Source organism: Pseudomonas sp. 21615526, from assembly GCF_013386245.1.
Classification (GTDB): Bacteria; Pseudomonadota; Gammaproteobacteria; order Pseudomonadales; family Pseudomonadaceae; genus Aquipseudomonas.
In genome coordinates this window covers 1-41,695 of record NZ_JACAOM010000076.1, presented here as the reverse complement: position 1 = coordinate 41,695, position 41,695 = coordinate 1, and the positions used below count along the sequence as shown (strand labels likewise).

Here is a 41,695-nt window from a genome sequence, read left to right as displayed (position 1 = left end):
TCGCAGCCCAACGCGGGGCAAGCCCGCTCACCACAGCAAGCCCGCTCCCACATTTTGATCCGGTTGAGTCAGGGAAACCGGGTTACTTGCCCGGCACCAGCGTCAACCGCGTCTTCCCGTACACCCCGTCAAAGTTCTGTGGCTGCATCGGGAAGCTCAGGTATTGCGCCTTCAGCCACGGGTCGATGCCATTGGCATAGTTCGGGCTGGCCGGGTTGCCGGATTGGCCGATGCCGCTTTGGCCCATCATCGGTTCCGCCAGGCCGAAGTCGACAATCATCCGCAGCGCCGGCACCTGGGTCGTGTCGAAACTCTGGCCCCAGCTATACGGTGCGCTGTTCAGGGTGTTGTGATCGCCGCCCGCGGCCAGTGGGCCGCGAATGGCCTGGCCGCTGGTGTTCTTCCAGGTGTAGCTGTGCAGTTTGCCCCACTGCCAGGCCTTGTGATCGGCGCCCAGCGCGCTGTCGCCTGCGGTGATCGCGGCGGCCAGGCTGCGGGCGAGGATCGCCGGCTTGTCGGTTTTCTGCCCGGTGCGGGCGTCATTCCAGAACGGGCTGTCTTCGCGCCCCAGCAGGTGGTCGGCCACCGCCGAGTACGACAGGTTGGCGTTACCGATGAAGGCTTTCCAGGTGGCGCTGTTTTCCGGACCGAGTTCGTCGAGGAAAATCTGCTTGGCGCTTTCCTGCAGGAACAACTCATAAATCGCCGCGTCGGCGGAGGTGGATGCCAGCCGACCGTCGAAGGCCATCAGGCGGCTCAGTGCTTCCCGCGCCTTGGCCTGGTCTGCCACCGGCAATCCATCGATCGCCTGTTTCAGCGGCTGGGCCATGCCCGGCGCCTGGAACATGCTCTTGAGCTTGGCGGCAAACGTGGTGGTCTGGTCGTACTGCATGGCAATCATGCTGCGGCTGTCATGCTTGCTGCTGCCGGCCAGTTGCGCGATACGTTCGGCGCGTTCCGGCGCGGCCCACGAGTTGGACAGTTGCATGCCGTAGCCACGGGGAATGGTGCGCTGGTTGGCCGTGCCGATCCAACCCTGGGCCGGGTCCTGATCGTAGGGGTGCAGCATCGCGTCGGCGTAGCCATCCCAGTCGAAACGCCCGTCCCAGCCCGGCGATGGCACCAGGCCTTCGCCTTCACGGCGGTTGGGGAACCGCCCGGTCACTTGCCAGCCAATGCTGCTGGCGTCGGCGAAGACCATGTTCAAGGCAATTGCGCGAATTTCCCGGGTGGCGTCAGACGCTTTACCGGCGGTTTGCGCACGGGACAGGTCGAAGAACGCGTCCAGGCTCTTGTCGTCCTTGAAATCGGCGGTTTGCAACGCCAGGCCGTAGCCGCTGGTCAGCGACTGGGCACTGTTGAGCAGCGGCCCGTGGCGGGTTTCGTACACCGCTTCGCGAATCGGCCGCTGGCCCTTGGCGAAGTAGGTTTCATTGCGCACGATGGCGGGCAGCCATTTGCCGTTGTTTTCGTAGTACAGCGCGTTGCCCTGGCGCTTGACCTTCTCCAGGAATACGTCCTGGGTGTCACCCGAGACCTGGCTCATGCTCCAGGCCACCTTGCCGTTGAAGCCGGAAAGCAGGGTTGGCAAACCGGCGATGGACACACCGGCGGCCTGGTATTTCGGCGAGCGGATCTGCACGTAGTTCCACAGCGACGGGGCCTGCATCGAGGTCGACAGGTCATTGGCCAGCAGGCTCTTGTTACTGCGGCTGCGCTGCGGGCCGATCGCCCAGTTGCTGGAGCTGGACGTGCCCAGGGTGTTGAGGGTGTCGAGGTGCTCGCTGAGGCTGGTCAGCGCAGCGAGGCCCGGGATCTGGCCCAGGTTGATGCCCTTGAGCTTGTCGGACTCGGCCACTGGCAGCGGTTCATCCGGGTAGCTCGGGGTCAGCCAGGCGAGTTTGTCGGCACCGACTTTTTGCGCGAGCACCAATGACGACAGCTCTTCCTGCAAGTTGGTCGATTCGCTGAAATTCAGCAGGCAGAACAGCAGCGCCGAATCTTCCGGCTTCCAGTATTCAGGCTTGTAGCCAGTCTGGGCCAGGTCTGGCGGCAGCTTGTCGCGGTAGCGGAACAGGTAGGCGTTGACCCCGCGCGCATACACCTCAAAGAAGCGCTTGAGGCGCGGCGACGAGGCGTTATAAAGCTCGCCGGCGCTTTTGCGCAGGTTGACCGCCCGCATGAAACGGTCGACATCCAGCACATCCGGCCCGGACATTTCCGCCAGGCGGCCCTGGGCCAGCAGGCGCAGGGTGACCATCTGGGTGATGCGGTCGCTGGCGTGCACGTAGCCCAGGGTGAACAGCGCATCGTGGAAGGTGCTGCTTTCAATCAGCGGGATGCCCTGGCTGTTGCGGCGCACCGAAACGTTCTGCGCCAGGCCCTTGATCGGCTGTACGCCGGAAACCGGAGGCAGGGTGTCTTGGGTGCTCTGTAACTGGCAACCGGCCAGGCCCAAGGCACTGGCAATTGCCGCGGCAACGCCGAACCGGGGAAGAAAGTGTGAGAGGGCTGGCGAGGCCATGGCAAAGCTCCTGCGGGGGGTAGCGTCAGTAAAGGCGCTACGTTAGTGAGCGCGGCGAAACGACGCAAGCGGGAGGCGATGCTTATTTCAGGATTTGCGTAAGGTTTCCAGTCGGGCACAAATCAGTGTGGGAGCGGGCTTGCTCGCGAATGCGGTGTATCAGCTAAAAGAGTTGTGGCTGATCCACCGCATTCGCGAGCAAGCCCGCTCCCACATTTTGATCCCGTTGACCTTCAGGATTTTGGCGGATTGACCTTCTGCACCAGCTCATAGGCACGCACCGTCGCCGGGCGTTGCTTGATGTGGTTGAACCAGCGTTCTACATGTGGGAAGTCTTCCAGCTTCTGGCTCTGCCACTTGTGGGAAACGATCCACGGGTAGATCGCCATGTCGGCAATGCTGTATTCCTCGCCGGCCACGAACGTGCGGTCGGCCAGGCGCCGGTCCAGCACGCCATACAGGCGGGCGGTCTCATCCACATAGCGTTTGATCGCGTAGGGAATCTTTTCCGGGGCGAACTGGCTGAAGTGGTGATTTTGGCCGGCCATCGGCCCCAGGCCACCCATTTGCCAGAACAGCCATTGCAGCGCTTCCTGACGACCACGCAGGTCCTGGGGAATGAACTTGCCGGTTTTTTCCGCGAGGTACAGCAGGATCGCACCGGATTCGAACAGGGAAATCGGCGCGCCGCCGTCGGTCGGGTTCTGATCGACGATGGCCGGGATGCGGTTATTGGGGGCGATCTTCAGGAAGTCGGGCTTGAACTGATCGCCCTGGCCGATGTTGATCGGGTGTACCTCGTAAGGCAGGCCGGCTTCTTCCAGGAACAACGACACTTTGTGACCGTTGGGGGTGGTCCAGTAATACAGGTCGATCATGAAGCTCTCCAAGGGTGGTGACGCTTGAGCGAATGCCTGTAGGTATAGGTGATGTTAGGGTGACGAAAATTCAATGAAACATTTGGGTCTATCGATATGGAAATTCGTGCGGGCGCAGCGTTGATTCTGATTGACCAGCAAAAAGGCATTCACCATCCCAGGCTGGGACGGCGCAATAATCCGCACGCCGAGGAGCGCATGCAGGCGTTGCTGGCGCATTGGCGGCGCGAAGGCTGGCCGGTGATTCATGTGCAGCATCTGTCCCATTCACCGGAATCGGTGTTCTGGCCGCAGCAGTCGGGGGTGGAGTTTCAGGATGCATTTATTCCGCAGGCGGGTGAGCAGTTGATCCAGAAACGGGTGCCGGACGCATTTTGTGGGACGGGGCTGGAAGCGAGGTTGCATGAGGCCGGGCTTCGGCAAGTGGTGCTGGTGGGCGTGGCCACCCATAACTCGGTGGAGGCCACGGCCCGCAGTGCCGGCAACCTGGGGTTTGAGACGTGGGTTATCGAAGATGCCTGCTACACCTTCGACAAGGCGGACTTTTTCGGGCAGATGCATTCGGCGCAGGCGGTACATGCCATGTCGTTGGGCAACCTGCACGGCGAGTACGCCACAGTGATTTCCTCCAAACAGTTGCTGGAGTGACCGTTGTGGCGAGGGAGCTTGCTCCCGCTGGACCAGGCTGGAGCTCCAGTGCGAAGCGCTCCCGAGTGCCTCACCTCAGTCCGCCTGAAGACGCGCGTGCACAGATTTTGGGGCTGCTACGCAGCCCAACGGGAGCAAGCTCCCTCGCCACAGAGGATCTAAGCCACCGCGCCGTCCACCAACACCTGCAACGTTTGTTGTGAGCATCGCTCGATGCGTACCCGCACACCATAGACTTCGGCAAACAGCGCCGTATCCAGCACGTCATCCGCCGCGCCACTGGCGTACAGCCGGCCCTGGCGCAGCACCGCGATATGGTCGGCATAGCGCGCCGCGAGGTTGATGTCGTGCAGCACCACCACGGCGATCAGGTTGTGTTCCCGCACCAGGTCGCGCACGCAATCCATGACCTTCAACTGGTAGTTCAAGTCCAGCGCACTGGTGGGTTCATCCAGCAGCATCACCTGTGGCCGGCGCGCAATCAGTTGCGCCAGGCTGACCAGTTGCCGCTGGCCGCCGGATAACGTGCTCAATAGCTGATCCGCCAGATGAGCGATGCCAATCCTTTGCAACGCATCAAAGGCCTCGCGCATGCACGCGTCGCTTGAAAGCGCAATGCCCTCGACGTTCGCCACCCGCAGCGCCGCGATCACGCTTTCCATCACACTCAGGCTCAAGCCCGGCGGAAGATTTTGCGGCATATAGGTCACACGCCGGGCGCGTTCACCGACGGACATTTTCGTCAGGTCCAGGTCACCCAATCTGACAACGCCCTGCATCTTTTCCAGCCCCGCCACCGCCCTCAGCAACGTCGACTTGCCCGCACCGTTCGGCCCGATCAACGCGGTCAGGCTACCGTGGGCCAAGGTTGGCAAACTCAGGTCATGCACAATCTGGCGCCGGCCGTAGCTGACCTGGGCGTTCTGAATCGACAGCCCGCTGCTCATAACTGCCTCCCGCGCTTGAACACCAGCAACACGAAAATCGGCACGCCCACCAGCGCGGTGACGATACCCACGGGTACGATCACCCCGGGCATGATCAGCTTGCTGGCGATGGATGACAGCGACAACAGTAACGCGCCGACAAGCGCGCTGGCCGGCAGCAGGAAGCGCTGGTCTTCACCCACCAGAATCCGCGCGATGTGCGGACCCACCAGGCCGATAAATCCGATGGTTCCCACAAACGCCACGGCGGTGGCCGACAGCAGGCTGATACGCAACAACGAGAAAAACCGCAGGCGCTTCACATCGACACCGAAGCTTTGCGCGCGGTCTTCGCCCATGCGCAACAGGGTCAGGCGTGGCGCGGCCGCGAAGGAAAAGGGCATGACCACGGCGACCACCAACGCGAGGATGCCGAGCTTGTCCCAGTTGGCCCGGGTCACGCTGCCCAGGGTCCAGAACACCAGTTGTTGCAGCACATCTTCGGTGGCGACCAGTTGCAACAGGGCGACCACCGCGTTGCAACTGAACACCAGGGCAATCCCGAATAGCACCAGGCTTTCCACCCCGGCACCGCGCAGGCGCGACATGGCTTGCAGCAAAAAGACCGAGGCGGCGGCAAACACAAAAGCCGAAATGGAAATCGCCGTATTGGCCGACACCCACAGCGTCGTCACCGGAAACACAATCACCAGGGACGCGCCCAACGCCGCCGCCGAGGAAACCCCCAGGGTGAATGGACTGGCGAGCGGGTTGTTAAGGATCGCCTGCATCTCGGCGCCCGCCAGCGACAGCGCGCAACCGACCAACACCGCCATCAAGGCGTAGGGCAGGCGCACGTTCCAGATGATCACCTGGTCGGTGGCGCTCAGGTGGGCCGGGTGCAGCAAGCCATCGAGCAGGGCGCCAAGGCCCATGCCCGACGGGCCGCTGGCCAGGTCCACGAGGATCGCGCACATCAGCGCGCCACCCAGCAGGGCCAGCAGCCAGCAACGACGCGCGAGCAGGCGGCGATAGCCTTGGCTGGCGGTGGCGAGGTCGAGGGTTTGAGTGGTCATTGGATTCGCAGCCTTGAAAACGACGAAAATCCCTGCCGGTACACGGTCAGTGTGGGAGCTGGCTTGCCTGCGATGGCGATGGTGAATCCAACACCGCTATCGCAGGCAAGCCAGCTCCCACAGGAACCGTGTCCAGGCAGGGAATGGGTTGTGAGCCTTAGTTACTTGGCCTTGCCATCAATCCAGTAAGCACCCTGCAGCGGCATGCCGAGGAACTGTTGGTTCATCGCTTCCATGGTCGCCTTGGGATCCAGCTTGGCGAACAATTCCGGATGCACCCACTTGGCCAGCGCTTCAATCGCCAGCAGGTTGTACGGCGAGTTGTAGAAGTCATGCCACAGACCGTGGGAATTGCCCTCACGAATCGCCCGAAGGTTCACAAACTCAGGGCGGGCCAGCACGGTATCAAACGCGGCACGCGCGTCTTCGTTGCTCACGCCAGCACCCAGAATCAACCCGGGCTTGTGATTGCCGGTGGCCACATACACATCCGGGTTAGCTTTCAGCGCGTACTCGACACTGATATCTCCCAGCGCCCCCGGCACCACGTCGGCGGCGATGTTGCGCCCGCCCACCAGCTTGATCACTTCACCCATGCCGCTCTTGCCAGTGGTGTGCCCCGGTGCCTGCCAGGCGCCGGCGAGCAATTCCAGGAACACGCTCGGGCGCGGCCCGGCCGGCAAGGTGGCGACGGCGTCGGTGATCACCTTGATGTGCTGGTCATAAAAGTCGAGGAACGCCTTGGCCTGGGTTTCCCGGCCCAGGGCCTGACCCAGGGCGGTCATGCTGGCGTGGGTGCCTTGCACCGGGTTGATGCGGAAGTCGACGAACAACACTGCAATGCCCGCCTTGGCCAACACGTCCGCCACCGGGCTGTGTTCAGTCGGGCCATGGCCGGAAATGCTGAACACCGCCAGGTCCGGTTTCAGCGAAAGAATTTCCTCGGCGCTGACGCTTTGCTCCGACGCCTGGCCAATCAGCGGAATGTCTTTTACCGTCGGAAATTTCGCCACGTAGGCGTTATAGGTGTGGGCGTCCAACAGTTTCAAGTCATTCTGCCAGCCGACAATCCGTTGGAATGGCGCGTCCTTGTCCAGCAAGGCAAAGGCCGAAATCAGCCGGCCTTCGCCGAGCACCACGCGCTGCACGTGGTCTGGCACCTCGACCTTGCGGCCCAGCACGTCGGTGACTTCATGGGCGGCGGCGGTTTCGGCGTGGCCGAGGATCAGCACGGCAAACAGCGCGCCCAGCTTGAGGAAGTTGCGGGGTTTCAGCATGGCGAGAACTCCAGGTGAAGGCGGCGCATCAGACATCGCTCCAGCGCCGCAAAAGGTTGTGATAGGCGCCGCTCAGTTGCAGCAGCGCGTGGTCGTCGGCGTGTTGCGCGGTGAGGCGTTGAATCGCCACGTCCATGTCCAGCAGCAGTTGGCGCTGGCTGTCTTCGCGCACCAGGCTTTCGACCCAGAAGAAACTGGCGATGCGCTCGCCGCGGGTGACCGGGTTGATCTTGTGCAAACTGCTGCCGGGATAAATCAGCAGGTGCCCGGCGGGCAGCTTCACCGCGTGCTCGCCGAAGGTGTCGCGGATCACCAGTTCGCCGCCGTCGTAGCTGGCCGGATCAGCCAGGAACAAGGTGGCGGAGATGTCGGTGCGCACCCGTTCGCGCACACCCTTGAGGCCGCGAATCGCATTGTCGATATGCCAGTCGAAGGCTTCGCCGCCGCTGTAGCGGTTGAACAGCGGCGGGTAGATTTTCTTCGGCAAGGCGGCGGACATGAACAGCGCGTTGTCCGACAGCCGCGACAGAATCTGCTCACCCAGGCGAATCGCTACCGGCGCGTCTTCCGACAGCTGCCGGTTGTTTTTCGCCATGGCCGAGCGTTGCCCGGCAGTGACCTTGCCGTCGACCCACGGTTGATCGAGCAGGGTGGCGACGGCCACCGCGACTTCTTCGGCACTCAACAGGCCGGGGATTTCGATCAGCACGGCTTAAAACTCATAGTCGACACTGGCGGTGAGCGTGCGCCCGGCGCCCGGAATGCCGTAGAGCTGGAAGCCGTCCAGGGACGCGCCGATCTGGCTGTAGTAGAACTTGTTAAACACGTTGTTCAGGTTGAGGTTGACCGTGGTTTGCCTGGTCACTTTGTATTGCGCAGCCACGTTGTTGAGCCAGTAGCCGGGGGCCTTTTCGTGGTCACGGGTGTAGATCGCGTACACGCCGGACGGGCCGGTGGCGTAGCTGCTGTTGTTGTTCAGGCCGCCGACGTATTTGTTGTCGCTGTAGCGGCGGCGTCCTACGTATTGCGCGCCGTAACTCAGGCTCAGGTCGTCGGTGACGGCGTAGGTGGTCCACAGGTTGGCGGTCAGGTCGGGAACGTTCTTGGCTTCCTCGCCTTTGTTGGCCCCTTTGGTCTGGGTGCTTTTCAGCGCGGAGAACCCGCTGTACACCGTCCAGCGCGGGCTGATATTGCCTTGCAGGCCCAGTTCCACACCGTCTACGCGCTTGGCGGGGAGGGCGCGTACCGGAGCGCTTTCGCCGTCCTGGTATTCCCAGGAGTTGTCCAGTTCGGTGCGGAAGATCGCGGCGGTGACGTTCAGCAGGTCGTGGGCAATGTCCCACTTGGTGCCGATCTCGTAGGTCTTCGACTTGGCCGGGGTGTAGTTGCTGGTGCTCGCGGCGCCGTAGATCTGGTTGTTGGTCGACGCACCCAGGGCTGACGGTTGTGCCGCTTCGCTGTAGGACACGTAGATGCTGCCGTTAGGCAACGGCTTGTACACCGCGCCGACCCGGCCGCTCACGGCACCGTCGGTGCTGTCGATGGACGCTTGGCCACGCTGGGTGGTTTTGGCCTGCCAGTTGTCGTAGCGCAGGGAGCCGAGCACTTGCCACTGTTCATTCAGGGTGACGGTATCGCCCAGGTAGATGCCGGCGTTGTCGATCACTGAGCGTGGCTGGCCTTCACCCTTGGTCACTTCGCTGCTGGCGAAGCTGTGGTTCGGGTCGTTCATGTCGAAGAACAGATCGCCGGCCGGCACTTCGGCGTTGCGTTTCAGGCCGCCGTAGGTCTCGTGATAGAACTCGAGCCCGCTGACCACCGCGTGTTCCAGCCCGCCGGTATTGAGCTTGAAGGCGAAGTCGGTCTGGTTGTCGAGGATGGTGTAGCGCGTCGACTGGCCGACGTCGCTCCCTCGCAAAATACCGTAGGCGGTGTTACCGCTGTTGGCGTATCCCGGGTAGGCATTTACCGTGCTGCCGGGCACTTGGCTGATCGGTCCTACGCCGGTGTAGCCCAAGGTCGCACAGCGCGTGCCGGTGCAGGTTTTTTGGCCATTGCCGTTGGCGGCGAAGAAGCGCGCGGGCGAGAGCACCGCGAAGTTGTCGGTGCGTTCCCACTTGGTCTGGTTCTTCAGGGTCGCTTCGTTCCAGTCGAAATCATGCTCGAAGCGGGTGGTCAGCGAAGTGGTTTTGGTCTGCTGGGTGTACAGGTGCGAGTCGCCATACCAGTTGGAGCGCTTGACTCCCGGCATGCGGTCGCCGTCGGTGCCGCGCTGGATCGGCACACCGCCGTCCGGCGTGTTGTCGTCCTTCTGGTAGAAGGTGTCGATAAACAGGCGGGTGTCGGTGCCCAGGCCGAAGCCGAGGGAGGTCGCGATGCCCCAGCGGTCGTAGTCCACGTCGTCACGCTCGGCCACCTGGTTGTAGTGCTTCATCAGGTTGATGCGCAGGGCGGTGGTGTCATTCAGTTGTTGGTTGAAATCGCCGGTGAGGCGGCGGTAGCTGTCGGTGCCGATGCCGGCCGAGAGTTTGTTGGCATCCCCCAGATGCGCCTCTTTACTCACCAGGTTGACGCTGCCGCCTACCGCGGAAACGCCGGATTCGATCGAGCCGGTGCCCTTGAACACTTCTGCCTGTTGCAGGTTGAAGGTGTCGGTGCGGGTCGATTGGCCGGCATCGCGCACACCGTCGACGGTCAGGCTCTGCTCCGAGGAAAACCCGCGAATCGAAAACAGGTCGCCCCAGCCCAGGTTGCCTTCGCCGGACATGAAGGTGATGCCCGGCACGTTGCGCAACACTTCCTGCAAGGTCTGCGCGTTTTGCTCCTTGAGCACTTGCTGCGGGACGATGGTTACGCTTTGCGGGGCATCAAGCAGCGGCTGGCTGATTTTTGCCGAGGTCACCCGGTCGACTTTAAAGGCGGAAGTGGCTTCACCGTCGATCTTGATTTCCGGCAGGCTCAGCACTGAATCATTCGACGCCGCCACCGGCGCATCGGCCCAGGCGGTGGGAGAAACGCTGCCGGCGGCAAGCAGGCCGAACATCGGCGCAAGGGTAGATTGCAGCGACAGGGCGCGCGGGGTAGGCAATGGCATTCGGAGTGACCTAGGCTAAATTACAATTAATCTCATTTAGATTCGGTAGTCTAAAGACCGATACCGGCCGCCATGCCGTGGCTTTGTAATGTGGATGCGTGATTACCGCTTCCCACAACATTCCATTACATTTGCGCGTACTCCTGGCTGAAGTTTCGGCTATCTCCTGCCTTTTGAGTTTCGGACGAATTGCCCCATGGCCAAGCAAGACCACCTGCTGATCGTTGATGACGACCCGCAAATCCGCCAATTGCTGTGCGACTACCTGAGTGACGCCGGCTTCCAGGTGTCCACCGCCGGCGACGGCAAGGAAATGCGCCGCCGCCTGGCGCTGAATGTCATCGACCTGATCGTCCTCGACCTGATGTTGCCCGGCGAAGACGGCCTGAGTTTGTGCCGCGAATTGCGCGTCAGCTCCAACACGCCGGTGATCATGCTCACCGCCAAGGGCACGCTGATCGACCGGATCGTCGGCCTGGAAATCGGCGCCGACGATTACCTGCCCAAGCCGTTCGACCCGCGGGAGTTGCTGGTGCGGATCAAGGTGGTGCTGCGCCGGGTGCAGAGTTTTCCGGACCGGGCGCGGCTCGATGAAGCACCGAGCATCAGCTTTGCCGGCTGGCAGCTGGACACCCGGGCCCGCCAATTGCTTTCGCCGGAAGGCGTGGTGGTCAGCCTCGGCAACTCCGATTACCGGGTGTTGCGCCTGTTGTTGCAGCATCCCAACCGGCCGCTGAGCCGCGACTTTTTGCTCAACCACGTGTTCGACAAAGACAGCACGCCGTTCGACCGCTCGATTGATGTGTGCGTCAGCCGACTGCGCTCGCAGTTGCCGGCCGGGTTGATCAAGACCGTGCGCAACGAGGGTTACATGCTCACCGCCGACGACGTGGCGCTGCAATCGTGAAACTGCTGCCGCGTTCGCTGTTCGGCCGGCTGGTGCTGATCCTGGTCAGCGGCATGCTCGCGGCCCAGGCCCTGACCAGCAGCATCTGGTACGACATGCGCCACGGCCAGGTGCTGGAAATCCCCAGCCGGCTGATCGCCACGCGGCTGGCGGACGTGGTGCGGTTGGTACACAGCGATCCGGCGCAGGCGGATGTGCTGATCAAGCTGCTTGATACGCCGCGCTTTCGCCTGACCCTGAGTGACCAGGCCAGTGATGTGACAAGCAGCATCAGCGACAGCGACCAGGCCACCGAGCGCTTGCTGAATAAAGTGCTCTCGGAGAAAACCGGCTACACCCAGAACCTGCATCTGTTGAGCCTCAAGCTGCTGGATGCCGAGGGCCAGCATGCCGGGCTGTCGACTCTGCTCAGCTCCAGGCCTGTGGTGGGGCAATTCCTGATTGACCTGCGTTTGCCGGACGGGCGCTGGCTGCAGGTGCAGGCCACCGAGGAACAAGGCTGGACCAGTACTTCGCCGATGGACTTGCTGTTCGATTACGTGATGCGCATTTATCTGCTGCGGGTATTGGTGCTGGTGATCATTGCCCTGGTGGCGGTGCGCCTGGCCATTCGCCCGCTCAACGCCCTGGCCAAGGCTGCCGAAGCCTTGGGCCGGGACATCCAGCGGCCACCGCTGGCCCTCGATGGGCCCACCGAAGTGCGCCGCGCCGCCCAGGCGTTCAACGCCATGCAGCAGCGGCTGATCGCCAATATCGCCGAGCGGACGCGCTTCCTGGCGGCGATTTCCCACGACCTGCGCTCGCCCATTACGCGCCTGCGGTTACGTACGGAAATGCTCGACGACAACCGCACCAAGGAACGTTTTCGCAGCGACCTGGAAGAAATGGAGCACATGGTTTCCAGCACCCTGGACTTCGTCAGCAGCGGCGAAATCAACGAGAAGCGCCAGAACATCGACATCAACGCCTTGCTGCAAAGCTTGCAGGCGGACCTGCAGGACGTGGGCGAGACGGTGACGATAGAAGGGCGGGCCAAACAGCCATTGCCGGGGTATGCCCGCAGTCTCAAGCGTTGTGTGCAGAACCTGCTGGAGAACGCGGTGCGTTATGGCTCCGAGGTGGTGGTGCGGGTAGAAGACAAGGCGGACAGCTTGAAGATTGTCATCAGCGACCGTGGGCCGGGGATTCCCCAGGAACAACTGGAACAGGTGATGGAGCCGTTTTACCGGGTGGAAGGCTCACGCAATGTGGAAACCGGTGGTTACGGGCTGGGGCTGAGTATCGCGCATACGATCGCCAGTGCCCATGACGGGCGGTTGAGCTTGAGCAATCGGGAGGGTGGGGGGTTGGAGGTGGTGTTGGAGTTTCAGCGCAAATCCTGGCCTTGAAATGCAGGCTAAATGTGGGAGCGGGCTTGCTCGCGAAAGCGGTGTATCAGTAACAGAGAGGTTGACTGACACTGCGCTTTCGCGAGCAAGCCCGCTCCCACATTTGGATGTGCAGTGTCTCGAGAATCGGGTCTCTTAACTCAAGCCCCGTGGCACTTCTTGAATTTCTTCTCGCTGCCGCACGGGCAAGGATCGTTACGACCCACGTCCTTCAACGTATTGCGCACCGGCTCCTGGTGAGCGTGGCCGCAGTTCGGGCCGTGGACATGGCCGTGGTCGTGATCATGATGATCGTGATCGTGGTTGCAGTCGGGACCATGGACATGGGGTTGCTGAGTCATCGATGTCGCTCCGGAATAAAATCGCCGGGGATTATCTCGCCATTGCGCAACACCTGCACGTCGTTCCCGATAAATAAACCGGTTTTCAACTCGCCTTCAAGACGATAGGGCACGGGATCGCGCGGATTTTTCAGCATGTCGACCACATCGCGGATCTGCGGCCACAGGTTGGTGCGCACCGATACCCGGAAAAAAGCGTGGCTGTGGGGTGGCACGGTCAGCCATTCGTTGGACTCGCCTTCGGTCAGCACCATCGTGCCGAGGCTGACCTTGTAAACCAGGCCGCGTACGGTCAGGTCGTTGTCGTCACGGTTATCCACGCGGAAATACAGCTTGAACTTCTGCTCCAGCAACTTGACCCGCACGGGGTCGACCTTGACCAGACGCACCTCGGGGGCGGGCGTATCGTCGGCGAACCACGACGCGCAGCCGGAGAGCCCCAGCATCAATGCCAGCAGAAGGCTGTAAGTCCTGAATACCCGCGCCTGAGAAACCATGCCGTTACTCCGTGTGAAGAGTCAGCATAGCAAGCGAGAGCCTGTCGGGTATCAATGAATGTCAGAGGTAGCCGGAACAGCACTTCTTGAATTTCTGCCCGCTGCCACACACGCAGGCGTCATTACGCCCGGCCTTCACGTCCACTGTCGGGTCGATAAAGTACCAGTGCTCATTGTTCTGTACGAAAGATGAGCGCTCGCGGTGGCTGTGTTCGCCGGTGCTGTCATGCCAGCGAGCGGTAAAGGTCACGAAGGCGTGTTCCGGCTGGCCGCCGAACACCTCGGAGCTTTCCACTGAAAGGCCCAGCCAGGTGCTTTGGGCGCTCCAGGCGCCGATGGCGGCCGTGTCCAGCCCGGCTTGCTGCGCAGGCAGGGTGGTTGCCACCAGGTAGTCCACCAGTCCCAACACGTAGGCGCTGTAGCGCGAACGCATCAGCGCTTCGGCGCAGGGGGCCGGGTGGCCGGCGTGATAATGACCGCAGCAGGCATCCAGCAGGTTGCCACTGCCGCAGGGGCAAATGGATGTACTCATTGGGTTACCACCAATACTTTCCAAAGTTTTGCGGGTTGGCCCAGAAGCGGGCGTTCAGCCAATCCGGCACCTGTTTATAGTCAAGCAGATCATAGGTAAACAGCGTCAAAACCTGACCGTCGCGCTGGAAGCGTTCGCTGGCTTGCAGGGCCAGGGAGAAGAAGTCGGTGTCTTTCCAGTGGCAGGCCTCCAGGTCCACCAGCACCGCAATGCGACTGGCATTGAGGTTGCGGATGCCCCCCAGCAGGGTCAGGCCCGCAGGTTTTGACAGGTGTTCCAGGCAATCGACCACTAGCGCCAGGTCAAAACGCTGGGCCGCGAGGTCGGTGGGCAAGGGGCCGGGCTCGGCGAAGGACACCACGGTATCCGGGTGTGCTTCCTTAAAGGCATCCAGCGCCGGGAACTGGCTGGCGCCCAATAACAACAGGCGTTTGGGCGCGTGAAGATCAAGCAGCGCAGCGAGCGCTTGCTGGGGTGTACGGGAAGAAATACCGGCAGTCATCGAAGATCCTCACATCAGGACCGTAGAGACTAGCCTGCCTGAGCGTGCGGGCCTAGAGCGGGCGGCGAGAATAAACCGCTCGGCCCAATGAATACTGGGGTGTGACACGCTGGCGCAGATGAAAAGAGCCGTCTTTACTCCACTCGTCGGCCCCCGCCGATCCCCTCAGGAGAAAGTCAGATGAGCATCATGCGGACAGCTCTACCCTTGGTTCTGCTAACCGGAGTATTGACAGGTTGCGCAGGCTTGCAAAAAACCGACTGGCCCACCTGTGCCGCCGTCGGCGGTGTGACAGGTGCTGCCATTGGTGCGACCCAAAGCTCGTCCTATGCAGGCTACGGCGCACTGCTGATTGGCGGCATGGCTGGCGCCTATTGCTGGGTGCATGGCGACGGTGACGAGGACGGCGATGGCGTACCGGACAGCCGCGACAAGTGCCCTGGCACGCCAAAAGGCGTGCAGGTCGACGCCAATGGCTGCCCTCCGGTGCCGGTAGCGGTGGTTCAAGAGGAAGTGGTGGTGGTCAAGGAAGAAACCATCGTGATTCGTGACGTGCACTTCGAGTTCGACTCCGCGAAGCTCACCGCTGCCGACAAAACCAAGCTCGACGTGATTGCCACCCGCCTGAAAAAAGAGGCCCCGAGTGCGCAGTTGCGCGTCAGCGGGCATACCGACAGTGTCGGTAAAGATGCCTACAACCAGAAGCTCTCTGAACGACGCGCTCATTCGGTGACCGACTACCTGGTCAGTTCCGGCATCCCGCGCAGCAGTTTTGTCTCCGTGACCGGCGCCGGCGAAAGCCACCCCGTAGCCGATAACAAAACCGCTGATGGCCGCGCGCTGAACCGCCGCGTGGAAATCCAGATCAACCGCTGACCCCGCCTCAAGGCCCCTGTGGAATCCCCAGGGGCCCCTTCATCAATTTTTTAATCCTTCACTGGCACAACGCCTGTAGAAGTCGTTACTGTGCGCCCAAAGAATAATGTGCAAGGGGAGCGTGCGGGATGAAGGTGTTTTGGGGGCTGGGTAAATTATTGACGTTGCTGTTCTGGGGCGTGGTGGTGGTCAACCTGATCACACCGCTGATCAACCCGTTCCACCTGTTGGTCAACCTGGCCGGCAGCCTGTTGTTGCTGACCCATGTTCTGGAACTGCTGTTGTTCAACGGCAGTGTGAAAACCCGTGCCCATCCCTGGCGTGACCGCTTGCAGATCCTGCTGGTGGGTATGTTCCATGTGCAGAGCTTTTCGACGCCGACACCGACTAATGATGTAAACAAGGAGGCCAATCATGCGTAAGGTTTTTCTGTTGGCCCTGCTGGTCAGCCCCATTGCCCTGGCCCAGAGCGTCAGCGTCGAGACCAACTCGTTGATGCGCCTGCCCAACAGCAGTGGTGTGTTGCAACTGGAGCGACTGGACGTGGCGGATTACGGCACCTTGCTGATTCCCGCCAATATCACCCAGGTGACCGTGGATGAACTGCACCTGGGCCGCGACGCGCGAATCGCCATCGTGCCCGGTAGCACCACGTTGCAACTGCAGGTGCGTCAGGCGCAGCTGGAGCAGGGCAGCCAGATCACCTCACGCGGCGCTCCCGGTACCCATGAGCGCCCGGCCAAGGCGGGGCGTGACCTGGTGTTGCGGATTAACTCGCTGACGGCCGATGAGCTGTCGGTGGATGCTCGCGGTGGCGCGGGTGCCCAGGGTTATGCCGGGCTGGATGGTGCCAACGGCGAAGACCCTGGCTGCACCTGGGGTTCGGCCGGGCGCGGTGCCAATGGCGACAACGGCGGCGACGGGCTGCCGGGCGCGGCGGGCGCGCAGGTCCGTGTGGAATTGCCGCAGGACTTCCCGGGCGAGAAGATCAAGGTCTGGGTGGACGGCGGAGCCGGTGGTTTGGCGGGCACGGCGGGCAAGCCGGGTAAAGGCGGGCAGTCCAAGGGGTGCCTGGTGTACCGCGCGGATGGCGGCGAAAAGGGCCGGGCCGGGTTGGAAGGGCAGCCGGGGCCAGCGGGGCCTGCGGGTGCTGTGACCATTCAGAGGCTCTGAGGCGACTGGCCTGACGCTTTCGCGAGCAAGCCCGCTCCCACATTTGAAACGCATTCCAAATGTGGGAGCGGGCTTGCTCGCGAAAGCGGTCTACTAGGCGCTTTAGAACATCGGCCGTGCCGAAGCAATCGCCACCAGCACCAACCCCACTATCAAGTTGATCCCCACCAATTTACGAATCTGCCCCAAGGCCGCAGCCCCGGCCGGCCAATCCTCAGCCGCCACCGCCACGCGCAGCTCCGGCAACTTCAGCGCCTGAATCCGGATAAACAGCGCCGTCATCACCACATATAGCCCCATCATGACCTGTACATAACGCGGCGCGGTCTCAAACCCGCTGAAGCGCAGTTGCAGCAGGCCGACACCGCTGATCGGCAACACCAGCACCGCCACCCAGACCCATACGAAAAAACGTTGAAACACATTTACCCAGAGTTTCAGCCGGGCCGGCCCGTCCAGCGCGGCCATGGCGGCGGGGCGCAGGATCATCCAGGCGAAAAACATACCGCCGACCCAGATCAGGGCGGCCAGTACATGCAGGGTGTAAGCGAAGCTAAAGACGGTCATTGGGGTACTCCGTTCTGCGCGGGATTAATTAGCGGGGTATGATAGCGGCCGATCCGAACCACTGAAAATTTATCCAGCGTTTTTTGCGCCCGACTATCCATGATCAGCACTGAACTCAAAACCACGATCCAGGGCGCCTACTCGCGTTTTCTCGAAGCCAAGAGCTTGAAACCGCGGTACGGCCAGCGCCTGATGATCGCCGAAGTCGCCAAGGTCCTCGGGGATATCGACACCGACGACGAAGGTCGGCGCAGTGGCGACCCCGCCGTGGTGGCCGTCGAGGCCGGCACCGGTACCGGTAAAACCGTGGCCTACAGCCTGGCGGCGATCCCCACCGCCAAGGCCGCCGGCAAGCGCCTGGTGATTGCCACTGCCACCGTCGCCCTGCAAGAGCAGATTGTCTACAAAGACCTGCCCGACCTGATGCGCAACAGCGGCCTGAATTTCACCTTCGCCCTGGCCAAGGGCCGTGGGCGCTATATGTGCCTGTCCAAGCTCGACGTGCTGTTGCAGGAAGGCCACGCGCAAACCGCCACTGCCTCGCTGTTCGAAGAAGAAGGCTTCAAGATCGAAGTCGATGAGGTCAGTCAGAAGCTGTTTACCAGCATGATCGAGAAACTGGCGGGCAATAAATGGGACGGCGACCGCGACAGCTGGCCCAATGCCCTGGAAGACGCCGACTGGGCGCGCCTGACCACCGATCACAGCCAGTGCACCAACCGGCATTGCCCCAACTTCGGCCAGTGCGCCTTCTACAAGGCCCGGGAGGGCATGGGCAAGGTCGACGTTATTGTCACCAACCATGACATGGTCCTCGCCGACCTGGCCCTGGGGGGCGGCGCCGTGTTGCCCGACCCGCGCGACACACTCTACGTGTTCGACGAAGGCCATCACCTGCCCGACAAGGCCATCGGCCACTTTGCTCACTACACGCGGCTGCGCTCCACCGCCGACTGGCTGGAAACCACGGCCAAGAACCTCACCAAGTTGCTCGCCCAGCACCCGCTGCCGGGCGACCTGGGCAAGTTGATCGAGCAGGTGCCGGAGCTGGCGCGGGAGATCAAGACCCAGCAGCAATTCATGTTCAGCGCCTGCGAGCAGGTGGCAGACTTCAAGCCCGGCGAAGACGTGGAAGGCCGCGAACGGCCGCGCCATCGTTTCGTTGGCGGGCTGATCCCCGAGCACATGCGCGAAATGGGCGTCGAGCTGAAAAAGGGCTTTTCGCGCCTGACCGACTTGTTCACCCGTCTCACCGATTTGCTCAAGGAAGGCATGGATGGCGAGGTCAATATCGGCATCGCCAGCAATCAGGCTGAAGAATGGTACCCGCTGTTTGGCAGCCTGCTGTCCCGTTCCCAGGGCAACTGGGAGTTGTGGACCGCCTTTACCGTCGAAGACCCGGAAGACAACCCGCCCATGGCCCGTTGGCTGACCCTGTCGGAAAGCGGTGCGCTGTTCGATATCGAGGTCAACGCCAGCCCGATCCTGGCGGCGGAAATGCTCCGACGCAATCTGTGGAACGTGGCCTACGGTGCCTTGGTCACCTCGGCTACGCTGACGGCCCTGGGCACCTTCGACCGCTTCCGCATGCGCGCCGGGCTGCCGAAGAAGGCCGTCACCGCCGTGGTGCCCAGCCCGTTCCATCACGCCGACGCCGGTGTGCTGCGGGTACCGGACCTCAAGGCCGACCCACGGGATGCGCCGGCCCATACGGCGGCGATCATTCGTGACCTGCCATCATTGGTGGAGGGCTCACGGGGCACGCTGGTGTTGTTCTCGTCCCGCAAACAGATGCAGGACGTGTTCGACGGCCTCGACCGTGACTGGCGCAAGCAAGTGTTTATCCAGGGCAACCTGTCGAAACAGGAAACCCTGAACAAGCACAAGGCGCGGGTGGATGGCGGCGATTCCAGCGTGCTGTTCGGCCTCGCGAGTTTCGCCGAGGGTGTGGATTTGCCCGGTGCCTACTGCGAACACGTGGTGATCGCCAAGATCCCGTTCTCCGTGCCGGATGATCCGGTGGAAGCCGCGTTGGCCGAATGGATCGAAGCCCGGGGCGGCAATCCGTTCATGGAGATCTCGGTGCCGGACGCTTCCTTGAAACTGGTCCAGGCCTGCGGCCGCCTGCTGCGTACCGAAGAAGATCGCGGCACCATCACCTTGCTTGACCGGCGTCTGGTTACCCAGCGCTATGGGAAAGCTATCCTGAATGCTTTACCGCCGTTTCGGCGGGAAATTTCTTAAGGCCCAGTGGGCGAATTCGCCCACTTTGTGGTCTATCTCACCATCGCTTCACGTCATCAGGCCAGTCACCGGCCGTTTGGGAGAACCTTGTTCACATGATTCGCACGCTGCCCGCTGTTTTTGCCCTGTTGTTTGCCGCGCCATTGCTGGCTGCGCCTGCCGGGCAACAAACCTTGTTCAACTTTGTACGGCCCGCCGATGTGGTCAAGGTGGCGACCCAGGACGCCAGCCTGCCGCAATACAACGCCGAACAAACCGCTGAAGGCGAAGTGCTGCGCCGTATCACCTTCAACCCGGCGGCCGAACCGAGCCTGGTGCTCAGCCCGCAGACCGGCGCCTGGGACTGGTCGCAATCCGGTGCCATGAGCCTGCGTATTCAAAGTGCGATGGACTGGGCGCTGACCCTGTACGTCAAGGTGCAGAGCAATGACGGCCGGACGCTGTTCAGCCGTATCGACCTGCCAGCCGGTCCCGCGCAAACGCTGTTGATTCCGCTGCAAGCCAACTCGCCCCTGAGCCAGGGGATGAAGGCCGGCCCGCCGATGCCGATCACCGTCGATGGCCAGCGTGTGCTGCTGGCCAGCAGCGAAGGGGAGATCGACCGCAGCCAGATCGTGTCGGTGACCCTGTCGATGATCAAGCCGAACGTCGCCCAAAGCATCTTGCTCGAACGCTTTGGCGTGCAGGACATCGCGCCGGTACTCAAGGCTACCTACAGCGATATGGTGGACGCCTATGGGCAGTCCACCCGCGCCCGGTGGCCGGAGAAAGTCAGCAGCGACGAGCAGTTGAGGGCCGCAGCGGTCAAGGAACAGCAACAGCTCAAGGGCTGGCTGGCCGAGCGCGACAAGGCCTCCCTGGACAAATTCGGCGGCTGGAACAAGGGCCCGGCCTTTGACGCCAGCGGCTTCTTCCGCACCGAGAAGCGCGACGGGCGCTGGTACCTGGTGACACCGGAAGGCCATCCGTTCTACTCCCTGGGCGTCAACACCGTCGCCCCGGACAACAGCCAGACCTACGTGGCGGGCCGCGAATGGATGTTTGCCGCGCTGCCCAAGGCCGGCGAGCCTTTCGACAAATACTACGGCAGCGGTGACAGCCGCAGCGGCAATGGTGCCGATCAGGGGCGCAGCTTTAATGTCGGCCGCTGGTACGACTTCTATGGCGCCAACCTGCAGCGTACCTATGGCCAGCCGTGCGTGCCGCCGGCACCTTGTGCTCCGGAAGGTTTCGACCAGAAACGCTGGGTCAGCCACACCCTCGACCGCCTGCGGGCCTGGGGTTTCAATACTGTCGGCAACTGGAGTGCGCCGCAGCTGGCGACCGCCGACCGCGTGCCTTACACCTTGCCACTGTCGATCGTCGGTGATTACGCGAGCATCAGCACCGGCACCGATTGGTGGGGCGGCATGCCCGACCCGTTCGACCCGCGCTTCGCCATGGCCACCGAGCGTGCGGTGGCAATTGCCGCCCGTGACCATCGCGACGACCCGTGGCTGATCGGCTTCTTTGCCGACAACGAACTGGCCTGGGCCGGTCCCGGTGATGATGCGAAATCCCGCTACGCCCTGGCCTACGGCACCCTGCGCATGACCACCGACGTGCCGGCCAAGCGCGCGTTTCTCAAGCAATTGCGCGACAAGTACCGCAATCAGGAGGGGCTTTCCAGGGCCTGGGGCATCGAGCTGCCCGCCTGGGAACTGATGGAAGACCCGGGCTTTGTGCCGCCAATGCCAAGCCCGGAGCACCCGGAAATCGAAGCGGACTTCAAGTACTTCCAGAAGACCTTTGCCGACGCCTACTTCAAGACCATCTCCGATGCATTGAAATGGCATGCGCCCAACCAGCTGTTGCTGGGTGGCCGATACGCGGTCAGCACGCCGGAAGCGGTGGCGTCCTGCGCGCAATATTGCGATGTGCTGAGCTTCAACATGTACACCCTCAAGCCTCAGGACGGCTACGACTTCGCGGCCCTGCGGACGTTGGACAAGCCGGTGCTGATCACCGAATTCAACTTCGGCTCGGCGGACCGCGGCCCGTTCTGGGGCGGCGTGACGCAGTTGGCCCGGGAAGAGGATCGTGGGGTTGCCTACGCCAACTTCCTGAAGCAGGCCATGGCCGAGCCGTCGATCGTCGGCGTGCATTGGTTCCAGTACCTGGACCAGCCGGTTACCGGCCGTTTGCTTGACGGCGAAAACGGCCATTTCGGTCTGGTCGGCATCACCGATGTGCCGTTCCAGGGGTTTGTCGACAGTGTGCGCAAAAGTAACCTGGCTGCCGTCGATCAACTGGGCAAGGAAGCCGAAAAGGCCAAGGCTGCCGCAGCGGTCCACGCCGGTGAGGGCGGCAAGCCCGGGCGTGAAGGCAATGCAGCAGCGCCGGGTGCAGAGCATTCCGGCGGGCATTCCGGCAAAGGTCATTGATGGGGGCTGATCGACGAGAGCGGGTTCACAAATCGCTCAATGGCTGGAACAATGTCGGCCACTTTCTGTAGTACTTTTCCAAGGGGGCTTAGGTGCAGATTCAGGGTCATTACGAGCTTCAATTCGAAGCGGTGCGTGAAGCCTTCGCCGCGCTGTTCGACGACCCTCAGGAACGTGGTGCCGCGCTGTGCATCCAGATTGGCGGCGAAACCGTCGTCGACTTGTGGGCCGGTACCGCCGACAAGGACGGTGCCGAGGCCTGGCACAGCGACACCATTGCCAATCTGTTCTCCTGCACCAAGACCTTTACGGCCGTCACGGCGCTGCAACTGGTGGCCGAAGGCAAGTTGCAGCTGGATGCGCCGGTCGCCAAGTACTGGCCGGAGTTTGCTGCCGCGGGCAAGGAAGCCATCACCCTGCGCCATCTGCTCTGCCACCAGGCCGGGTTGCCGGCCCTGCGTGAAACGCTGCCCGCCGAAGCCCTGTACGACTGGCAGATGATGGTCGACGCCCTCGCCGCCGAAGCGCCATGGTGGAAGCTCGGGGAAGGGCACGGTTATGCGGCGATTACTTATGGTTGGCTGGTGGGCGAGTTGCTGCGCCGCGCCGACGGTCGTGGGCCGGGCGAGTCCATCGTGGCCCGGGTTGCACGGCCACTGGGCCTGGATTTTCATGTGGGGTTGGCGGATGAAGAGTTTTATCGAGTTGCCCATATAGCCCGAGGCAAGGGCAATGTTGGCGATGAGGCGGCACAACGTTTACTTCAAGTAACGATGCGCGAGCCGACGGCGATGACTACCCGTGCATTTACCAATCCACCGTCTATTCTGACCAGCACTAATAAACCCGAATGGCGGCGTATGCAGCAGCCAGCGGCAAATGGTCACGGTAATGCGCGAAGTCTGGCGGGTTTTTATAGTGGGCTGCTCGACGGTAGTTTGCTGGAAGCCGATATGCTCGAAGAGTTGACCCGCGAACACAGTATCGGCCCGGATAAAACCTTATTGACACAAACCCGGTTCGGGCTGGGTTGCATGTTGGATCAACCGCACGTGCCAAACGCCACGTTCGGCCTTGGCCCACGGGCCTTTGGGCATCCCGGGGCCGGTGGTTCGGTGGGGTTTGCCGATCCGGAACATGATGTAGCCTTTGGTTTCGTGACCAATACATTGGGCCCCTATGTACTTATGGACCCGCGGGCGCAAAAGTTGGTAAGAATATTGGCCGGTTGTCTGTAAATAGCTTGCTGTCTTGCGTTTTTTTGTTACAAAGGCACATACAAAAAGACGCTAGGCAAAATGTTGTAACTTTAATGTTCCAAAAGCGTCTGTTTAACGGGTCATTCAGGCCCCTGGTTTTTTCTCATTTTGTGGATATCTCATGTTATCGAACAAGTCCTTGGCACTGGCGCTATGCCTCACTATTACTGGCTGTGCACAAACCCCACAAAATGATGCCGAGGGCGGGCATTGGTGGTCATTTGGCTCCGATAAGGCTGCTACCAAGGACGCAGTGAGCCAGGCCGACACCAAACCGGATGCCAAGCCGGCGGTAGCGGCCAAGGCGCCAGCGCCGGTAGCACCGGCTGCTGCACCTGCACCTGCACCTGCACCGGTTGCGAAGGCGGATACCGGCTCCAGCTGGTGGCCGTTCTCGTCGAAAGCCGACGACGCCAAGGCAGACCTGAAGGCCGACCTCAAGGCGGCAACGCCTGCCTCCGGCGCCCCGGCTGATGCACCGGCCGCTGCACCTGCCGTTGCCAAGACGGATACCGATACCAAATGGTGGTGGCCGTTCGAAAGCAAGCCAAAGCCATTGGCCAAGGTCGACGTCGCCAACATCCCGATGCCTGATCCAAAAATCACCCAGGCCTGGTTGGACGACTACGAGCCACGCCTGCGTCTCGCGATCAAGGACAGCAACCTGCAACTGGAACGCCGCGACAACGTATTGGTGGTGATTGCTCCGGTTGACGGCTCCTACAACCCGAAACGCCCGGCGATGTTGCTGCCCGTGACCCTGGGTCCGTTCACCCGTGTTGCCAAGGCCGTTGAAGGCGATCCGAAGACCGCCGTACTGGTCCTGGGCCATGTAGATACCTCGGGTGCCGAGCCGGTGAGCCAGGCCCTGACCAAGGAACGTGCACAGTCCATCGCTTCGATCTTCAGCCTCAGCGGCCTGAAGCAGGACCGCCTGATGCTGCGTGGCATGGGCGACCTGATGCCGCGTGCCGCCAACGACAGCAACCAGGGCCGCGCCCTGAACCGTCGCATGGAAATCATGTTCACCCAGCGCACCACCATGCTGGCCCTGTTGAGCAAGTACAACTCGGCCAACCCGCCGAAGGCTGAAATGGTCGCTGTGCAGGACGTTCCTGCTCCAGCCGCTGCTCCTGTCAAAAAAGCTGCCGCTCCGGCGAAAAAAACCGTTGCCAAGAAAGCTGCCGCCAAGCCGGCTGCCAAAAAGGCCCCGGCCAAGCCTGCTGCTAAAAAGCCAGCACCTGCCAAGGCCGCCGCTCCAGCTGCTACCAACGACCAGGCGAAGAACTGATTATTTGAGCAAGAAGGATAAAGCCGCATGACCCAGGCACTGGCCGATATGCGCCGTGACTACACACGGGACGGTTTGAGCGAGGCCCAGGCCCCGGATGAACCGTTTGCCTTGTTCCACCAGTGGTTCGCCGACGCGGTGAAAACCGAACAGCCACCGGTGGAGGCCAATGCCATGACCCTGGCTACGGTGGACCAGGACGGTCGCCCGCACTGCCGGATCCTGCTGCTCAAAGGCCTGGATACACAGGGCTTTACCTTCTTCACCAATTATCAGAGCGCCAAGGGCGAACAACTCGCGGCGCGACCGTTTGCCGCCATGACCTTCTTCTGGCCGACCCTGGAGCGCCAGGTGCGCATCGAAGGTCGGGTGGTCAAGGTCTCGCCCGAGGAGTCGGATGCTTACTTCCAGGTCCGTCCCCTGGGTAGCCGCCTGGGTGCCTGGGCTTCACCGCAAAGCCGGGTAATCAGGGACCGCGAAGAGTTGCAGGCGCTGCTCAAGGCCACCGAACAACGCTTCAGCGATACCCAGCCTGATTGCCCCGAACACTGGGGTGGTTACCGCCTGCTGCCGGAGCGCATCGAGTTCTGGCAAGGCCGCGCGAGTCGTTTGCACGACCGCTTGAACTTCCGCTTGCAGGGGGCCGACTGGACCCGTGAGCGCCTGGCGCCCTGAGCCCACCTTTCGTCACCTCGCCTGAATGTAGCGCTGCACGCCGAAGTCTCTAGTCAGAGGCCTTGGATGGGTAGCGCTGCGCTGCGTTATGCGGCCGTTAGCTACAATGATGACAGCGTCCATCAAGATCCTGAGGGAGGTGGGAACGCTACCGTTCGTCGAGTTTTTCGGTACAGGTTCTCTGTACTAAGGCTGAATGAAAACAATTTTCTGCCCGGCATGCCGTGACAGGCGGCAAGCCACAGCGGTTTAATGGATACCTGTCCTTTGGAGTTGATGCTATGCGTAAGTCCGTTTTACTAGTTGCCTGCTTTACCACCCTGTCGCTGCTGCTGGGTGGCTGCGCCTCGAGTCTGACCGGCGACTCGTACTCCCGTGACGAAGCTCGTCGTGTACAGACTGTTCGCATGGGCACCATCGAATCCCTGCGTCCGGTGAAAATCGAAGGCACCAAGACCCCAATCGGCGGCGCTGCGGGCGCAGTCATCGGCGGCGTTGGCGGCAGCGCCATCGGCGGCGGCCGTGGCAGCATCGTGACCGCCGTTATCGGCGCAGTCGCCGGCGGCCTGCTGGGCTCGGCCACCGAGGAAGGCCTGACCCGCACCCAGGGTGTTGAAATCACCGTCCGCGAAGATGATGGCAGCATGCGCGCCTACGTCCAGGCGGTTCAAGAGAACGAAATCTTCCGCATCGGCGACCGCGTCCGCATCATGACGGTGGACGGAACCAGCCGCGTTACTCGCTAAGGGTAAGGTTGCAGGAAAAGAAAAACCCCAACCGGGTGGCCGGTTGGGGTTTTTTGTTGGGGGAGCGATTGTTCTTAACGGTCAGGCTTGTACGAGCGCCTGCTTGCGACTGGCCATCGCCGTCACTGCATACCCGATCAGCGCCGCCAATATCGATCCGGTCAGGATGCCCATCCGGTCCATACCCGCGTATTCACTGCTGCCCGGCACAAACGCCAGGGAGCCGACAAACAGGCTCATGGTGAAGCCGATGCCGCACAGGACCGCCACGCCGAGCACCTGGCCCCAGTTGGCGCCGGCGGGCAGTGCGGCAAGGCCGGTTTTTACCATGACCCAGGTGAAGCCCAGTACGCCAACGGTCTTGCCCAGCAGCAGGCCGGCGGCGATGCCCATTGGCACGTGGTGGGTGAAGCTTTCCAGGTTGACGCCAGCCAGCGAGACGCCGGCATTGGCAAAGGCAAACAGCGGCAGGATCGCGTAGGCCACCCAGGGATGCAGGGCGTGTTCCAGGGTCAGCAGCGGCGATGGCTCGGCGTTTTTGGTGCGCAGCGGGATGCAGAACGCCAATGTAACGCCCGCGAGGGTGGCGTGTACGCCGCTCTTGAGCACGCAGACCCACAGGATCAGCCCGACAATCATGTAGGGCCCCAGCTTGACGACACCCAGCCGGTTCATCGCAATCAAGGCGATCAGGCACGCTGCTGCACCGGCCAACGAGGCGCCGGACAGGTCGGCGGAGTAGAAGAGTGCAATGACGATGATCGCGCCAAGGTCGTCGATGATGGCCAGGGTCATCAGAAACAACTTCAGCGAAACCGGCACGCGCTTGCCCAGCAGGGCCAATACGCCCAGGGCGAAGGCAATGTCGGTGGCCATGGGGATTGCCCAGCCACCCAGGGCGGCCGGGTTGTCCTTGTTCAGCGCCCAATAGATCAGCGCCGGCACGACCATGCCGCCGATGGCTGCCGCTCCCGGCAGTACTACTTGCGAAGGCTTGGACAGTTGGCCGTCGAGCAACTCGCGTTTGACCTCAAGGCCGATCAGCAGGAAGAACAGGGCCATCAGGCCGTCGTTGATCCACAGCAGCGCCGGCTTGGCGATTTTCAGGGCGCCGATTTGTGCGACCACCGGCACGTCGAGAAAACTCGCGTAGAGGTGCGACAGCGGTGAGTTGTTGATGATCAGCGCCAAAGCGGCAGCAGCGATCAGGAGCAGACCGCTGGCGGCTTCCAGCTGGAAGAAACGGGTGAAAGTGCTACGCAGAGGCAAGGGATGCTCTCCAATCAAAGTTCAATAGGTGGGTACCCTAACCCGTACCGTTAGTTGTTAAAACAAAAGTTATATTCTTATTTGTTATAAGGGATCGGTCTGATCACTTGCGCGCCAGACCCCGGAAATTGTGTGTCCAATTGAGTCATGACTGTATCTGTGTGGAGTGTAGGAAACATCCTAAGATCAGGACTGAAATCCTTAGAGAAACCGATCATGAGCGACAACCGCCAATGGGCCCGCGAAGCCATTCGCATTATTGAAGCGGACTTCCAGCGCAGTGCCGACACCCACCTGATCCCCTTGCCAATGCAGGGTTTGCCGGGTATCGAGTTGTATTTCAAGGATGAGTCCAGCCATCCCACCGGCAGCCTGAAACATCGGCTGGCGCGTTCGTTGTTCCTCTATGCGTTGTGCAACGGCTGGCTCAAGCCCGGTGCACCGGTGATCGAAGCCTCCAGCGGTTCCACGGCGATCTCCGAGGCGTACTTCGCCAGGCTGTTGGGCTTGCCGTTTATTGCGGTGATGCCGGCCACCACTTCCCAGGAAAAGATTGCGCAGATCGCGTTCTACGGGGGCAAGAGCCATCTGGTGCAGGATCCGACGCAGATCTACACCGAATCCGAGCGCCTGGCGCAGGAAAGCGGTGGCCATTTCATGGACCAGTTCACCTATGCCGAACGTGCCACTGACTGGCGCGCCAACAACAACATCGCTGAATCGATCTTCCAGCAACTGCGCTTTGAGCGTTATCCGGAGCCGAGTTGGCTGATTTCCAGCCCCGGCACGGGTGGCACCACGGCGACGTTGGGGCGTTATGTGCGTTATCGCCAGCACTGCACCCGAGTGTTGTGCGCGGACGCGGAGCGTTCGGTGTTTTTCGACTACTACCTGAGCGGCGACGCCAGCCTGCGCCTGGACTGTGGCTCGCGCATCGAAGGTATTGGCCGGCCACGGGTTGAGGCGTCGTTCCTGCCGAAAGTGATTGATGCGATGGTCAAGGTGCCGGATGCGCTGTCCCTGGCGGCCATGCATTACCTGGCGCAGCGCTTGGGGCGGCGAGTAGGCGGCTCAAGTGGCACCAACCTGATCGGTGCATTGATCGCGGCGCAGCAGATGAAGGCGGCAGGGGAGTCGGGCTCGATCGTGGCGATCTTGTGCGACGGCGGTGAGCGCTATGCCACGACCTATTACGATCAGGCCTGGCTGGCAGGGCAGGGGTATGAGTTGGAGGGTTTGATTGCGGCCGTTGCGGCGAGTGTCGAGCGGGGGCAACCGTTGCCGGAAAGCATCCTGCGCGCCAATATTTGAAACACCGCATTACCAATGTGGGAGTGGGCTTGCTCGCGAATGCGGTGTGTCAGCCAATACATCATTCGGCTGATCCACCGCATTCGCGAGCAAGCCCGCTCCCACATTTGATCTGCTGCGTTTTCAGCGCAGTGGTTAAGCCTCGATACCCAACATATCCCGCGCCAGCGCCTCGGCAATCCGAATCCCGTCGACACCCGCCGACAAAATCCCACCGGCATAACCGGCACCTTCGCCCGCCGGGAACAGGCCTTTCACGTTCAGGCTCTGCATCGACTCGTTACGGGTAATCCGCAGCGGCGATGAAGTGCGGGTCTCGATCCCGGTCAGGACCGCGTCGTGCAGCGAGTAGCCCTTGATCTGCTTCTCGAACGCCGGCAACGCTTCGCGGATGGCTTCGATGGCAAACTCCGGCAACGCCAGCGCCAGGTCACCCAGGGCTACGCCGGGCTTGTAGGATGGCTCCACGGTACCGATGGCGGTGGACGGCTTGCCGGCGATGAAATCACCCACCAGCTGCGCCGGTGCTTCGTAGTTGCTGCCGCCGAGGATGAACGCGTGGGATTCCAGGCGTTCCTGCAACTCGATCCCGGCCAGCGGGCCGCCCGGGTAATCCACTTCCGGGGTGATGCCCACCACGATCCCGGAGTTGGCGTTGCGTTCGTTACGGGAGTACTGGCTCATGCCGTTGGTTACTACGCGGTTCGGCTCTGATGTCGCCGCGACCACGGTACCGCCCGGGCACATGCAGAAGCTGTACACCGAACGGCCGTTCTTGGCGTGGTGCACCAGTTTGTAATCGGCGGCCCCGAGTTTCGGGTGGCCGGCGTACTTGCCCAGGCGTGCAGCGTCGATCAGCGACTGCGGGTGTTCGATACGGAAACCCACCGAGAACGGCTTGGCTTCCATGTACACGCCACGGCCATGCAGCATGCGGAAGGTATCGCGGGCGCTGTGGCCGAGGGCCAGGATTACGTGTTTGGACAGGATCTGCTCGCCGCCATCCACCACCACGCCATTCAACTGGCCGTCTTCGATCAGCACGTCGGTGACCCGCTGCTCGAAGCGCACTTCACCGCCCAGGGCGATGATCTGCTGGCGCATGTTTTCCACGACGCCGGTCAGGCGAAACGTACCGATGTGCGGCTTGCTGACGTAGAGGATTTCATCTGGCGCACCGGCCTTGACGAACTCGTGCAGCACCTTGCGACCGTGGAATTTCGGGTCCTTGATCTGGCTGTAGAGCTTGCCGTCGGAGAAGGTCCCGGCGCCGCCTTCACCGAACTGCACGTTGGATTCCGGGTTCAGCACATTCTTGCGCCAAAGGCCCCAGGTGTCCTTGGTGCGCTGGCGCACTTCGCGGCCGCGCTCGAGGATGATCGGCTTGAAACCCATCTGTGCCAGCAACAGCCCGGCGAAGATCCCGCACGGGCCAAAACCGACGACGATCGGCCGCTCGGTCAGGCCTTCCGGCGCATGGCCCACGACCTTGTAGCTGATGTCCGGCGCCGGGTTGACGTTGCGGTCGTCGGCGAACTTGAGCAGCAGGGCCGCCTCGCCTTTGACTTCCAGGTCGATGGTGTAGATGAAGCACAGCTCCGACGATTTCTTGCGGGCGTCGTAGCTGCGTTTGAACAGGGTGAAATCGAGCAGGTCATCACTGGCGATGCCCAGGCGTTGCACAATGGCAGGCCGCAGGTCTTCTTCGGGATGGTCGATGGGCAGCTTGAGTTCGGTGATTCGTAACATGACAGGAATCCGGTAGGCGGCGGGCAAAGAGGCCGGCTGTTTTGCAAACCGGTGATTATAAGCCCCAACAGCGGTTTCCCGTCATGCTAAAACAGCGCAGGGCGCAATCAGTCGTCTCGCGAACCGCCGAACGACGCGCAACCGCGTTGCACCTGGCCGTTGACCCGAAGCTCAGCGGACATGTGCTGCAGGCTGCCGCTGGCGCTGTCGACACAGCGTTGCGGGGCCACCCAGAGTTCGATGTGCTGGTTATTCGCTTCGGTCATCAGGTTGAACCGTCCGTCGCCCGATTGCTCTTCCACATACGGCACGGCCAATGGTGGCTGGCCTTCACGCTCCAGCACCATGCCCTTGGCGGTGACGTTCATCGCCCAGGCCGGTTTGTGGCCGTTGGCCCGCAGGATCATGCGCTTGAAGTCCGGGTCATCACAGGCCGAGGTCGAGCGCTCGACGCGGTACACCTGTTGCAGGTCCACCGTGCCCTGGGTGCCGCTGGCGACGCCGGAGAACTTGCCACGCAGGTCGGCAAACAGTGCGCCTTGCTGGCCGGCCAGGGAGGCGGCCTCCTGCAGGATGCTGGTGCCACCGGTGTCGTTGACCACGTAGTTGCGTTTGTCGTTGCAGGGCTGGAACAGCAGTTTGTCACCCTGGGCCGTCAACTCGCCCTGCATGCGGGTCATCCCGGCGAGAGAGGGCTTGGCCGGCTCGTTATCGAACATCTGGCAGGCGGCGAACAGGGGCAGCAGGGCAAACAAGGCTAGGGTACGGGCGGCACGCATCATCGGGTCTCCTGATAAGTGCCGCCACGTTACGCAGGCTGGCGGTGCATCACAAGCCCGGGACACAGGTTGAATAAGGTGTGCCGGGGGCGATCATCCCTGCTGGGACTTTTCCTATAGAGGGATGTGAACGGTCATGGGAACGTCTTTCTCTTTTATTCGGAAAGCCGCGATGACTATTCGATGGAATCTGTGGGGGCTGTTACTGGTGACGGGTTCTGCACTGGGCAGTGAACCGGCGCGGCTGGAGTACTCCTCTGCCACTGACTTTACCGAGATCTCGATCACCGTGAAGAGGACGCCTGACAGTAGCCCGGACTTTATTTCGGTCAATGTCACGCTGAGCCCGGAGGCCAGGGCCCGCACGGCTGCAATTACTTTACTGGCTTACAACAAGCAGGTTTCGACATACGTAGACGGCTACAACGTGAGTGATGGCGCCACTGTCATGGGTGTGCTGAACACACGAGAAATACAGTTTTCCGTCCCCCAGGACATGCTCCGTAAATGGATGCCCTGGGTTCAACGGTGACGGCTTTTCAGGCTGGTCAGCCTACGATAAACGTCTGCCCGGTCTGCAAGCCTTCCACGCTTTTCGCGTAGGCCAACGCCACTTCTGCACCCGGAGCCGGTTTGTACCCACGGAAGTAAGGCGCGTAGCTGCCCATGGCTTCCAGCAGGACGGTAGGGCTGACCGAGTTGATGCGCAGGCCGCGGGGCAGTTCGATCGCAGCGGCTTTCACGAATGCATCCAGCGCGCCGTTGACCAGGGCGGCCGAAGCACCGGTGCGAATCGGATCGCGGTTGAGAATGCCGCTGGTGAAGGTGAACGACGCGCCGTCATTGGCGAACTCGCGGCCAATCAGCAGCAGGTTGACCTGGCCCATCAGCTTGTCTTGCAGGCCCAGGTCAAAATCGGTTTCGCTCATGTCGCCCAGGGGCACGAAGTTGACGCTGCCGGCGGCGCAGATCAGTGCGTCGAATTTGCCGGTCTGTTCGAACAGTTTGCGGATCGACGCGCTGTCGCTGATATCGACCTGGAAGTCGCCACTTTTGCGACCGATGCTGATCACTTCATGCCGTTGGGACAGTTCTGCCTTCACCGCCGAACCCACGGTACCGCTTGCGCCAATCAACAGGATTTTCATCGTGCCTTCCTCCAGATGTGTAGGTGAGGTTTCAGTCTAGAGTGATTTTTTGCGCGGATAAGTGCACTAATAGGCAACCTTTGGTTTTCAATTGGAAACAATCCATGAGCGAAATGGATGACCTCGCCGCGTTTGCCGTGTTGATCGAAGCCGGCAGCTTTACCTTGGCGGCCCAGCAACTGGGCTGCAGCAAAGGGCAACTGTCCAAGCGCATCAGCCAGTTGGAAGCGCAGTTTTCGGTGGTGTTGTTGCATCGCACCACCCGCCGCCTGAGCCTGACGGCGGCGGGTGCGGCGCTGTTGCCGCAAGCCCAGGCGTTGGTGGTCCAGGTGGAGCGGGCACGTCAGGCATTGGCCAGGCTCAAGGATGATCTCGTCGGCCCGGTGCGTATGACGGTTCCGGTGTCCCTGGGCGAAACCTTCTTCGACGGTCTGTTGCTGGAGTTTTCCCGGGAGTACCCACAGGTGCAGATCGAGTTGGAACTCAACAACCAGTACCGGGACCTGGCGCGGGATGGCTTCGACCTGGCGGTACGTTCGGAGGTCGCCAACGACGAGCGTCTGGTCGCCAAGCCGTTGCTCGCCTGGCACGAGATGACCTGCGCCAGCCCGGCTTACCTGGAACAGCACGGCGAGCCGCTGACGCCGGCGGAACTGGTGGGCCACAACTGCTTGCTGAACAGCCACTACAGTGGTCGTGAAGAGTGGCTGTATCACCAGCAGCATGAGCTGCTGCGGGTTCGGGTATCCGGGACCTTTGCCTCCAACCATTACAACTTGTTGAAGAAGGCTGCACTGGTGGGGGCGGGCATCGCGCGCTTGCCGTCCTACGTGCTGCACGCGGAATTGGCTGACGGTCGCCTGCGCTGGCTCCTGCGGGATTATCAGACCCGCAGCATGCCGATGTACCTGGTCCATCCGTATCAGGGCGGCCTGCCGCGCCGCACCCAGGTACTCGCAGATTATCTGGTGGGCTGGTTCAAGCGCAGCGGCGAGGCCCTCGATCGCCTTTAGCGGTAGCGTCGCGCAATCAGGTGATCAATCGAGAAGCTGCCCGGCCCCTTGGCCATCAACAGCAGCAGCAATGCGATCCAGGTGCCGTGGGTCGGGTAGGCGTCCGGGTAGACGAAAAGCTGGATGGTCAGGGTCATGCCCAGCAGCGCCAGCGCCGAGAATCGCGTGGCAAACCCCACGAGGATCAGCACCGGGAAAAAATGCTCGGCGAACGCAGCCATGTGCGCCGCCACTTCCGCAGACAGCAGCGGCACGTGGTATTCGCTGCGAAACAGCGGCAGGGTGGACGGCGCCAAGTGCGGCCAGCCCAGTTGGAACGTGCCGCCGATCAGGTCCACGGCGAAGCCTTCGACCTTGGTCTGTCCGGATTTCCAGAACACCGCCGCGATAGAGAAGCGTGCGACAAAGGCGAGCAGGCTGTAGGGGATTTTCTCGAAGCACTGGATGATCCGTTGGATCAGCCCGGGAGCGGTGGTGTTCATGGCGATACCTTGGGTTCTGTGTGCAAGTGGGTGATGGCGCCGTGACCGATCAGCAGGGCCAGGCATTGGTGCAGGTCAAATTCGGTGGCCGCATCGAGGGCGTAGGCCACGGCCATTTCCAATGGCCAACCGTTGTTCAGGCTGTTGATAAACGTCGCTGAGCCGCTGTCGATGTGAAATACCTGCACGTGCAGGCCATTGCGTAGTACCAGCGCGCTTTGGGCATGGAAGGGGTCGAGGGTGGCGAGGGATTCGCCGGTCTGATGCGCCGCCCATAAAGCCACCACGGCGTAGGCCGAGTTCAGGGTGGCCAGGGATGGATGCAGTTGCAGGCGCAGTTCGCCCAGGTCCGACTGTTGTTGCAGGGTGGCGATGACCTCCTGTTGATCCAGTGGCTGTGCGTCTGCCGCGTGGTAGGCCCTCACCCGCAATCGCTCCAGGCGCGCCACGTCAGCCAGGTAAGGCACGCTGGCGGCGGGGGCGAAGCCCTGGATAAAGTCCGCCAGGTCGCTGCCGTATTCATTGATCAGAGGGCTTGTCGGCGGGAAACCCTGGACATACACACCGGCCATCGCCCGAAAAAACTCATCGCCCACCAGTTGCAGGGTGACCGGGTAGCCGGCGGCCAGCGCGTTGATCAGCGAGCTATGGACATTGTTGCGATACACCGCAAAACGACCGGCCGGATCGGCGCCGTTGCGGCTGAACAAGCCTTGCGGGCAGTTTTCCTCGGGGGACAGCAGTGCGCGGCTAAAGACGTCCTGGCGGCTCATGCACGCACCTCCAGCAGAAACCGGTCGGCCTCGCGTGCTTCAGCGTGCAGCACGCTGAACGCCGGCACCTGGTTGTCGCGTTCAATCAGCGTGGCGACCGGCCCGGTGCGGCTGAGCACGTGCTGGTAGAGCTGCCATACCGCGTTGTCGATGGGGGCGCCGTGATCGTCAATCAGCAAACGGTCGCCGAGGCTGTCGGTGTCTTCGGCAAACCCTGCCAGGTGAATCTCGCCCACGGCGTGCAACGGCAAGGCCTCGATGTACTTCAGCGGGTCTTGCTGATGGTTGATGCACGACACATACACATTGTTCACGTCCAGCAGCAGCCCGCAGCCGGTGCGGCGAATCGCTTCGCTGATGAAGTCGGTCTCTTCCAGGGTGGAGCACTGGAATTGCAGATAGGTCGACGGGTTCTCCAGCAGCATGGTCCGCTGCAGGCGGGTTTGTACCTGGTCGATGTGTTCGCACACCCGCTTCAGGGTTTCATCGTCATACGCCAGCGGCAGCAAATCATTGAGAAACACCGGGCCGTGGCTGGACCAGGCCAGGTGTTCGGAAAAGGAGTGGGGTTGATAGCGTTCAATCAGCGTGGCCAAGCGCACCAGGTGCTCGTCGTTCAGCGGACCTTCGCCGCCAATGGACAGGCCTACACCGTGCAGCGACAGCGGGTACTGTTCGCGGATCAAGCCCAGGTAGTGATGGAAAGGCCCGCCGGCCACCATGTAGTTTTCGGCGTGGACTTCAAAAAAACCGATATCGGGGGACGTCTCGAGCACTTCACTGAAGTGCTCGTTCTTGAGCCCCAGCCCGGCCCGACGGGGGAGGCCGGGCGCCTGAGCCTGGGAGATGGAGTGGGTGAATGAGAGCGTCATCGTCAGTACTCAGGCTGTGCAGGGTTTCAGGACTTGGCGGTGAAGGCAGCTTCCTGGCCGAAGCCGGTTGACGAGGTGGTGCTTGGGGTTTTCAGGCAGGTACCGGCCGGGACCAGTTTCCAGGCGTTGGCCTGATCCTTGACCTTCGAGGTGCCCGCGCAGGAAGTGCCCGCGCCTGCGGCGCAATCGTTCTTGCCGGCTTCGGCTACACCGAAGCATTTCTGCATGTCATCGGCGGCGTGGGCGGTGGTGGTCAGGGCGGACAGGCTCAGGGCCGAACCCAGGGCCAGGACGAGGGTGGCGGCGGACAGCGAGCGGGTTTTGGTAGTCATGGTGTATCTCCAGCAGTGGGTTGGGTTGGCAAGCATGTTCGCCTGCTTACACCACTAGAGAAAGGGGGAAGGGATTCGTTACAAAGCCGGGGAAAATAATTTCAGGTTTCGCCAAAGTCTTTGGTTCACACCAAACAAATGTGGGAGCGGGCTTGCTCGCGAAGGCAGTGGGTCAGTCACCAAACAAGTTGGCTGATCCACCGCCTTCGCGAGCAAGCCCGCTCCCACAAAAGCCCGCTCATACATTGACCGGATGGGCATCAACCGCCCAAATAAGCCTCACGTACTTTCGGATCGGTCAGCAGTTGTTCGCCGCTACCCTGCATCACCACGCGGCCGTTTTCCAGCACGTAGGCGCGGTCGGCAATCTTCAGCGCCTGGTTGGCGTTCTGCTCCACCAGGAACACCGTCACACCGTCCTTGCGCAGCTGTTCGATGATGTCGAAGATCTGCTGGATGATGATCGGCGCCAACCCCAGAGACGGTTCGTCCAGCAACAACAGCTTGGGCTTGCTCATCAGCGCGCGGCCGATGGCGAGCATTTGCTGTTCGCCGCCGGACATGGTGCCGCCGCGCTGGCTGAAGCGTTCCTTGAGCCGCGGGAACAGGTGCAGCACCTTGTCCATCTGCTCCTGGTAATCGCCCTTGTCGGTGAAGAACCCGCCCATGGCGAGGTTCTCTTCCACGGTCAGGCGGGCAAATACCCGGCGGCCTTCCGGAACCACGGCAATGCTCTTGCGCATGATCTCGGAGGAGGCCTGGCCCACCAGCTCCTCACCCATGTAGCGGATGCTGCCGCTGTGAGCCTGGGGCGAACCGCACAGGGTCATCAGCAGCGTGGATTTACCGGCACCGTTGGCGCCGATCAGGGTAACGATTTCGCCCTGGCGCACTTCCACGTTGACGCTGTGCAGCGCCTGGATCTTGCCGTAGAAAGTGGAAACGTTTTCGAATTGCAGCATTTTACGCTTCCCCCAAATAGGCTTTGATCACTTCCGGGTTGTCGCGGATCTGCTCCGGCGTACCGTCGGCCAGTGGCGTGCCCTGGTTGATCACGACGATATGGTCGGAAATGCTCATGACCAGTTTCATGTCGTGTTCGATCAGCAGCACGGTGGCGTTGTTTTCTTCACGCAGCACACTGATCAGCGCCTTGAGGTCTTCTGTTTCCTTCGGGTTCAAGCCGGCGGCCGGTTCGTCGAGCATGAGGATCCGCGGGCGGGTCATCATGCAGCGGGCGATTTCCAGGCGCCGTTGCTGACCGTAGGCCAGGGTGCCGGCAGGACGGTTGGCAAACTCGGTGAGGTTGACCTTGTCCAGCCAGTACGCGGCATATTCCATGGCCTCGCGCTCGCTCTTGCGGAACGACGGAGTCTTGAACAGGCCGGCAAAGAAGTTGGTGTTCAGGTGGCGATGCTGGGCGATCAACAGGTTCTCGACCGCCGTCATGTCCTTGAACAACCGCACGTTCTGGAAGGTCCGCACCACGCCCTTGCGGGCGATCTCGTGGCCGGCCAGGCCCTGGATCGGCTGGCCGTCCAGCAGGATGGTGCCGCCAGCTGGCTTGTAGAAGCCGGTCAGGCAGTTGAACACCGTGGTCTTGCCGGCGCCGTTGGGGCCGATCAGAGCCACGACTTGTTTCTCTTGCACGGTCAGGGCCACGCCGTTGACCGCCAGCAAACCGCCGAAGCGCATGCTCAAGTTTTCGACTTTCAGGATCTCGCGGCTCATTTGCGCAGCTCCATGTGGGGACGTTGCATGGGCAGCAGGCCTTGAGGTCGCCAGATCATCATCAGCACCATCATGGCGCCGAACATCAACATGCGGTATTCGCTGAATTCACGCATCATTTCCGGCAGCAGGATCATCACGATCGCCGCGAGGATCACGCCGAGCTGCGAGCCCATGCCGCCCAGTACCACGATGGCGAGGATGATTGCCGACTCGATGAAGGTGAACGACTCCGGCGTCACCAAACCTTGGCGCGCGGCGAAGAAGCTGCCGGCAAAACCGGCGAAGGTGGCCCCTAGGGTGAATGCCGAAAGCTTGATGACGGTCGGGTTCATGCCTAGTGCACGGCAGGCGATTTCATCTTCGCGCAGCGCTTCCCACGCACGGCCGATCGGCATGCGCAGCAGGCGGTTGATCACGAACAGCGCCGCCAGTGCCAGCAGCAGGGCCACCAGGTACAGGAACACCACTTTGCTCACCGGGTTGTAGTCGATCCCGAAGTACTCGTGGAACGTCTGCATGCCTTCGGCCGCGGTGCGGTCGAACGTCAGCCCGAAGAACGTTGGCTTGGGAATGCTGCTGATGCCATTGGGGCCGCCGGTGATATCGGTGAGGTTACGCAGGAACAGACGGATGATTTCACCGAAGCCCAGGGTCACGATCGCCAGGTAGTCACCGCGCAAGCGCAGTACCGGGAAGCCCAGCAGGAAGCCAAATGTGGCCGCCGCCATGCCGGCCAGTGGAAGGCAGATCCAGAAGCCCCAGCCCAGGTAATGCGAGAGCAGCGCGTAGGTGTAGGCACCCACCGCGTAGAAGCCCACATAGCCCAGGTCGAGCAGGCCGGCCAGACCCACCACGATGTTCAGGCCCAGGCCCAGCAACACGTAGATCAGGATCAGCGTCGCGATATCCACCGCACCACGGGAGCCGAAGAAAGGCCAGATCAACGCGGCCACGATCAGGCCGATGATGATGTAGCGCTGGGTGCGCGGCAGGGTCAGGAACTGGCTGACCTTGGGCGATACCAACGGGCCACGGTTGGACTTGAGGAGTGCCCCGACCTGTTGGGTGAACAGCACGCGCAGGAACATCAGCACCGAGCACAGGGCAATGATGGTCAACGTCACGGGACCGGTGCCATGCACTTCGAGGTTGATCCCGACAATGCTCAACTTGAGCCCGAGTACCGGGAAGGCCACGGCCCAGACCAGTAAGGCGCTGAAAAACGCCGATTTAAGATATCTGCTCATACTTTCTCAACCTCCGGACGGCCCAGAATGCCGGTCGGCCGGAACAACAGCACCAGAACCAATAGACCGAATGCCACCACGTCCTTGTACTGGTCACCGAATACGTCGGCGCCAAAGGCTTCAGCCACCCCCAGCACCAGCCCGCCGAGCATCGCACCCGGAATGCTGCCGATGCCGCCCAATACCGCTGCGGTGAAGGCCTTGAGGCCCACCAGGAAACCGGCGTTGGGGTTGATCACGCCGTACTGCATGCTCAGCAATACAGCGGCGATGGCCGCCAGTGCGGCACCGATGACGAAGGTCAGGGCGATGATGTTGTTGGTGTTGATGCCCAACAGGTTGGCCATCTTGATGTCTTCGGCGCAGGCCCGGCAGGCGCGCCCCAGACGGGAGCGGGAGATGAACAGGGTCAGGCCGAGCATCGCCACCAGGGTGACGACGAAGACCAGGATCTGCATATAGGAAATCAGCACTTCCTGTGCGCCGCCTGGGCCGAAGGAGATGCTCCCCGGGATCAGGTTGGGAATGGATTTGTCCTTGGAGTCCTGGGACAGCAATACGGTGTTCTGCAGGAAAATCGACATGCCGATTGCGGAGATCAGCGGGATCAAGCGGTTGCTGCCACGCAAGGGGCGGTACGCAACGCGTTCGATACTGTAGCCATAGGCACTGGTTACGACGATGGACGCCAGGAATGCAGCGGTCATCAACAGCGGCAGGGAATGGATACCCAGCATGGCCAGCCCGGCAAGGGCGATGAAGGCCACGTAGGAACCAATCATGTACACCTCGCCATGGGCGAAGTTAATCATTCCAATGATGCCGTAAACCATTGTGTAGCCAATGGCTATCAAGGCATAGGTGCTGCCAACGGTCATGCCGTTAACCAGCGTTTGGAAAAAATGATAGATCTCAGGCATTACAGCGCTCCTAAAAACCCGATACGCATTTCACTGGTGGAGTCAATTTCCGGCTCGGTGCCCTGTTCTGTGATCAGGTTGCACAAAGCGTTTGCCAGCGAACCGCTGGTGACGGTTTTAAGATTTTCAGGTGAGCCAGCGCCCGGATCGCGGGTGACAGGCCCATAAACCTCGTAAAACAAAGCCCACTGCTTGCACAGTGGGCTTGTTGACCAGTAACGCCTGGCTTACTGAGGGGAAACTTCGGTTTTTGGTTTGCCGAAATGCCATTCGTAGACCACGAACTTGAAGTCCTTCAGGTCGCCCTTGGCGTCGAAGCTCAGGTCGCCGGTCGGGGTCTTGAAGGTACCGGCGTGGATGGCCGCTGCCACCTTGGCGGTGTCTTCGCTCTTCGCGGCAGCGATACCGCCGGCGATCACTTCAACAGCCGAGTAGGCCGGGAACACGAACGGACCGGTTGGGTCCTGCTTGTTCTTGGTGAACTCTTCAACGATTGCCTTGTTGGCAGGATCGGTGTCGAAGGATTTCGGCAGGGTAACCAGCAGGCCTTCGGAAGCGTTCTGGGCGATTTGCGAGATGGAGTCGTTGCCGACGCCTTCAGGGCCCATGAACTTGGCGTTCACGCCTTTTTCCTTGGCTTGGCGCAGGATCAGGCCCAGCTCAGGGTGGTAGCCGCCGTAGTAGACGAAGTCGACGTTGGCTTGCTTGAGCTTCTGGATCAGCGAACCGAAGTCTTTGTCGCCAGCGTTGATGCCTTCGAAGAGGGCAACTTTCACGCCTTTCTTCTCGAGGGTTTGTTTAACGGCGGTGGCGATGCCTTCACCGTATTGCTGTTTGTCGTGGATAACGGCTACGACTTTCGGCTTCACGTGGTCGGCGATGTAGTTACCGGCGGCAGGGCCCTGGGCGCTGTCCAGGCCGATGGTGCGGAAGACCAGCTTGTAGCCACGGGACGTGATTTCCGGGCTGGTGGCAGCCGGGGTGATCATGATCACGCCTTCGTCTTCGTAGATGTCGGATGCTGGCTGAGTGGAGCTGGAGCAAAGGTGACCGACCACGAACTTGACGCCGTCGTTGACCACTTTGTTGGCTACGGCCACGGCTTGTTTTGGATCGCAAGCGTCGTCGTATTCCTTGGCTTCGAGCATTTTGCCATCTACGCCGCCCTTGGCGTTGATGTCGGCGATGGCCTGCTTGGCACCCATGAACTGCATGTCGCCGTACTGGGTCACAGGGCCGGTTTTAGGGCCGGCAATACCGATCTTGATGGTGTCAGCTGCGAACGAATGGCTGGCAACCCCGGCCAGGACCATAGCGGCAAACAGTTTGGAAATCTGCTTAGTAGCCTTATTCATAGTGCTCCACTCTTACTGTTGTATTTTTTATAGTTCTAGCGGCCTTGTGAGCTGCAGAACCGGATCAGATATCTCGGATATCCCCCGGCAGCGGCCTGGCAACTGTACCGGTACAGTGTAGAGCGCCGGTTGATCGCTTGAAAAGCTGGCTGCTGGGGGCAAAACCCGGGTATGTCGCTTAAATGAAAGAAAAAGACAGAATTGCGGCGGGGTGATGCCAGAGTTTCGGGCAATCCTTGGCTTTCCTGACACTTTCGTTCGGTGCCTCATTTGCAACTGGGTTTTTCTGCCTGGGGCTCGACGGTATGATTGCGCCGATTTTTTCTTCAGGTGAACTCCCATGACGCAAGAACCTAGCACCCTCTATGCCAAGCTGCTTGGTGAAACTGCCGAAATTTCCTGGAAGGAGCTTGAGCCGTTCTTTGCCAAGGGTGCCCTATTGTGGGTCGACGCCGGGCTGGATTTGATCGAGGCCGCCGAGGGCATGGCTGAGGATAACCCTGAGAAAGTCGCTGCCTGGCTGGCTGCGGGGAGTCTTGGCGAGGTGTCTGCGACGCGGGCATTGGACCTGGTTGAGCGGGAGCCGAGTTTGTGGGCGGTGGTGGTTTCGCCGTGGATTCTGATCCAGGAAAGGGCAGTGTAGGAAAAGCATGCGCGAAAAAGGTGCGTGATTTTTCCGAGTTTAAGTGTGTAGGCGGGTAACTGCATTTGCGGTGATGGCACCTTGCCGTAGAGAAAGGTCACAGGCGGGGGTTACGTGCGCGTCATGGGAACAGTTTTGGTAGCGGCGGAGTGCGGGGGGAATTGTTTCTGGGTGTGAGTTTTTTGAGTACATATCCGTTATTTAGGTAACGGCTACTTATGGTT

At 61.4% G+C, this 41,695-nt stretch carries 42 protein-coding genes; 16 read left to right on the top strand and 26 right to left on the bottom strand.

Annotation, left to right across the window (positions count from 1 at the left end; translation table 11 throughout):
• Positions 1-82: 82 nt before the first annotated feature.
• Positions 83-2,524 (bottom strand): penicillin acylase family protein, encoded by a 2,442-nt coding sequence (locus tag HX786_RS21960; protein WP_178912582.1) that lies wholly within the window; start codon positions 2,522-2,524, stop codon positions 83-85.
• 233 nt (positions 2,525-2,757) lie between these two features.
• Positions 2,758-3,402, bottom strand: a complete 645-nt coding sequence (locus HX786_RS21955; protein ID WP_003213676.1) for a glutathione binding-like protein — start codon at positions 3,400-3,402, stop codon at positions 2,758-2,760.
• A 96-nt stretch (positions 3,403-3,498) separates the two neighbouring features.
• On the opposite strand from HX786_RS21955, the gene HX786_RS21950 reads away from it, so the two are divergent.
• Positions 3,499-4,050 carry a cysteine hydrolase family protein gene (locus HX786_RS21950; protein ID WP_008432123.1) on the top strand — a complete coding sequence of 184 codons (552 nt, stop codon included), beginning with the start codon at positions 3,499-3,501 and terminating at the stop codon, positions 4,048-4,050.
• A gap of 158 nt (positions 4,051-4,208) precedes the next feature.
• On the opposite strand, the gene HX786_RS21945 is transcribed toward HX786_RS21950, so the two are convergent.
• From HX786_RS21945 to HX786_RS21925, 5 genes are all read right to left on the bottom strand, one after another.
• A complete protein-coding gene (locus tag HX786_RS21945; RefSeq protein WP_008432120.1) occupies positions 4,209-4,997 on the bottom strand; it encodes an ABC transporter ATP-binding protein in 789 nt (262 codons plus the stop codon).
• The gene (locus HX786_RS21940; protein ID WP_134325843.1) at positions 4,994-6,052 is read right to left on the bottom strand and encodes an iron ABC transporter permease; all 1,059 of its coding nucleotides are present in this window, start codon (positions 6,050-6,052) and stop codon (positions 4,994-4,996) included. The genes HX786_RS21945 and HX786_RS21940 overlap by 4 nt, the downstream gene beginning before the upstream one ends.
• Positions 6,053-6,213: 161 nt before the next feature.
• A complete protein-coding gene (locus HX786_RS21935) occupies positions 6,214-7,329 on the bottom strand; it encodes an ABC transporter substrate-binding protein (RefSeq protein WP_178912581.1) in 1,116 nt (371 codons plus the stop codon).
• Between the two features lie 28 nt (positions 7,330-7,357).
• Positions 7,358-8,038, bottom strand: a complete 681-nt coding sequence (locus tag HX786_RS21930; protein WP_003213688.1) for a Fe2+-dependent dioxygenase — start codon at positions 8,036-8,038, stop codon at positions 7,358-7,360.
• Between the two features lie 3 nt (positions 8,039-8,041).
• On the bottom strand, positions 8,042-10,423 hold the full coding sequence (locus HX786_RS21925) for a TonB-dependent siderophore receptor (RefSeq protein WP_178912580.1): 2,382 nt from the start codon (positions 10,421-10,423) through the stop codon (positions 8,042-8,044).
• A 196-nt stretch (positions 10,424-10,619) separates the two neighbouring features.
• Between HX786_RS21925 and HX786_RS21920 the strand changes: the two genes are divergently transcribed.
• Positions 10,620-11,330 (top strand): response regulator, encoded by a 711-nt coding sequence (locus tag HX786_RS21920; protein WP_003213692.1) that lies wholly within the window; start codon positions 10,620-10,622, stop codon positions 11,328-11,330.
• Positions 11,327-12,718, top strand: a complete 1,392-nt coding sequence (locus HX786_RS21915; protein ID WP_087694265.1) for an ATP-binding protein — start codon at positions 11,327-11,329, stop codon at positions 12,716-12,718. The genes HX786_RS21920 and HX786_RS21915 overlap by 4 nt, the downstream gene beginning before the upstream one ends.
• Before the next feature lie 140 nt (positions 12,719-12,858).
• Here the strand turns inward: HX786_RS21915 and HX786_RS21910 are convergent, their stop codons facing one another.
• The 4 genes from HX786_RS21910 to HX786_RS21895 form a co-directional block, all read right to left on the bottom strand.
• Positions 12,859-13,059 carry an SEC-C metal-binding domain-containing protein gene (locus tag HX786_RS21910; protein ID WP_003213695.1) on the bottom strand — a complete coding sequence of 67 codons (201 nt, stop codon included), beginning with the start codon at positions 13,057-13,059 and terminating at the stop codon, positions 12,859-12,861.
• Complete coding sequence (locus HX786_RS21905) at positions 13,056-13,556, bottom strand: LEA type 2 family protein (RefSeq protein WP_003213697.1); 501 nt, start codon at positions 13,554-13,556, stop codon at positions 13,056-13,058. Before HX786_RS21905 ends, HX786_RS21910 begins: the two co-directional genes overlap by 4 nt.
• Before the next feature lie 61 nt (positions 13,557-13,617).
• On the bottom strand, positions 13,618-14,088 hold the full coding sequence (locus HX786_RS21900; protein ID WP_003213699.1) for a YchJ family protein: 471 nt from the start codon (positions 14,086-14,088) through the stop codon (positions 13,618-13,620).
• 4 nt (positions 14,089-14,092) lie between these two features.
• Positions 14,093-14,590 carry a DUF6231 family protein gene (locus HX786_RS21895; RefSeq protein ID WP_178912579.1) on the bottom strand — a complete coding sequence of 166 codons (498 nt, stop codon included), beginning with the start codon at positions 14,588-14,590 and terminating at the stop codon, positions 14,093-14,095.
• Positions 14,591-14,770: 180 nt separating this feature from the next.
• Here HX786_RS21895 and HX786_RS21890 point away from each other — a divergent pair, with 180 nt between their 5' ends.
• From HX786_RS21890 to HX786_RS21880, 3 genes are all read left to right on the top strand, one after another.
• On the top strand, positions 14,771-15,466 hold the full coding sequence (locus tag HX786_RS21890; protein WP_008432103.1) for an OmpA family protein: 696 nt from the start codon (positions 14,771-14,773) through the stop codon (positions 15,464-15,466).
• A gap of 128 nt (positions 15,467-15,594) precedes the next feature.
• Entirely contained in the window at positions 15,595-15,888 is a 294-nt protein-coding gene (locus HX786_RS21885; protein WP_177123375.1) for a DUF1145 domain-containing protein, read from the top strand.
• On the top strand, positions 15,881-16,639 hold the full coding sequence (locus HX786_RS21880) for a hypothetical protein (RefSeq protein WP_003213707.1): 759 nt from the start codon (positions 15,881-15,883) through the stop codon (positions 16,637-16,639). The genes HX786_RS21885 and HX786_RS21880 overlap by 8 nt, the downstream gene beginning before the upstream one ends.
• 102 nt (positions 16,640-16,741) lie before the next feature.
• Here HX786_RS21880 and HX786_RS21875 read toward each other — a convergent pair whose 3' ends face one another.
• Entirely contained in the window at positions 16,742-17,206 is a 465-nt protein-coding gene (locus HX786_RS21875) for a CopD family protein (protein WP_003213709.1), read from the bottom strand.
• A gap of 99 nt (positions 17,207-17,305) precedes the next feature.
• Here HX786_RS21875 and dinG point away from each other — a divergent pair, with 99 nt between their 5' ends.
• From dinG to HX786_RS21845, 6 genes are all read left to right on the top strand, one after another.
• Positions 17,306-19,450, top strand: a complete 2,145-nt coding sequence (gene dinG, locus HX786_RS21870) for an ATP-dependent DNA helicase DinG (RefSeq protein ID WP_008432096.1) — start codon at positions 17,306-17,308, stop codon at positions 19,448-19,450.
• A 95-nt stretch (positions 19,451-19,545) separates the two neighbouring features.
• Positions 19,546-21,873 carry a beta-galactosidase gene (locus tag HX786_RS21865; protein WP_178912578.1) on the top strand — a complete coding sequence of 776 codons (2,328 nt, stop codon included), beginning with the start codon at positions 19,546-19,548 and terminating at the stop codon, positions 21,871-21,873.
• Between the two features lie 92 nt (positions 21,874-21,965).
• Positions 21,966-23,111, top strand: a complete 1,146-nt coding sequence (locus HX786_RS21860; RefSeq protein ID WP_003211696.1) for an EstA family serine hydrolase — start codon at positions 21,966-21,968, stop codon at positions 23,109-23,111.
• Between the two features lie 142 nt (positions 23,112-23,253).
• On the top strand, positions 23,254-24,423 hold the full coding sequence (locus HX786_RS21855) for an OmpA family protein (protein ID WP_178912577.1): 1,170 nt from the start codon (positions 23,254-23,256) through the stop codon (positions 24,421-24,423).
• Positions 24,424-24,450: 27 nt separating this feature from the next.
• Positions 24,451-25,098 (top strand): pyridoxamine 5'-phosphate oxidase, encoded by a 648-nt coding sequence (gene pdxH / locus HX786_RS21850; protein WP_003211693.1) that lies wholly within the window; start codon positions 24,451-24,453, stop codon positions 25,096-25,098.
• A 281-nt stretch (positions 25,099-25,379) separates the two neighbouring features.
• Complete coding sequence (locus tag HX786_RS21845) at positions 25,380-25,844, top strand: glycine zipper 2TM domain-containing protein (RefSeq protein WP_003189251.1); 465 nt, start codon at positions 25,380-25,382, stop codon at positions 25,842-25,844.
• An 81-nt stretch (positions 25,845-25,925) separates the two neighbouring features.
• On the opposite strand, the gene nhaA is transcribed toward HX786_RS21845, so the two are convergent.
• Positions 25,926-27,113 carry a Na+/H+ antiporter NhaA gene (gene nhaA / locus HX786_RS21840; RefSeq protein WP_177037024.1) on the bottom strand — a complete coding sequence of 396 codons (1,188 nt, stop codon included), beginning with the start codon at positions 27,111-27,113 and terminating at the stop codon, positions 25,926-25,928.
• A gap of 213 nt (positions 27,114-27,326) precedes the next feature.
• On the opposite strand from nhaA, the gene HX786_RS21835 reads away from it, so the two are divergent.
• Complete coding sequence (locus HX786_RS21835) at positions 27,327-28,424, top strand: PLP-dependent cysteine synthase family protein (RefSeq protein ID WP_178912583.1); 1,098 nt, start codon at positions 27,327-27,329, stop codon at positions 28,422-28,424.
• Between the two features lie 135 nt (positions 28,425-28,559).
• Here HX786_RS21835 and HX786_RS21830 read toward each other — a convergent pair whose 3' ends face one another.
• Positions 28,560-30,173 carry an NAD(P)/FAD-dependent oxidoreductase gene (locus HX786_RS21830; RefSeq protein ID WP_003211683.1) on the bottom strand — a complete coding sequence of 538 codons (1,614 nt, stop codon included), beginning with the start codon at positions 30,171-30,173 and terminating at the stop codon, positions 28,560-28,562.
• A 107-nt stretch (positions 30,174-30,280) separates the two neighbouring features.
• Positions 30,281-30,952 (bottom strand): COG3650 family protein, encoded by a 672-nt coding sequence (locus tag HX786_RS21825; protein WP_003211681.1) that lies wholly within the window; start codon positions 30,950-30,952, stop codon positions 30,281-30,283.
• Between the two features lie 136 nt (positions 30,953-31,088).
• Between HX786_RS21825 and HX786_RS21820 the strand changes: the two genes are divergently transcribed.
• On the top strand, positions 31,089-31,484 hold the full coding sequence (locus tag HX786_RS21820) for a hypothetical protein (RefSeq protein WP_008432073.1): 396 nt from the start codon (positions 31,089-31,091) through the stop codon (positions 31,482-31,484).
• Between the two features lie 16 nt (positions 31,485-31,500).
• On the opposite strand, the gene HX786_RS21815 is transcribed toward HX786_RS21820, so the two are convergent.
• The gene (locus HX786_RS21815; protein WP_003211677.1) at positions 31,501-32,100 is read right to left on the bottom strand and encodes a short chain dehydrogenase; all 600 of its coding nucleotides are present in this window, start codon (positions 32,098-32,100) and stop codon (positions 31,501-31,503) included.
• Positions 32,101-32,204: 104 nt separating this feature from the next.
• On the opposite strand from HX786_RS21815, the gene HX786_RS21810 reads away from it, so the two are divergent.
• Entirely contained in the window at positions 32,205-33,113 is a 909-nt protein-coding gene (locus HX786_RS21810; RefSeq protein WP_003211675.1) for a LysR family transcriptional regulator, read from the top strand.
• Here the strand turns inward: HX786_RS21810 and HX786_RS21805 are convergent.
• The 10 genes from HX786_RS21805 to HX786_RS21760 all read right to left on the bottom strand — a co-directional run bounded on the left by HX786_RS21805 (position 33,110) and on the right by HX786_RS21760 (position 40,828).
• Positions 33,110-33,595, bottom strand: coding sequence for a DoxX family protein (locus HX786_RS21805; RefSeq protein ID WP_178912576.1), 486 nt, complete (start codon positions 33,593-33,595; stop codon positions 33,110-33,112). The two genes, HX786_RS21810 and HX786_RS21805, sit on opposite strands and share 4 nt — an antisense overlap.
• Complete coding sequence (locus tag HX786_RS21800; RefSeq protein WP_178912575.1) at positions 33,592-34,368, bottom strand: DUF2063 domain-containing protein; 777 nt, start codon at positions 34,366-34,368, stop codon at positions 33,592-33,594. Before HX786_RS21800 ends, HX786_RS21805 begins: the two co-directional genes overlap by 4 nt.
• Positions 34,365-35,240 carry a DUF692 domain-containing protein gene (locus HX786_RS21795; protein WP_102368255.1) on the bottom strand — a complete coding sequence of 292 codons (876 nt, stop codon included), beginning with the start codon at positions 35,238-35,240 and terminating at the stop codon, positions 34,365-34,367. Before HX786_RS21795 ends, HX786_RS21800 begins: the two co-directional genes overlap by 4 nt.
• A 26-nt stretch (positions 35,241-35,266) precedes the next feature.
• Complete coding sequence (locus tag HX786_RS21790) at positions 35,267-35,572, bottom strand: DUF2282 domain-containing protein (protein WP_178912574.1); 306 nt, start codon at positions 35,570-35,572, stop codon at positions 35,267-35,269.
• Between the two features lie 260 nt (positions 35,573-35,832).
• On the bottom strand, positions 35,833-36,534 hold the full coding sequence (locus HX786_RS21785; protein ID WP_003211664.1) for an ABC transporter ATP-binding protein: 702 nt from the start codon (positions 36,532-36,534) through the stop codon (positions 35,833-35,835).
• A 1-nt stretch (position 36,535) separates the two neighbouring features.
• Complete coding sequence (livG, locus tag HX786_RS21780; RefSeq protein ID WP_003211663.1) at positions 36,536-37,303, bottom strand: high-affinity branched-chain amino acid ABC transporter ATP-binding protein LivG; 768 nt, start codon at positions 37,301-37,303, stop codon at positions 36,536-36,538.
• A complete protein-coding gene (locus tag HX786_RS21775; protein WP_003211661.1) occupies positions 37,300-38,553 on the bottom strand; it encodes a high-affinity branched-chain amino acid ABC transporter permease LivM in 1,254 nt (417 codons plus the stop codon). Before HX786_RS21775 ends, livG begins: the two co-directional genes overlap by 4 nt.
• Positions 38,550-39,473: a high-affinity branched-chain amino acid ABC transporter permease LivH gene (livH, locus tag HX786_RS21770; protein ID WP_003211659.1), complete on the bottom strand. Its 924-nt coding sequence runs from the start codon at positions 39,471-39,473 to the stop codon at positions 38,550-38,552. Before livH ends, HX786_RS21775 begins: the two co-directional genes overlap by 4 nt.
• Positions 39,473-39,655 carry a hypothetical protein gene (locus HX786_RS21765; protein WP_003211657.1) on the bottom strand — a complete coding sequence of 61 codons (183 nt, stop codon included), beginning with the start codon at positions 39,653-39,655 and terminating at the stop codon, positions 39,473-39,475. The genes livH and HX786_RS21765 overlap by 1 nt, the downstream gene beginning before the upstream one ends.
• A gap of 45 nt (positions 39,656-39,700) precedes the next feature.
• Entirely contained in the window at positions 39,701-40,828 is a 1,128-nt protein-coding gene (locus HX786_RS21760) for a branched-chain amino acid ABC transporter substrate-binding protein (protein WP_087693197.1), read from the bottom strand.
• A 340-nt stretch (positions 40,829-41,168) separates the two neighbouring features.
• On the opposite strand from HX786_RS21760, the gene HX786_RS21755 reads away from it, so the two are divergent.
• Complete coding sequence (locus HX786_RS21755) at positions 41,169-41,471, top strand: DUF2288 domain-containing protein (protein ID WP_178912573.1); 303 nt, start codon at positions 41,169-41,171, stop codon at positions 41,469-41,471.
• The last annotated feature ends 224 nt before the right edge of the window (positions 41,472-41,695 follow it).

Coding starts and splice junctions, on each gene's coding strand:
- HX786_RS21960 (WP_178912582.1), bottom strand. CDS start 2,524: ATGGCCTCGCCAGCCCTCTCACACTTTCTTCCCCGGTTCGGCGTTGCC.
- HX786_RS21955 (WP_003213676.1), bottom strand. CDS start 3,402: ATGATCGACCTGTATTACTGGACCACCCCCAACGGTCACAAAGTGTCG.
- HX786_RS21950 (WP_008432123.1), top strand. CDS start 3,499: ATGGAAATTCGTGCGGGCGCAGCGTTGATTCTGATTGACCAGCAAAAA.
- HX786_RS21945 (WP_008432120.1), bottom strand. CDS start 4,997: ATGAGCAGCGGGCTGTCGATTCAGAACGCCCAGGTCAGCTACGGCCGG.
- HX786_RS21940 (WP_134325843.1), bottom strand. CDS start 6,052: ATGACCACTCAAACCCTCGACCTCGCCACCGCCAGCCAAGGCTATCGC.
- HX786_RS21935 (WP_178912581.1), bottom strand. CDS start 7,329: ATGCTGAAACCCCGCAACTTCCTCAAGCTGGGCGCGCTGTTTGCCGTG.
- HX786_RS21925 (WP_178912580.1), bottom strand. CDS start 10,423: ATGCCATTGCCTACCCCGCGCGCCCTGTCGCTGCAATCTACCCTTGCG.
- HX786_RS21920 (WP_003213692.1), top strand. CDS start 10,620: ATGGCCAAGCAAGACCACCTGCTGATCGTTGATGACGACCCGCAAATC.
- HX786_RS21910 (WP_003213695.1), bottom strand. CDS start 13,059: ATGACTCAGCAACCCCATGTCCATGGTCCCGACTGCAACCACGATCAC.
- HX786_RS21905 (WP_003213697.1), bottom strand. CDS start 13,556: ATGGTTTCTCAGGCGCGGGTATTCAGGACTTACAGCCTTCTGCTGGCA.
- HX786_RS21900 (WP_003213699.1), bottom strand. CDS start 14,088: ATGAGTACATCCATTTGCCCCTGCGGCAGTGGCAACCTGCTGGATGCC.
- HX786_RS21895 (WP_178912579.1), bottom strand. CDS start 14,590: ATGACTGCCGGTATTTCTTCCCGTACACCCCAGCAAGCGCTCGCTGCG.
- HX786_RS21890 (WP_008432103.1), top strand. CDS start 14,771: ATGAGCATCATGCGGACAGCTCTACCCTTGGTTCTGCTAACCGGAGTA.
- HX786_RS21885 (WP_177123375.1), top strand. CDS start 15,595: ATGAAGGTGTTTTGGGGGCTGGGTAAATTATTGACGTTGCTGTTCTGG.
- HX786_RS21880 (WP_003213707.1), top strand. CDS start 15,881: ATGCGTAAGGTTTTTCTGTTGGCCCTGCTGGTCAGCCCCATTGCCCTG.
- HX786_RS21875 (WP_003213709.1), bottom strand. CDS start 17,206: ATGACCGTCTTTAGCTTCGCTTACACCCTGCATGTACTGGCCGCCCTG.
- dinG (WP_008432096.1), top strand. CDS start 17,306: ATGATCAGCACTGAACTCAAAACCACGATCCAGGGCGCCTACTCGCGT.
- HX786_RS21865 (WP_178912578.1), top strand. CDS start 19,546: ATGATTCGCACGCTGCCCGCTGTTTTTGCCCTGTTGTTTGCCGCGCCA.
- HX786_RS21855 (WP_178912577.1), top strand. CDS start 23,254: ATGTTATCGAACAAGTCCTTGGCACTGGCGCTATGCCTCACTATTACT.
- pdxH (WP_003211693.1), top strand. CDS start 24,451: ATGACCCAGGCACTGGCCGATATGCGCCGTGACTACACACGGGACGGT.
- HX786_RS21845 (WP_003189251.1), top strand. CDS start 25,380: ATGCGTAAGTCCGTTTTACTAGTTGCCTGCTTTACCACCCTGTCGCTG.
- HX786_RS21830 (WP_003211683.1), bottom strand. CDS start 30,173: ATGTTACGAATCACCGAACTCAAGCTGCCCATCGACCATCCCGAAGAA.
- HX786_RS21825 (WP_003211681.1), bottom strand. CDS start 30,952: ATGCGTGCCGCCCGTACCCTAGCCTTGTTTGCCCTGCTGCCCCTGTTC.
- HX786_RS21820 (WP_008432073.1), top strand. CDS start 31,089: ATGGGAACGTCTTTCTCTTTTATTCGGAAAGCCGCGATGACTATTCGA.
- HX786_RS21815 (WP_003211677.1), bottom strand. CDS start 32,100: ATGAAAATCCTGTTGATTGGCGCAAGCGGTACCGTGGGTTCGGCGGTG.
- HX786_RS21810 (WP_003211675.1), top strand. CDS start 32,205: ATGAGCGAAATGGATGACCTCGCCGCGTTTGCCGTGTTGATCGAAGCC.
- HX786_RS21805 (WP_178912576.1), bottom strand. CDS start 33,595: ATGAACACCACCGCTCCCGGGCTGATCCAACGGATCATCCAGTGCTTC.
- HX786_RS21800 (WP_178912575.1), bottom strand. CDS start 34,368: ATGAGCCGCCAGGACGTCTTTAGCCGCGCACTGCTGTCCCCCGAGGAA.
- HX786_RS21795 (WP_102368255.1), bottom strand. CDS start 35,240: ATGACGCTCTCATTCACCCACTCCATCTCCCAGGCTCAGGCGCCCGGC.
- HX786_RS21790 (WP_178912574.1), bottom strand. CDS start 35,572: ATGACTACCAAAACCCGCTCGCTGTCCGCCGCCACCCTCGTCCTGGCC.
- HX786_RS21785 (WP_003211664.1), bottom strand. CDS start 36,534: ATGCTGCAATTCGAAAACGTTTCCACTTTCTACGGCAAGATCCAGGCG.
- livG (WP_003211663.1), bottom strand. CDS start 37,303: ATGAGCCGCGAGATCCTGAAAGTCGAAAACTTGAGCATGCGCTTCGGC.
- HX786_RS21775 (WP_003211661.1), bottom strand. CDS start 38,553: ATGAGCAGATATCTTAAATCGGCGTTTTTCAGCGCCTTACTGGTCTGG.
- livH (WP_003211659.1), bottom strand. CDS start 39,473: ATGCCTGAGATCTATCATTTTTTCCAAACGCTGGTTAACGGCATGACC.
- HX786_RS21760 (WP_087693197.1), bottom strand. CDS start 40,828: ATGAATAAGGCTACTAAGCAGATTTCCAAACTGTTTGCCGCTATGGTC.
- HX786_RS21755 (WP_178912573.1), top strand. CDS start 41,169: ATGACGCAAGAACCTAGCACCCTCTATGCCAAGCTGCTTGGTGAAACT.